We start from the raw sequence: 57671 nt of genomic DNA, 5'->3' as shown, positions 1-57671 counted from the left end.
TGCATCATAACCAGGTTATACCAGCGCCCGGGACGCAGTTCCAGAGATGAATAGGCCAGCAAGCCTGGAATATGCTTGAGCTTTTCAAGCATTTGCCGGTCCACCTGGAAAAGTTCCTCATTCAAAGTATGGTCATTTGTCGGCTGCCGTCCACTGACAAAGCCCACAAATGATAGTGTCTCTTCTGCATGCAGCGCCTCGGGACGGTAGAAAACGATCCGATGCAGGCATAACTGGCGCTCATTGAGTTCATAAACCACCGGGAAATTCATCATGCTGGCCTGGTGTTCCATCGTCAACAGGGTCAAAAGCAACTGGCGTGCCATATGGCGTAATACAATCAAATCAATTCGGCCTTTAGCAACTTTATTGACAGATAATGAATCTATCTTATCCACCCGCACTGGCAAATTGTATTGTAACATCTGATACAATCCTCACTCTATGCTGAATAGCCTGAAAAAGGCTAGTAATAAAAAATCTATAGCTGCAAAAATGATCTCGACCGTAAATGAGGAAAGCAAGCGGTCAGTGTTTTAAAGTAAAAAACAACCGGCAGAGCCCAACACACAAATGTCGTCAGGAAACTTCAAAAGACTGCTTGCAATATGCGCCCTATATTGCTTTAGGTGCGCCTTTACAGCGGAGATGAGTTTAATGGTGCTTAGCAACAGTGAGGACAACACATAGACATAGGCATGGAGGAGCAGAGCAAAAGAGAGGAGGTTGAAAGAATATATGTAGCCGTACGCCGCGAGAATGCCCCGGCAATTACCGGGGATTGTAATGAAGAATAATATTGTGTCGCCATCTTATACTCCAGATCTATGTGTTACAGAAGTTACTTTCCTGGTAGGCCAAGTAACTGTAGTTACGCATGATTGTAGTAGAGATGGAAGCTACTTGTCAATAGGCGTGTTCACTATATTTCTATAGTACTGTTGCATAACAAATAATTATATGACCGGCGCAATCAAAAACAGAGGGGAAAGTTTATTGTAAACCAGGCATGCGGCGTAGCATCGGCCGGATACTAAAACCCTGAACTAACAAGGTAAATAATACCACCATATACGTGGAAAAAATTAAGGCCGTGCGATTGGGAACCTCGGTAGGTAGGGCCAGGGCCAAGGCGAGTGACAGGGCTCCTCGCAAACCGCTCCAAAACAGGATAAAACGCCAGGTGTGCAGGCGCTTACGTAGTTCACCCACAAAAGGCAGTGGTAAGAGCAACATCATCACATAACGTGCAACCAGCACCGCCGCTATTACTACACTGGCAGCCAGCAACAGGTATACAGGCTTTCCTATGGCTAACAGGCCGAGCGGATTAAGTTGCGCCCCAACCAATAAGAAAAGCAGGGCATTGGCCAGAAAAGCGATCATGCTCCAAAAAGCATCCACCACCAGGCGCGTCTCTTCAGACATACCTTGCTCCACGCAGTAATTGCTCAGAATCAGCGAGGCGACGATCACCGCCAGGATGCCAGACATATGCATGGCATCAGCCAGTAGGTAGACACCATATGCGGTGATGATCGTCATGGTCATCTCGATCAAGTGATCATTGACCTGTTTGACGCATCTGCTGACCACCAGTCCACACAGGGCTCCTACCAGCACACCTCCGCCTGCCTGCAACAGAAATACCCCGATGCCATGCATTACGGCAGTACCCAGGGACACCTGCTGCCCTTGCACTGCTAGTAAGACAATCGCCAGAAATACTTGATAGAGCGCGCCCGCTACACCATCATTAAAAAGGCTTTCGCCCTCGATCAGAATCGAGAGACGCTCATTGACTTTGAGCTGCCTGAACAATCCCAGCACCGCCACGGGATCGGTTGGCGATAAAATGGCCGCCAGCAGCAAGGCCACAGACCAGGACATATGTGCAAAAAAATGTAAGGGCAGCGCGATCAACGCCAGTTCAAGCAGGAGTCCTGGCACAGCCAGCAATAGAATCGGAACCCAGTTTTCGCGCAACAATTTGAGCGAAATTGACCAGGAACCTTCAAATATTAATGGGGGCAAAAAAACAAATAGCACTAGCTCTGGCGAGAGGTGAAAGTCTTCTATATGCCCGAACAGGCTAATCAGCAGGCCAACCAGAACCAATCCCAGTGTATAAGGGACCGCAAAACGCCTGGCAATAAAAATCACCAACAGCGCGATTAAGAGGAGAACTACCAGCACGCGGACAACAATTAATATTTCCATCCATATATAATCCTTCTTTTATTAAAGCTGGGTATAATATAGCGAGCGACAGCTAAAACATCCTCCAAAACTATATCATACAAAAACGAACATACCAGAGAAACAAAGAATGTGCAGAAATAGTTGTTTCTGCACGTTCACAAGTTTGCTGTCGCTAATAGACGAAGCGATGATGAAGTTAGCTACTTTACGGTCACCGTCACCGGCACATCCAGCACATACATGGGACACATCATACCAGCTTTGCATAGTGCCCGGCTGGTAAAATGAAGATCCGCCGTGCCGGCACTCCTGGCAGTAAAACGCCAGACGCAAACTTTATCGCTTTTTAACGCGTAGCCAGCGGGCTGTTGCATTTCCAGTTGAGCTGGCGCGCTCTTGGGTCCCGTCCACTTTTTCCCGAATGGGAAGCGCAATTCAATAACATCACCTTTATGCGTGGTCACCGTCGTCCCGGTTTGACTCTTCAAGGCCACTGACTGATTGGCCTTTGGAGCGTTACTGATCACAACATCACTGGGGCATCCCTGGGTAGTACCATAGCCCGGGATGCTGGTTGGCATTGGCGTAGGTTGATTTGCAGTCGTTGGCGCACCGCCAGTAGTAGTTGATTTGCCACCGGTACTACTGTTACTATCACTATTTCCACAAGCCGCCAATACAACTAAAAGCAAAATCATCACGACACCGAATACATTTACTGTCTGTTTACTTTTATGAAAATGCATCTGCATATTTGACATAGTTGAACTCCTTTTCTGCAATCAACCGTAACTGATTGAATAGCTACTCACTACTATGACGTTATCCTGATCACAAAAGTTCCTTTTATTCTCACTTCACAAAGCATCCCACCGGCTCATTTTTTAACTATGCCCTCAGGCTAATTTAACACTTATATAACAATCGCTTAATCAAGCTCTTGCATAATCGATGTGAGGTGCAATGACAAATTTTTAATCTAGCTGGCACTCAACAATGAGGCTGAAGTCCCATTGCATCCTTTTATGAAAAAAGGCCCATAAAAAGGGAGAACACCACTCGCGATTGACGCTCATTTTTTGAACATTGACAATATATTATAAAAAATTCCATATTAAGTAGAAACACATACACTTTAACAGGTGGAAACATATATAATCCAAAAGGATACTCTTATGCAACTGAACGTCCATGCCAATCGACGCAAAAGAAAAACCTGCACACTGCCGCAGGCTGTCGCGCGCGGCATTATCCGCTTCGCTCTGCTGCTTTGCTTTGCTGCGCTCCTGACGGGATGCACTGGTCCAGGCCAGCAAGCACAGCAGTTTGACGGGCAGCTCAAAATTAGCGGATCGACAGCGCTTCAGCCTCTGGTAACTGCGGCGGCGCAAAAATTTATGTCCCTGCATCCCGAGTCCCATATTACAGTGAGCGGAGGCGGCAGCAAAACCGGTCTGTTGAATGTCTTTCAAAAAAAATCTGATATTGGGGATTCTGATCTCTATGCTGATCCAGCTATTTATCCGGACCCTAACATGACGGATCACATTATTTGCGTTACGCCATTCGTGATGATTATTCATCCAGACATCAACATCACGTCCCTTTCTAAAGAACAGATCCTTGATATTTTTTCGACTGGTACAATTACTAACTGGAATCAAATCAAAGCAGGCATGGACCAACCAATCCATCCCATTATTCGTCCACCGACTTCCGGTACCCGCGACACATTTCGTAAATACATTCTTGGCGGGGGCGATGAGATAGGTACACCACTCAAAGTCGATGATACACAACAAGTTGTCAATACCGTTGCCACCACACCTGGAGCGATTGGTTACATCGCGTTGTCGGCCCTCAAGCCAACCGTGAAAGCTATTGCGATTGACAATGTTCAACCAACTGCAACCACCATTGGTAATGGCAAGTATAATTTCTGGTCATATGAGCACATGTACACATTGGGAGATAACACTCCATTGATGAGTGAATTCCTCAACTTCATGACCAGTGCTACCATGCAACAGGAATCCCATCAGCTGAGCTATATCACTATAGATGAAATGAACCTGAATAAGGCAGAATCACTTCCCGGGAAACCAGTACATCAAGGAACGCTTGCATTCTCGTCCTTCCACGAAAGTGAGGTCAGCCGCCGTGAATCGTATGCATAAGCTAACTTCAGCATTGAATACAAAATCGGAAAAATCCATGCCTAACACAGCAACCTATAACGGAAAAAATAATCCTATTCGCTCTTCATTTAGCCGTGGGGGCACACTGTTAATTGATCTACCCATTGGCGCGCGCCTGACACTTGGCTTTCTGGCTGCTGCCCTGATTGCGGCCCTGGTAACCGGAGCCACCGGCTTACAGCGCTCCCAATCCTTAAGCCGACAATCAGAGTTCTATCGCAGTATTTTATCGACCAATACCAATTTGAATACCGGTAGCCAATATTTACAATTGATCAAAACAGAGACCCAGTCTATCCTTGCCTTGCTGCAAACTCCTCAGCCCTCAAATGAGACGCTGCAAAGCGAAAAGGAAGCCCTAAAAAATTTGATTGCGCGCTATGATAGCCTACTCAATACTTATGTCAATAATGATGTGCTCGCCAGGCATGCGGAACAGCAGTCGATCCTGGATATCACTGGTTCATCAAACCAGCTCATTCACCAGCAAACAATTCTGATAGGTAGCGCACAGCGTACCTGGAGTACGCATAAGGCTGCCTTGAACGATATTATGCGCTATTTCGACCAGGACAATGTAGTAAAAGCAAAATACCTGGAACAGGTGCAGATCGAACTGACGAATAGTGATGCGGCCAGCGCTCTCCGTGCCTTGATCCAGTTTAATGTGCGTCTGACGGATTCAATCAATAATGCCGAGACCATTGAGTTTCAAAATCAGGTTATTTTTACCATCATTGGATCGATCATTGCCTTCATTATGATTTTGATTATCGGCCTGGTCATCTCAGGGACCCTGGTGCGCCGGCTGGGCCAGTTACGTAATGTAACACAGGCAGTCGAACAGGGACAGCTTAATCGGCGCGTGCAAGTAATTGGTCGCGATGAGATCGCGGATGTGTCGAGGTCAGTAAATGCGATGCTGGAAGCAATTGTGGGCTTGCTGGATGAAACACGCAATCAACGTGACGCGCTTACCAATGCCGCCGAACATCTCTTTACCGATATGCGGGTCGTGAGTGCCGGTGACCTGCGCATCAATGCGCCCGTCAGCAATGACCCTATTGGTATGCTGGCCAATGCGTTTAACTTTACCGTTGGACGCTTCCGCCGCTTTGTGCAGCGTACAAAAACAACGGCCGAACAACTGGATGTGATAGCTCACCAGCAAACAGAGCGCTCGGAAAGTTTTACGCAGGCCCTCCTTCAGGCCAAAACCATGAGCAAAGCGCCCCTCATCGTAGATGCCAGCAGCACAGATCCAAAGGGCAAACCCGCCTCCTCGGATAACATCGATGGGCAGCAAACAGAACTGCTCAATCAATTGCGCCAGACGCGCGAACTCTTACGCCAGGTCTCCAATGAAGAGATCTTGCAGCGTATCCGTACTATTCTGAAAATGTCCGATCAGTCGGCAAATACGATCGGTCGACTCACCAAACTACCGCAAATGGTCAATGCACGTCAGCTGAGCGTGGACGAACTACGCACCCATTTTAACGAAGATCTCCAGTTACTGGATAGCCTGAATAAGCGTATCGCGCAGGAGATGCAGATTTCACAGCAAAATACCACCCGCGGATTCCAGGAAATCGATAAAGAGATGTCGCAAATTACGGCCAGGGCGCGTTTACTCAAAGCTCAGACTGGCGAAACAGCCCCCTCATTGTCCAATGTTGAAGCTGTACAGGAAGTCGTCAAGCAAAGTACCCAGTTTGCCACTGAAATGCATGCCATGGCGCGCCAGGTAAGTCAGATGGCCCAGGAGGTTCGCACTGGTATCGTGAACTTCCAACTAGATACGGCTGAGAGCAGCGGCAATCTAGCCCCACATTCACAGGGGTCAACCAGCTCGCCTACGCTCAGCCGTAAAAATAGCAATCCGCTCAATCGAACAAGCGGAGCCGCCTGGGAAACTACAACTTTTCCTGGAAGATGAGCTATCCCAACGGATAAGTTCTGGCAGCGAAAGGCGCTGACCCCTTGCTTGATCAAACAAGGGGTCAGCGCCTTTTATGTCCGGGTTTAGATGGAAAGACTCAGGCTACACTGATCAGCATAGTCAGAAGCTCTTCTGCGTCTTGCAGAAAGCGCCTGGGAGTCAGAATCTGGTGTACAAGTCCCAGTTGCATCGCATCCGCCGCATTTAAGGGCTCAGAGCGTTCTAAGAGGTGCTCTGCCTCTGCCTTACCAACCAGAGCAGGTAACACTTCTGTCAATGCACGAGGAAAAAGACTGTGACCACGGGAAGGCAGGAGTAACGTAGTATCCTCACGCGCAAAAATGGTGCCGCATAAGATCGCTAGCTCACATCCAGCCCCCCAGCTGGCTCCCTTAATTAAGGCGACAGTTGGAATGCCCTGCGCCTGCAAAGCTTCCAGCGAGAGCTCGATGGTGTGAGCCGTATCTAAGAGGGTTTGATTGTGTGCGATAGAATCATCTGGTAGATCTAAGCCGGCACTGAATGCTTCCTCACCCATTCCGGTTAGAACAATGAGACGTGGAGGTTTGTTGCGCGCCTTGAGCAAAGCTGCTGAGAGCTGCTCAAGCATCGCCGCGGTCAACATATTTCGTGGATGTCTGTCAAGAATAAGCCAGAGAATGCCATTGCGTTGACGGACATGTATATCCGACATGAAATACTATATCCTTAATAGTAGGTGACTTGCCGTGCTGCGCTAAAGGTGGCGTGAAACGGCGCACATTCATCACTTAGCTGGTAAATATTTTTGCTATACCATGCGCTAAATGATAGCTGCTTATTGTAAAGTATATCTCTATGTACACAGAAATTCAAGCGCGCCTGCTCACAAAAGAAATAGCAAGATCACATATGAGGTAGGGTTGCGATCTTGCTATTTTCACGGCAACAATTTGCTCAGGTTAGCCCATAATTATACGGACATAGTTTTGTGTTTCAGCCGGCAAATATGAGAGCCAGGCAGCGCCACCAGCGGCGATGGCATTATTTACATTACCAGGACCAGCATTATAAGCGGCCAGAGCTTTGGCGTAGTCACCACCATACTGATTCGAGAGGTTGGCCATCATACGGGCCGCTCCGTACAGGGCGTCGACAGGATCATAGGGGTTAACACCCATACTCGCTGCCGTAGATGGCAGAAACTGTGCGATGCCTACTGCTCCAACGGGAGACATGGCATAGGGATTAAAACCGCTTTCCTGATTGATCTGGCGTACAAAATAAACCGGGCTAATGCCATATTTGGCCGCGGCCTGCTGCGCAATAGCAACATACTGGCTTCTGGGCAAATTTGTGGCGGGTGGAGGGGCAGGTACAACAACTGGATTCGTTTGCTGTTTGGCCTGTTGCTGGGTTACGGGAACATCACGGCCAACCGCGAGGTTCCAATCCTGCTGCTGGATCTGTACCCATTTGATGGCATCGTCAACCAGGGGAACGCCACTCTGTCCACTGCCAAGAGGAGTCATGGTAAGCATGGTGAACATCAGTACACCAAAGGTGGCCAGCATCACCAGGCCATGGCGCACATGCAGGTTGAGTCCATGCTGCCCACCTTGTTGTAGGCGCAAAGCTTCGGTATCGCGTTGTCGTTTTCGTCCTCCTGGGATAACTACTTGTGGTCTTACCCCTTGCGCCTGTGGCTGCTGCATGGTGGCATGAAGCGCCAGCACCAGTGATTGCGTGGTCTGTGCATTCTGCAACACGATTGGAGGATGGCTGTCGGTTTGTCTTAACTGTATAGCGGCTGACTGCTCAGTGGTGGTCAGGCCCGGAAAAGCGTCGGTCTGGAACTTCGACGTGGCAACTCCCCCCGGCATTGGGATCGTCATTGCAACACCAGGTATGTGCTCTCCTGAAGGTTCGGCATCATTGCTACTCAAAGACCGCAGAGAGTGAAATTGTGGCATTAAACCCTACCTCATACAAAATATTTTTTCTATCACATTGCTTTTACTATTTGTGAGTCTATCTAAATAAACCGAAGCTCGTCAATTCGTTGCGCATACCATAGGCCAAAAGTCATAGAAAAGCGTGTATGGAACCTTAACCTCTTACAGTAAAAGAAAAGCGCTCCAACGCCTTGAAGGCGTTGGAGCACTTTTCTTTTACTATGTTGCATGCTATGCGTGGCGGGCGACGTAGCTGAGCTCTGGTACCCGTTCGACGACAGGTTCTTTGCGACGTTGGATCTTACGATCAGGCTGACGCCACAGTCGCGCAGGCACATAGGGCTGCATGGCGTGCAACGCATTAATATATACCTGCTGCTGCTCATATATAACCCGATTGGGACCTAACGACCACCATTCAGAAGGGGTAAAGTAGGAGGATACTTCCGCTTCAGGACCACTCTTTCCATACCACTGAATCAGGTGCAGATTGTCAGATTGTGTTAGCCAGATGGCCAGGTCTATGAGATCATCATGGCCGGTCAACTGAGCCATGCCATAAACCTCACCCATTAACTGGAGGATAGTTTTCTGAGCTTCATTTCCCAGGAAGAACTCCATCCCCCCGCTACCAGCCCAGGTAGTGGGATATACAGGTAAAGGAAGATAATGGGGCTGTTCTTGATGGCGTTTGATAATTTCACTGGCGGTATACGTGCTCACATCACGCCGCTGTAGCTCCCCCGGCAGCGCACGCATAAAGTCAAAAATACCGCTATCCTGACGATGATGCTCACCAAAGGTCTCGAAATCCCATCCCAGGAGCAGCATGTCGCCCCAGGTATGCGCAATCCAGTTCGCATAGGTGTCCGCATACAGTGGATACCCATCCCAATTTCGATTGGAGAAGCGATAGCCAACATCATCACTAAGTTCCAGGTGACGCGTCAACAGATAGGGGCTGCTATTGAGGGCTCCCCGAGCAGTTCCGGCCCTCCGAGTAGAGCGGCGTGTACGTTTGCCCTCTATCGGTAAGGCATAGGGAGCCTCATCGCCATTGCGATAGAGGTGGGTGCTCTCGCGCCAGCCCATGACCCATGGGCGACCGTCCATCAGAGCGCCCTGGAAACCCGCCATATCCAGCGCATCATAGAGCGAGGCCGACATACACATCTCGGTGGTATCGGTTATCACCGGCCGCTTGCCAAAGATAACCTCCAGTTCCTGAACCATATCCTGCATCAAAGTGACGAAAGCGGGCATATCCAGCAAAAAGAGGAAGCTATGATATGGTTCTACCCCTATCAATTCAACATTTTCATGCGCCACCAGTTCCCGGAAAAGGTCCAGCAACGCTCCATCCCAGGCGACCGCCTGACGTATAAAAGAGAGTGAGAACCCGATGGAAAGTTTCATTCCCTGGCGCACCAGATCTAAAAACATCTGGGCCGCAGGATAATAGCTATACTGCGCCACTTTTCTAAAATAGCGTTCATTCATCCGTTCATCAAAGAGGCAGTGGGCAATCTCCTCAGGCGTAGCTCCGCGCGGAATAGGCTGCGCTGGTAACTTTAAACGCCGAGGCTGATGAACTACAGTGTAGATAGCCAGATCCGCAACCATACTCGTCATCCTCCATCCTTTGGCATACAAACCTTCTCCACCATTTGTGCTGATCATCTTCTACGCTGAAGTGCTCTTATTTTCTCTTCTCTGACCTGAACGCCAGGCGAGTCGGTCTGCATAATGTCATACATAACCTTCCCGCAGCGTATTGGCCCGCTAAACGCATGCGCGCCGGGCCAATACGACAACGAGCAACCTCGTATTGGTAGATGGTAAAAATGCCTGCAAATTTTTTCTTCGCTAGCTGAAACTGCTTGCTTGCTATGCCTTGAACCTGCTAGCATTGGAAACAACACTTACTTCCTGGGCCACCTGCTCATGTATATGAGCATCAGTCTCTACATCTATCATACTGCTTGCAGGCAAAACAATGTTCTGCTTACGCGCCAGGAACTCAAGTTTGCCCACCATATTGTCAATAACGCGATCCCACAAGAACTGTCGTGCAGTCACCTGGCTGGCCTGGCGCATCTGTTCCTGTTTTTCTGGATGGCGGCGCAGATAGAGGAGATAGCCAACGATTTCATCGGGGTCATCGGTTTCGGTTACAATGGCATTTTCAAACGAGACAGCATAGTCTTCACCAGTTGAGCCGGTGACCGCGATGCCCTGGGCCGCCATCACCTCAAGCGCAACCAGACCAAAGGGCTCATGCCCGCTATTAGCCAGCGTAGCATCAGCAGCTGCATAGGTGGTGCGCACAAATTCTTCGGGTAAGAAGAAGCGCAAATTATAAACGTCCGCTGGTCCAGCCTGCTCGATCGCATCCAGACACTGTTGCAGATTTGGACGCTGCGCTACAACATCTTGAATATGCAGTCCACGATGATAGGCATGGCGGAATACATCGGCACCATGCGGCTCAATACCACCGCGCACAAACAGGGTCACTGGATGGCCGGAATCTTTTAGACGCGCTACAGCCTCCATAGCCATGATCCAGCGTTTATCGGGATCAAAACGTCCAATCTTGAACAGGAAGAAGCGGTTAGGATCGCCCCGGCGGGCGATGGTGCGTAACCGCTCTACCGCTTCCGGATTGACTGGATTGAGGTGACGAGTAGGAATACCATTAGGAATTACCAGGGGATTGACGCCAAGTTCCCACATTTTGTGCTTCATGTATTTACTGACGGTGCATAGCGTGGTAACAAAATTCAACCGCCCCCAATCGATACGATGGAGAGACATCAGGCTGTTCAAGTTCCACAACATTAAAACCTTCTGACGCACACCAAACCAGTGCAAAAGATCTGAGGTACGGCACATCACTTCAGCCGTATGCCAGTCTTCTCCCAGAATAACAACCGTCTTACCCTCAGCGACCGCGGGTCGCACAATTTCACTAAAAATATGGTAAGGAACACTTTCATTATAATCGTATAGCTTCTGTTCCTCACCATCATAAACCCCATTGGGATAATACTTACTGACCCATTGTGACCAGCGTTTGAGAATCAAGCGCCCATCCAGGCGGTGCTCGACCGATGGCTTGTAGGGATCACCAATATAAATAAGATGAGTGGTATATCCCTGAGTTGCCAGTGCTTCGCTCAGTTCGGAAACACGAGTGCCCAGACCACCCGCGGTAGAATAGACATCAGGCCCTTCAAAACAGAGCAGGACAAAAAGTGTATTTTCTGGTGATATTGCTCCGTCTAATTTCATCATGATAGGTCGTCCTCGTTCTTTTTAAGTTTTCATTTTTAGGAAGGAAAACATAGACACCTTTGTTGAACTTTTAGGCCAGCAGAACGCAATGTCTAAAACACTGAGTGTTGGCAGCCGCGCTGCGCGGAGCTCCACACATTTGGAGGTCACCAACCCTGCGATGCCCTATCATTGTTCGTCATTACCATTCATGTGTCTACTTCTGTTTGCCAGATAGACATCAAATGCTTTTACTTGCAGTATAGCACGTTGTCCATAACCAAGGTCATTATACGATAGAGTATACCATATACTATATGTTTTATGTGTAAAATAGACTCAACCATTAAATGGTTCAAAAAAAATGGATAAGAGCCTATGAGCATCATGGAAGTGAATAAACATGTCCTGAATCTTTCTATTGAAGACTGAAATTCCAGCCCACGCCAGGCACAAACTATTGCGCTGCAGTCTGATCTCTTCGGAGCTGGTCTGAAGTTCAGGATGTGTTGGGACAAGGTGCGCGTGACAAGCTATAGCCTTTAGATATATAAGCTATATTTCGACTTTCCATTTCAGCATGCCAAATACTTTATACAGCAATAGCACTTATTCACTAGAATTTATAAAAAAAATGAAAGTCTGTAGAAAACGATAAAACTTTTTATTGTCTTAAAAGTATAATGATACAGCTAAACGTACGAATGGAGCACTACTTCTGTTGAAGTAGTGCTCCATTCGTACGTTTACGATGAGCCTGGTGTAGGTGATGTATTTGCACCTGGCAATATACCAGACGGAGTCGGAGTTGGAGTCGGCGCCAGCGTCGGCGTCGGAGCTAGCGTTGGAGTCGGCTGCGGTCTAGGTGTCGGCGTCGGTTGCGGCGCTGTCGTCGGCGTCGGCTGGGGTGCCTGCGTCGGCTGGGGTGCCTGCGTCGGAGACGTCGAGGGAGCACCAGTCCAGTTCGTCACATACAGGGTCAGGATTTCTCCATCTTTCAATGTTTGACCAGGACCTGGATCGGTGCGGGTTATGGTATTGGGATCACGGTTAGGATCTTGCGGGTCGCGGTCATCTTGCTTGGGAATAAATGGAATCCCCAGGGCATTCAGTTTGGCCTTCGCATCATCCAATGACATGCCAATCAGGTCGCTGGGCACCACCTTCGATAGCTCTACCAGGATGGTAGAGCCGCGCCTGGCATAGGTACCCGGTTCCGGCGATTGTTGCGTGACAGTTCCAGTTGTCATCCCGTTTTTGGCTGAAATTTTAAAACCTTTAGCTTCGACCTGCTTTTTAGCCTCCTGGTAGCTCAGGTTCCTTAAGTCAGGTACCTGAATAACCTGGGCAACAGTTGGTGTGGCATTGCCAGGACCCGGCGAAAATGGCAGGAAATGAAGCTGGCTGGCGAGATAAATGCTAAAAGCAAGTAATAAGACCGTTGCCACCAGGATGAGTACTGTAACAATACCAGCCATGCGATTATCCCGCTGTTCGCGCACAATGCCCGCGGGCCGGCCACCCAAAGAGTCTCGTTGAATAGGTCGCGTAGCCCCGGATTCCATCTCACCCATGGTACTCATAGGTAGTGGACGTTGCGGGTCCATCGCAGTAGTAGCTGCCTCTGGATCAACCGAGGGAGGAATATAAGCCTGGTCAGCACGCAGGGCGGTCGCGGCCCCATTCTCAGTCGAACCATTCGGGTCCACGACACCTGGACCCAATTGCTGATTGGGCGACGAATTCTGCTGCCCGGGCCGAGCCGCACCATTGAGAGAGCCAGCCGCCTGACCTACTATCGCCGCCCCCGCGCCGGCGTAAGGCCCTGAACCATTGCCAGGCGGTATATTGGCGGACTGTATGGTTGCGCTCTCTCCTTCACCCAGAAATTCCAGAGCCCGCGCCAGCATATTACCATCCCGGAAACGCATCTCAGGAATTTTTTCCAGGCAGCGCAAAATAATTTCTTCCAGCGCAGGTGGTATATTTGGATTTAACTGGCTAGGCGGCATCGGGACATCCTGAATATGTTGCATGGCAACAGCTACCGGAGTATCTCCATCAAATGGAGTGCGACCGGTCACCATTTCATACATCACGATACCCAGCGCATAAACATCGGCCGCAGGGCTGACGATCTCACCTTGCGCTTGCTCTGGAGCATAATATTGTACGGTACCCAGTGTCATGCCGGTAGTGGTTAAACGCTCAGCATTGATATCTTTATACACACTGGCGATACCGAAATCGGTTAATTTAATAGAACCATCGCGTCCCACCATAATATTCTGTGGTTTTACATCGCGATGCACAATCCCTCGACGATGAGCCGCTCCCAGACCAAGAGCGACATCGTGCGCGATAATGACAGCCCGATCCATGGCGAGCACGCCCCGCGAGCGCAGGTAGCGGCGTAGATCTGCACCTTCGACCATCTCCATGACAATAAAATAATTGCCATCACTCTGGCCATAATCGTATACCTGCACAATATTAGGGTGCTGTAACGAAGATGCAGCCTTCGCCTCTCGCTGAAAGCGCGTCACAAACTTTGGGTCGGTACTATAGACTTCGCGCAACACCTTAATAGCTACGGCCCGGTCCATGCGCATATCACGGCCCCGATAGATCGTAGCCATACCGCCGCGCCCGATAGGGTCTTGTATTTGGTATCGTTCACCCAAAACTTCGATTTGCATAGCTCTCCGCACTGTTGGGCGACCTTTTACAGTGCCCCTCCCTTGTTTGTTGGACAATTATTTGCTGTCACAGCAACATCTGAGCGGTTATTCCCTTGGATGCTACTATCTCAGATGTTCTAAGATATCCAATCGAGTGTCAAACAAGGATTTACGCATATCTCAACCTGAGACGCAATGTGACTCGCCAGCATTAAGTTGCCAGAAGATCTCTTCCCGGAATCTGGAAGAAGGCAAAACGCATTGCGCCACTATTTTAACTTATTCTACGTCAGAATGGAACACTCTACAGGAAAGTAGGAGTTCTCCCCATGTCGAGAAGGTGTTTATATGCTCCTGTTCGATTGTAATAGGTCCATTCATGAGCTTATTCCGCTGGATTACCAATGTGGGTAGTACCTGGTGTACGTTCGTCTCCTAGACGATGAGTCATACGTAGAGCGTCCATATGTTCAAGTAGAGGCAAAATATACTTACGAGTTGTTTCTAACACATCGCGTGCCTCCGCCACGGTCATTTTACCATGTTCGTGCATATAGGCCGCTAGTTTTGAAAGTGCTGTACGATAAGCGGTGTGGGAAAACAGAATGCCATCACCTATTTTTACTAGTTGGCCCTGTTCAATCAAGGCACTGACCACATTAGTTCCTACCATCGCCTCAGCTTCACTACGCACAGGAGGCGTGAAGGGATGCTCCTGAAAAAGCTGTAGTAGTTGGTCTACCTGTTGCTGCTGGACGGCGGTAAAATGTGGTTGAAAGCCAGGTATTCTGATTAAACCGCCGGTTCGAGCAAGTGTCGAGCCAACGACGCGCTCATTTCCGCCTCTGGTTTCCACGCTCTCCAACAGGCCTTTTTCCTGCAATCTAAAAAAAACATCGGCTGCCATCCTGGATTGAAGACCCAGGCGGGCACGCCATTCCTCTTTGGAGATTCCGCTGCGCAATGGATACTGCTGATGAAATTCCTTGACCAGGCGGAGAGCCTCGTCAGTTAATGCATCCCAGACGGTTTGCGCAAACCAGTAGGCGCCAACTTTATACACTCTTCCTTCTGATAAGAACGACTCTAGTATCTGTTGCGTCACATCCTGCGCTAAATTAGACTGCTTCGCTATGTCTTCGAGCAGATAACCTGCCAGGCCGGGTGTCGCTTGTGTGGTCCCTGCTGCTCTGGCTGGCGTTCGGCGCTCCAGGCTGGCCAGGACCAGTTCTTCAGGCGTGGCCTGTAAAAGTTGGACCAGCGTCGACAACACGGGCTTTTGAAAACGGCGATGATAGCGTGGTGTGACATCAACAATTTCACCGCCACCAATAGTCATACCTGGAGATGGAATACGTAAAATGAAGCGGTCACGGCGCGCAACTACCGCAGGACGGCTTAAGCGCATCTGTACCCAGGCACTCTGTCCGGGTTGAAGCTCATCAGTATCCAGCAGGCGTACACGGGCAGGAATCTCTTGCGAGCCTGTATACACATCAACGGATGTGTTGTGCAAGAGCGAGCGGCTACTGTCGGCAAGGAGACGCAATCGAGCATCAAAAAGCAACGTTGGCTGTAATTGACCTGATAGGGCCACCACATTGCCACGTGTTAGATCGGTACGAGCAACATTGGCCAGGTTTAGCGCCACCCGGCTACCAGGGTGTGCAGACTCAAGCTGTTGTTTGTGCATCTGCAAACCACGCACGCGCGATTTTATACCCAGGGGAAAAATTTCCACTTCTTGCCCTACTTTTAATCCACCATCTAATAGTGTCCCCGTGACAATCGTACCAAATCCGGTCAATGAAAAGACTCTATCTATTGGTAACCGCGGGCGGCCAATATTTCTGCGTGTGGATGTGGTCTCCAGTAGCGTCTCCAGGGTTGTCAGCAGCTCTGGCAAACCCTGCCCCGTGTAGGCCGAGACCGTAAGGATCGGCGCACCGGCTAAAATTGTTGGCTTCAGATATTCGGTAATCTCTTCCCTGACCAGTTCCAGCCACTCTTCATCTACCAGATCCGCTTTGGTGAGCACAACAACTCCACGCGGCACCTGCAAAAGATCCAGAATTGCCAGGTGTTCGCGCGTCTGTGGCATGATGCCTTCATCGGCCGCAATAACCAGCATTGCGGCGTCAATTCCTCCAACGCCGGCCAGCATATTTTTGATGAAACTTTCATGGCCGGGAACATCTACAATACTGACCTCTTGTCCGCCGGGCAACTTTAACCAGGCAAAACCAAGATCAATGGTCATGCCGCGTTCTTTCTCTTCCGTCAGACGATCGGGATCAATACCGGTAAGTGCTTTGACCAGCGTGGATTTGCCATGATCTACGTGGCCAGCGGTTCCTATGCAGCTCATGCTTTCCTAGTTTATATGACTCGATAGACATTCACACTTTCAGTATACCTCAGATGGGCAGTTATGGCTATGCAAAGGGTGGTATATACGACTATCGACTATGCGCATCGACACCAATCCTACAACGCGGTATAATAAAGGCACACATCTGTATCACCGTCAGACTTTTGCATCTTGTTTCCCAGGATTTTTGATTGATGAACGAAAAAATTCAGTCTGTGCTCAATTCTCTTCCCCATAAACCTGGCATTTACCTGATGAAGGATGCTGAGGGCACAATTATTTATGTGGGAAAAGCCATCTCACTCTACAATCGGGTACGTTCTTATTTCCTGGAATCAACCGACCATAGTCCCAAAAATCGGAGCATGGTGTCTAAAATCGATGACATCGAGTTTCTCGTCGTGCAAAATGAGGTCGAGGCTCTGGTTCTGGAAAGTAATTATATTAAACAGTATCGACCCAAATATAATGTCTTATTGCGGGACGACAAGAGCTACCCCTATATCAAAGTGGCACTGACTGAGGATTTTCCGCGTGTCTATCGGGTACGAAGTTTCCATCATGATGGCAATCGCTATTTTGGACCCTATACGAACTCGGGGGCCGTTGATGCTACGCTGGATCTTTTAAATAAACTCTTTGCCTTCCGCACCTGCCGCTATGACGGTAGCGCCTGGGCTCCGCCAGCCAAAGGCGAGCCGCCGGCGGGCTGGAAACAGAAGTTGCTGACACGCCCCTGCACGCAGTATTATATCCATCGCTGTACCGCGCCCTGCGTGGCCTATACGACACGCGAGGAATATAACGCGATTATCAAACAGGTTATTCTCTTCCTCGAAGGGAAACATGACGAGGTCTTAAAAGATCTTCAGGCTAAGATGGATAAGGCCGCTGAAGAGTTGAATTTCGAGGAGGCGGCGCGCCTGCGCGATCGTATTCAGGCGGTTGAGCGTGTGCTGGAAAAGCAACGCATCATCAATACTGATGCCCAGGATGACCAGGATGTAATTGCACTGGCCAGCGGCGACGATGAGACGTGTGCCCTGGTATTCTTTTTCCGCGCTGGCAAACTGGTGGGACGCGAATACTTTATCCTGCAAGGCACGCGCGATAGTAGCCCTGGTGAAGTTATGGGCTCGTTCATGCAGCAGTTCTACCAGAGCTCTCCCCATGTACCGTCTGAAGTCATCGTTGAGGTCGAGCCCGACGATCGCCAGGTAGTTCAAAACTGGCTCAGGGAGAAACGCAAAGGGGTCGCCACCGGCGGTAGCTCTGCCGTGACGATTATCACTCCCAAACGCGGTGATAAAGTACAGCTGGTCAATATGGTGAAAAATAACGCCAAAGAGGTACTGGACCAGCAGCGCATCAAGTGGCTAACGGATAGCCAGAAGACGCAGTTTGCTCTGGAAGAGATCCAGAAGGCGATCAATCTGGAGACGTCACCCCGGCGCATCGAGTGCTATGATATCTCAAATACCCAGGGCACGAACTCGGTTGGCGCCATGGTGGTCTTTGAGTCCGGCCGACCCAAGAAAGAAGAATATCGCCGCTTTAAAATTAAGCAGGTGGAGGGTCCTAACGATTATGCCAGCCATCAAGAGGTGTTGCGCCGCCGCTTCCGCAAGGCCGTGGCCAATGCTTCTTCTATCCCCAGCAGCCCTATGGATGATATCAGTTCACCAATTGGTGAAACCGTTGACGAGATCATTCAGGATAGTGGCAATGGGGCGCTGCAGCACGATTGGGCCATGCCGGACCTTGTTATCATCGATGGCGGTCGGGGTCAACTGAATGCGGCCTTGCAGGTGATGCGTGAGCTTAATCTAGATATACCGGTCATTGGCGTGGCCAAAGAAGAGGGCTCGCACACCAAACTCAATACGGCTGAAGAGATCTATACGCCAGATGCTCCTGAACCAATTATCCTGCCGCGCAACTCACAGGGACTCTACTTGCTACAGCGCATCCGCGATGAAGCCCATCGTTTTGGCCTCTCATATCACCAGAAGCTGCGCTCTAATCGCACTTTTAAGTCGGTACTGGATGAAATTCCTGGTATCGGACCCAAACGCAAGCAGGCTTTGCTTAAACACTTTGGCTCGGTGCGCGCTATCAGCGCCGCCAGCCTGGAAGATCTGACCGCACTCGATGGTATGACGCGCGATGCCGCTGAAAAGGTGAAAGAGTACATCGGGCGTCTGGAATAAACTTCCATAACCGTTTGTTTTATAACCTGAGAGGTTTTGAATCATCCTTTAGTGTGTGGCGCAAACATGCGTTTCGTGCCTCCGGCCCTGACGCTCCGCGCCTTCAGCGCTCAAAAGATTTTTTTAGTATGTGATGCAGAACAGGTGCTCCTCACCTGTTCTGCATCACATACTAAAAAAACAAGCTCGGGCGCGTATGCGCCCGTCCGCAAGCAACGCGCCTCCTATGGAGATGGGAGTCCGGCGCTCTCCAAGAGTGCTAGCACTCGCTGGAATTGATTGACAACCCGGCTGATTCACTGTACTATTATTGAATAGGACGGCTATAGCGGTCGCCCTCTTTCTATGCAATAAATAATATCTCATCAAAAACACACAGGCCACTTGTGCTGGACACAGGTGATCGCATAATCAAAGATCACCCCTCCGTCCACAGACATGCTGGTGTGTACAATGTGTATAATGCGTTCAACGCAATTTTAAGAGGTGATTGGTATATGCCAACGTACGAGTATCTTTGTCAGACATGCAGCCACCGCTTCGAAACGTGGCAGAAAATGACCGATGAGCCTTTGACAGTTTGCCCAGAGTGCGGCAACCACATCCGTCGTGTCCTCTTCCCTGCTGGCGTCGTCTTTAAGGGTTCGGGCTTCTATAAAACCGACTATAGCCAGACAAAAACGTTGCCTCCTTCTAATGGAGATGCGAAAAAAGCCGAGGGCAATGGCGAAAGTAAAACCAGCAGCGATAGTAGCTCTTCTTCAGAGGGAAGCTCCAGCTCATCTAACGGCGCCTCCGCTTCAAAAGCGCCAGCCGCCAGTAAATAAGCACTCAATAAAAAACGTTCAATGGCCATCAGAGTCTGATGGCCATTTGTAATGTAGAAAGAGGATAATAGATCATGGCAGAATCAGCCATTGCCGCTATTCAGCGCCAGCAAATCGAAATCGCGGTTGGAGAACTTCTCCTGACATCTGACTTCTATATGCGCCAATCCATCGCCGAGCGCATCCGTCACCTCATCTCGCACGCCGATCAGACACTGGATATCCATAAATTCAGTGAAGCTGCTCAAGACGAGCTGCGCGACCTCAACCTCCTGCCCGCCAACTAAAGAACAAACACAAACAGAACATGCGCCCCTTCTCGTGGGCGTTTTTTTATATATGCAAAAGCGACAATAAAAGCGATTGTATAGGTTCGAGGCTTGCCCTCGATTGCCCCACCGTTTGTGGGGCCCCGTATCCCAGCGATCAGGTACCTCTTGGTATGAACACATTGGCCCACGCGGTGCCCAAAAGAAACCTTCGCTTTGGGTACTGTGTCACGCCACCAGGAACCAAACGACGAAGGCACGGGGCCACCACGCTGCGGCGGGTGGCAAGCTGGGGCAAGCCCAGCACCTACGAAGGTTCCGCTTTTCTTGATACATTTGTGTCCCATTGGCATACATGAAATGTATTGTGCGCAAGATCTCCTATGGTTTTTCCCACTATTACGATCCCAGGTATGCGATGATCTTCGGGTGTTCCTCCGCTACTTGCTGCATAATCTGTTCCACACTCCAAATGGCGCTATCATCGCATGCCTCCAGGTGCGTTGTCAGCCATTGCACCAGACCTTCAAATTTCTTTTCCGCCACCATAGACTCAATTGTGTACGCCAGAGCCATCTCTTCCTGCTCGTCCTTATATTGGATCTGATAGCCGTTGATCATGAGAAAGGTACTCCCCAGAATAAAGGCTACGCGTTTATTGCCATCGATAAATGGATGGTTCTGGGCGATGCGCTGAATGAGGATCGCGGCCTGCTCCACGATACCAGCACCCTGATACAGTGCCATGTTTTGGGGAGCAGCCAGGGCCGATCCCAGACCGTTCATATCGCGTACAGCTCCAGTCTCGCCAGCGATGTGGTTCGCCTGTACAGCTGCCTCACTGTCAAGATACTTTTTTTCTTTATTTATATGCATGACGATCATTATAACTCATTAAAGTGAAATCAGTCAAAGTGCAGGCAGGAAAAGGGGAAATAAATATCACCATAGCAAGTTGCTCAGGTGGCGAGTTATGAAGAAGCCATACAAGTGACGATATATTCTACAAAAGGAGGAGATAGAATGCACCTGTTCTCCCAAAAGTCATAACATGCATACCCAATTTTCCTATCAGATAGGTATTCACGAACTGATGCGCGTCATACGAGTGTATACTGGTATTACACAATCCCTAAGAATGGCTACAATCATGCCGCTTGCAAGGAGACAGAGGTCATGCAGCTTCAAGGCGAGAAAACACAGGAACAAATTATTCAGGAATTACAACAGCAGATAGATGATTTACGGGCGGAAAACCTCCTCTTGCAAGATCAGCTGGCACATAAGGAACAGTCAACTGCGATGATCGCGCACGATCTGCGCGGCCCACTTTCGCCGATTATGAATTACGCACAGATGATTGTGCGTCATGCAGCTTCACCCAAAGATGGCGCACAGTTCTCAGCACAACAAATTGAGAAGAAATATGCAGCTATTCAGCGTAATACCGGTATTATCATTGGGCAGGCTCAGCGTATGAGCCGTATGGTCAATGATCTGCTCGACTCTTCTCATCTTGCCTCAGGCAATTTTTCGTTAATCCGCGAGGACTGCGATATTGTACAACTGGTCAAAGATATGGTGGAACAGTTACGCCCGATTGCACCCTATCATACGTTTGTCGTTTCGGCTCCGGATATACCGATCATTGGACATTGGGACGGCGGTCGTTTACAACAGGCGCTGGGCAACCTGTTGGATAATGCAATCAAGTATTCGGATGAGAAAACAACTATTACGGTCACAGTGAGTGCTACCCAGAAGGGGGTGCGGATCAGCGTTCATAACCAGGGAGCCAGTATTCCATCAGCCGACATCAGTCAACTCTTTCGCCCTTATGGGCGCCTGCCTGCCACGCGTTCGCGCCATGGTTCTGGCCTGGGCCTATTTATCACGAAATCTATCATTGAGGCCCACCACGGGACATTACAACTGGAGCCCCATAACGAGGAGGGCAACAATAGTGATGAAGCCCGGGGCACCACCTTTAGTTTTGAACTACCTCTCAAGCTGGACTAAAGTAATAAAATAACTCTAAAAGGAAGAACAGGGACGTTCGTTACGAGCCTCCCTCTTCTTCTGCCTTTGTTTTTTTGCTCCTTTAACTAACGATCCGCTTTTTAACGATGTGTCTGAAAGCTATAGGGTTCGCGCCTTCGGCCCCTGACGCTACGCGCCTGCGCCGCTCAATGTTTTTTTATTCGTTGGTGCAGCATTCGCGCTTGCGCGAATGCTGCACCAACGAATAAAAATGGCTCGGGCGCGCATGCGCCCGAGCCGTGCGGGGGTGCTCAGCTTTCTAGTGCACTGGAAAGCTGACAGTATACTAGCGAAGCGTATCAGAGACGGCAAGAAAATCTAGCAGTGCCTCAACCGAATGGACCAGCAGGTCGGCCCCTCTGCTCTGATAGAGCGCAATCTCCTGTTGATTTACTACCATGGCAGCCAGTATTGGTGCTTCGACCTCTGTTTTATCGGCTTTGTAGCGTCTGACCAGGTCAAAATCATCTGCGGTATCGCCGATATAGAGACCACCACGACCACCTACCTGGCTCAAAGCATAGCGCAACGCCTGAGGATCGGGCTTAGCATAAAGGTCAGCCGGAACAATCACGTCCCACCAGCGCTTGCCGCTATAGGCCTCCATGCGTTCGATCGCGCTGTCAACTTCGGCTCCAATACGTCCAGTGATCATTCCTAGATGAGCAACGCCGGCCTGGCGCAACTGCTCAAAAAAATCGGGAGTATAGAGCATGTTCTCGTTCTGCACATATCCCTCGGCCTGTGGCAAATAGCGCGCATCACAGCCAAAACGGCGGCGCAGCTCGCTGGCACCCCAGTAGCTCTCATTAAATACATCTACAACCACCGCGTAATCGGTCAGGGCGCTAGCCGGAAAAACAGACTCGACCCAGGCACGGCCACTCTGGCCAGCCTGCGAGGCTGCGTGGGCCAGTACCCCCCACTCCTCGGTACTGCGCCTGGCCAGCGCGCTATCCCGCCACTCGCGCAATCGCGAGGTAGCCAATGCAGAGAGCAGATAACACATATCCCAATCACTATTGAAGCCACCAGCCTGCTTAAAAATACTGATATCTTCTTGCGTAACCGAAGTCAGCTGCTCGGCACGATTCCACTGCAACCCATTCAACGTGCCAACAATATAATCAGTCACTGCAATGTTAGCGGCGCGAAAAGAGTTCACAGTCTCAATCAACACACCATCCACATCGAACAACAATGTATCAAAAGGCTGGGGTACTAGCAGATCCGGTCTTTTCCAGATTACCGGGGTCGTCATGATTGTTCAGGCCCTTTCAACAAAGAAGGCACCGCTCAAGCAGTGCCATTCATATGACAATCTCTACCTTTTTCTTTATTGTATAACAGATAGATTATAGAGAATGAAAAAAAGAGAAAAGGGAGACATATTTACCAGTTTAGGGGAACCGTAAATGAGTCTCTCTCCAATCTACACGCTTGATGGAGCCGGACAGTGACTTCATTTACGGCAACGATATGTGTTTAGACAACGCGGCTCAAGAAGTTGCGGGTACGCTCGTTATGGCACTCGCCAAAGATTTGCTCGGGCGGACCCTGTTCGACAATCTGAGCTTGATCCATGAAAACGACGTGGTCGGCGACGTCTCGGGCAAAACCCATTTCATGGGTGACCACTACCATCGTCATGCCCTCTTCAGCCAGTTGACGCATCACTTTGAGTACCTCGCCCACCAGTTCGGGGTCCAGCGCGGACGTTGCTTCGTCAAACAACATCAGTTTGGGATTCATGGCCAGTGCACGCGCAATGGCTACACGTTGTTGCTGACCACCCGAGAGTCGATGAGGATAAGAATTCTCTTTGTTGGAGAGCCCTACCTTGTCCAGCAACATGCGTGCGCGCTCGATTACCTCGCCTTTGGGCTGGCGCAGCACATGGATGGGAGCCTCGATAATATTTTCCAGCGCCGTCTTATGAGCAAAGAGATTAAAGCGTTGGAACACAAAGCCGATCTGCGCACGCATACGCGCTATATTAACCTCGCTGTCCTCAACCAGGAGGCCATTCTGCTCACGATAGCCTACTAATTGTCCATCAATATAAATACGCCCATCATCAATTTTCTCCAGGTGATTGAGACAGCGTAATAACGTTGTTTTACCAGAGCCACTCGGGCCAATCACCACCACTGCCTGGCCACGTGCAACCGAGAAATCCACGCCATTCAATACAACATTAGAGCCAAAGCGCTTCACAAGCTTCTCTGTGCGCACCATTTCGCTGACCTGGTTTGTCTGAGGGTCGTTAATTGTTGTGTCTGTAGTCATTCCCATACCTCCTCAACCTTATCTGGCTGTCTGTGAACCAAAACCAGTCAGGCGTTTCAGCGTACTTTTCTCTTGCGCAACCGCAACCGCGACATTACCTCGATCGGGATCGAAGCGATTCTCGATCCAGCGCTGGATAAACTCCCAGATAGTAGTTAATACAAGATAATAGATCGTGGCAACAACCAGGAGCTCAAAGGTAATAAAGGTCTGAGAGCCGTAAACCTGGGCGGTACCGGTTAATTCCATCACACCAATTACGTAAGCAATGGAGGTGGTTTTGAGCATATTATTGAATTCGTTTCCCAGAGGAGGAATAATGACGCGCATGGCCTGCGGAACAATAATACGGCGCATGGCTAGACCGTAGCGCATGCCCAGCGCTTTGGCTGCCTCCATCTGACCTGCGTCCACCGAACCCAGGGCGGCACGAATGATCTCAGACATATAGGCGCCTTCATTGAGCGAAAAGGAAATTAAGACACAGGCATAAGCAGGTAGGAGCGCCCCCGGAAAGACCTTTGGCAAGCCAGCCCACAATAACAGCACCTGAACCAGCAGAGGACTGCCGCGAAAGAACCAGATATAGGCACGGGCTGGCCACACCAGAAATGGATATTTCGATGTACGCATAAGCGCTAAAAAGAAACCCAGTATAATTCCTACCGCCTGCGCGACGACCGAGATCCACAGTGTGATCCAGGCGGCATGCAAAAAGTAGAGGTTGGGATCCTGAAAAAGATAGTACCAGACCTGGTCCCAACGGAACAACATAGCAATCCTCCTAAAAAACTACATGCTCCTCGCCTCTCATAGATAAAAAAATCATTGAGGCGAGGAGCGGGGATGGTAGAAGGCTTAACTTAACAGCGCTGCTGATCTCAGGCTAAAGTCTCCTGCCGCTGGATATAGGAAACCTTTTGCTGATCGGAAAAGCCCCAGGTTTTGAAAAGATTATTGTACGTGCCATCGGTTTTGACGGCATCAAACGATTTCTGCATGGCGGTTAGCATAGAGCTATCACCTTTGCGAATAGTAATCCCATAAGGGGCTGCATTCACCACTGAACCGCCAACCTCGAACTGACCTGGATTGATTTTGTTATAGTAGTCGGTAACAGGAGAGTCTTGATATGTAGCATCGACTCGTCCATTTGCCAGCAATTGTACCACATCTGTTTGTGACTGCAACACAGTCTGCTTGATTTCGGGTTTGCCAGCCTTCTGACAGGCTTTGGTAGCTGCATCCAGGTCATCTTTTTCAACAGTCCCGGTCTGCACGCCAACGTTCAGGCCACACAGATCAGCAACAGTTTTCAAATTCTTTGGATTGCCTTTGGGAACCAGCAGGGACTCACCTGCATTGAAGTAAGGAACAAAATCAAAGGTCTGTTTGCGCTTATCGTTGATGGTAACAGAGGAGATTACCACGTCAAAACGCTTGTTCCTCAGATCATCAAAAATCGTATCGAAACTGGTCTTCTGAATAACCACTTTTAATCCCATACGTTGTCCCATGGCTTTGATCAGGTCAAGATCAAAACCAACATATGTATTGGTTTTGGTGTCAACAAACTCCATCGGTGTATAGGTGGTATCGCTACCAACCAGCAAGGTACCCGGAGTCTTCAGGTCCGTTGGAGCTGCGACGTTAGGCTTGGCAGGGGGAGTGGGGTTAGCTGCGGGGCCGCCAGCAGTGCCAGGGCTGCCGCCGCAGGCGGCCAGGAGTAGTGACAGAATAGATGCCAGCAAGAGTCCTAACAAAGGTAGGCGCCGGGCATGGGTACAGTTAGGAGATAGCATAGAATGGAGACCTCCAATTTTACAAATAATACGAGTAAATAGTTCGTTTTTCGTGCTAATGACGATGAAAATAGGGTAGTTTCAACCACTTAACTATGGCTCTCGTAGCAACAATGCAGCACAAAAAAACGAGAGAACATACTCCGTTAAGTTCGAGATACGTAGCCTCAGGATGACTAATCCATATTATGTAATCTACGTTCAAATATAACCAGTATCTCACAGGAAGTCACGCTTACGCTCAAATCGCTACTGAAAATAGCCCTGCCGGCTTATAAAAACTGGCAGAAACAGGCAATAAAAGTTAGCTCAACCGTTCAATGATTAAATTGTACTAGCAACTCATGCTCAATATTTTTGAGCTCCGATGGCGCGACAAAATATTTGGGAGCGCCAGCGCTCATTAAGAAAGTGATTTTTTGCTCGGGCGAAAATCAGCGATCATAGATATGGACCTCTATAAAATAATTATTACTGTTTGCCTGCTTATTTTCACGTACAGCTGAGATGTATAGTCACATCTAGAGATCCCCTGGAAAACAAAAAAAGGCCCGACAACGTATCTGGCCTATAGAGAAACGGTGCAATGAAATGCTAAAGCGACGATGTGCTGGTGTGGCAAACCACTATCAATGCTATGCTATATTGAGAAGAAATTCAGACATTGCTCAAGATGATGGTTGCGCTTCACCCACATGGATTTCTGGAAATGAATGCTGCTCGTCCAGGATATAGATCATATTCCAACCTTCCTGAGGTACATCGCGCAATGCCTGCTTTAGCAACGAGAAATGATACTTGATGACCTGCTCCCCCACAATACGTCCGCGTGCCTGGTGCTGATCATACCTCAGGCAGGTTTCAAGCGAGATATTAAATAGAAACAGACAGGTTACATAATGATGACGCACAGCTAGATCCAGTAAACGCTGGCGTGCCTCTACCTGCAAGGCAGTGCTATCCACAATCGTCAACCGACCCTGAATCATTCTTTTATGGATAATGTAATAAAAAAGATCAAATGTGTCTCTATTCACCTGCTGATTTGTCTCATCATCACAAATCAAGGCCCGACAATAATCGGATGAAACGATGGAAGTCATTCGATATCCTTGTTGATGGTGCTGCCCCACAAATGTACGTGCAAACGTGCTTTTGCCTGCGCCGGCTGGACCACACAACACTATCAACGTTCGCTCAGGCAGGTCAATACGCTGAACTTGCTGCTCAGAACCATTTTCCATGAGAGACCTTCTCCTTTATCTATCTGCTTAACATGCATAATAGAATAATTAATGCTAGCGCCCGTTACATAAAAGTCACGAGCACAGTCTATCATTACACTCAATAATATAACCTGAACTATTAGTGAAATCTCTCTTTTTGGTCCAGAATACAACAAAAATGGTTCAGAAAAGGGAACGTATTTTGTGTTTTTCCTGCGTGTATCAATCTCAGATTTACATCGTTAATAACATGCATCCAACTCTACCCATCCATAAAACCGTGACATGCAGGCAGGATTATTCATCAATTTGCATCGAATAAGAAGAGCGCATACAGGCCCGACCGTTTCAACAAATGTAGAACATGTGGAAGCGCTTCATTACTGTAGACATTCCGGTATAGAAATTGATATACTACCGTGTGTGTGGCGCTCAGAGGTTTCGCCTCAACGGGAGCCCTTTTCCTGAATTTGCGCATGCGCATTCAGAGGCACTCACACAACAATAGAAGCCAGTTTAGACCATTACGATAGATACTATTCATGGAATGTTGCAGGTAAACACATTCTATTCATCATACACCGATTTTACCGAGGAGGATGCTGTGTCCGTTGATACGACCTTAACAGGAACCGAAATACGTGCGCGATTCCTGGATTTCTTTGCCAGTAAAGACCACGTAAAAATGCCTAGTTCATCTCTCGTGCCGCATAATGACCCCACAGTATTGTTGACCACCGCTGGTATGCAGCAGATGATCCCTTACTTCCTGGGCCGTGAGACTCCTCCTGCGGCACGCATGACCTCTGCGCAAAAATGTTTTCGCACGACAGATATCGATAAAGTTGGCAATCAGCGTACGTTAACTTTTTTTGAGATGCTGGGAAACTTTTCGGTCGGAGATTATTTTAAGCGTGAGGCCATCGCTTATGCCTGGGAATTCCTGACCAAAGTTGTCAATCTGCCAGCCGATCGGCTGCATCCAACGGTGCATCCCGAGGATGACGAAGCGGCACGCTACTGGCATGAGATTGCTGGCTATGCCGATGAAGCCATTGTACGCCTGGATGAGAACTGGTGGGGACCTCCCGGAGCCTCTGGTCCCTGTGGTCCCGATTCGGAAATTTATTATGATCGGGGCGTCGAATATGGCTGTGGCACCGCCGACTGTAAGCCCGGCTGTGAATGCGAGCGTTTCCTGGAGATCTGGAACCTGGTGTTTATGCAGTTCTACCAGGACCTGGATGGCACGCGTACGCCGTTGCCGCGCCGCAATATCGATACAGGCATGGGCCTGGAGCGCCTGACGATGGTGCTACAAGGCAAGGAATCAGTCTTCGATACCGATCTCTTGCGCACAATTATTGATCGCTTTGCTCTGATTACCGAAACTCCTTATGGTCAGAGTGCTAAAACCGATACGTCTTTGCGCGTGATCGCAGATCATGGCCGTGCCCTGGTCTTCCTGGCTGCGGATGGTGTACTGCCTAGTAACGAGGGCCGTGGCTATATCTTCCGCCGTATCCTGCGACGCGCGGTCCGTCATGGCAAGCTGCTCGGACTGGACAAACCCTTCCTGGCTGAGGCGACCAATACCGTCATCGATCTGCTGGGCGAGCATTATACCGAGCTCAAAACCCAGCGCGAGCGCATCATCGAGGTGCTAAGCCAGGAAGAAAAGAAGTTTAGCCAGACACTCAATACGGGTCTCAACCTGCTCAATGAACTGCTGGCCGATTTGCAGCAGCAGCATAAGAAGGTGATCCCGGGCGAAGAGGTGTTCCGCCTCTACGATACCCATGGTTTCCCCGTCGAATTAACGCAAGAAATCGCGGCCGAGCATGGATTCAGTGTCGATACTTCTGGCTTTGAAGAGTCGATGCAGCGCCAGCAGGAGCGCAGTCGCGCCGGTGCCAGCAACGCCTTCAGTCAGGCCCAGGATGATCGGGCACTGACCGAGATTTTGAAGCGTGAGGGAACCACAGAGTTTCTTGGCTATACTGGCCTGGTCAGCAGTAGCAAAGTAGTGGCGCTGATGGTGGATGGCGAAGAAGTGACAGATATCAGCGCGCCCCAGCAGGCCCTGGTTATTCTGGACAAAACCCCGTTCTATGCCGAAAGTGGTGGCCAGATCGGCGACCATGGCGATATCACAGGACCGCTGGGCAACTTCCAGGTGCAGGACACGCGCCGTCCAATCAAAGGGTTGATCGCCCACTATGGCCAATTAACCGAGGGACACCTGCGTGTTGGCGATAGCATCCAGGCGGATGTTATTGAGCGCCGCCGCGCGGATACTATGCGCAACCACAGCGCTACCCATCTGCTCCACAAAGCCCTGCGTGATCGGCTAGGAAGCCAGGTGCAGCAGCGTGGCTCGCTGGTTGAACCAGAGCGCCTGCGCTTCGACTTCACCAGTCCACGTCCGCTAAACAGTGCAGACCTGGTCCACATCGACACCCAGATCAATGAATGGATCCGCGCCAACTATCCGGTGCAGACCAAAATCATGCCGATTCAGGATGCCATGCAGACTGGGGCGATGGCCCTCTTTGGCGAGAAATACGATGACATGGTACGCGTGGTTTCGATGGGCAGTAGTATCGAGCTATGTGGCGGCACCCACTGTGCCACCACCGGTCAGATTGGCACCTACGTTACGGTCCAGGAGACAAGTATCGCCGCCGGTATCCGCCGTATTGAGGCCTTAACTGGCCGCGCAGCAGAAAACTATCTGCGCCAGAAACGCGAGACAGTCGACAGGATCGCCGCCCTCCTGCAGGTACAATCTGAGCAGGTTGAGCCGCGTATCGAGCAACTGTTACAGGACCTGGCTGGCGCGCGCCGCCAGATCACGCAGTACCAGCGCAACGAGGCCAAGTCTCAGGCGCAGAATCTGGTTCAGCAGGCCCAGGATGTAGCGGGTATCCCTGTGGTCACCGCCAGCGTGACTGCCCCGGATGCCAAAATCTTGCGCGATATGGGCGAGACCATACTCAGCAAATTAGCGCAGCCGGGCGTGGTGGTTCTGGCCAGCGACCTCGGCGAACGCATTGCCCTGCAGGTCAATATTCATCAGACACTGACCAAACGCGGACTGCACGCGGGCAAACTGGCCGGTGTGGTTGGCGAACGCCTGGGCGGCAAAGGAGGCGGCCGACCAGACTCGGCCCAGGGTGGTGGTAAGGACAAAACGGCTATTCAGCCGTCCCTGGAACTTGCTAAAGCCTTCGTGCGTGATAATCTCAAGTAGGCTTGCTGTTAGCTGGGAGGCGATGCTCTCCATCGCCTCCCCTCTCGCTGTTGGCGCAACGCAGGTTTTTCAAGCAAAAATATAGAGATATTTCTACCGATACACCAAGCATTAAGTATTTTTGAGATAGCCACGCAACCTTATGCCATGAGGATACGTTATAACAAAGGAACAGCCTGGCTGGTGTAATTATCAATTTTGCCAATAAAGCAATTTTTGTGCTATAAAGTAAACGAATGCCTTAGATAGCCCAACGCACGAGAAAGCTGCTCAAGCAGAGCTGGCAGCGAGTGGAGCAATAATTTTGGGATGGATAAATGAAAAATCTCTTGCAACGTCTGCGTGATTTATTTACGGGATCACGGGCAGATGACTATGCTGACCTGGAGCAGGACTATGCATATGATGATGAATACGATGATGAAGATCCAGGTGACATAGGCAGCCAGCGTCAGCTCTTCACAGCACTCGATATCGGGACAGCCTTTGCTAAAGCTATGATCGTTGAAGTGCGCGGTGATCATGCGGAAGTATTAGGAGTTGGGCGTCACCCACAGAGTTACGCACATATGTCGGATGGTATTGTGACCGACATCCCAGGGGTGATCGCCAATTGTAACGAAGCTTTGCTCAAGGCAGAGCAGGCGGCTGGCGGTGTCATTGCCCCTTCGGCGGTGATTGGCATTGCCGGTGAGCTAGTCAAGGGCAGTTCCACAACGGTCAGCAAACAACGAGCACAACCCACGAAACAAATTACTGCGGAAGAACTGGAATCTTTAATTACTGCGGCACAAGAGCGCTTGCTTAAAATGGCCAAGGAGCGTATTGCCGCTGAAACTGGCTATGGCAATATCGATGTTCGCCTGACCAATGCCGCCGTCATCTCGGTGCGCATCGACGGGCAACTGGTGACAAATCCCATCGGTTTCCGTGGCCGTCACTTTGCCTTAACGCTCTTCAGCGCTTTCGCGCCATTAACACAGTTAGGCGCCATTGAAACGGTGGCCCAGGGCCTCGATCTGACCCTGGTGACGATCGTAGCTGAACCCTACGCACTGGCCCGCTGCTTGAGTAGTAATGCCAGCGCGGACAGCGGGGCTATCTTCATCGATGTTGGCGGTGGTACTACTGACATCGCACTGGTGCGCCAGGGTGGTATCGAAGAGACGCGTGTCTTCGCCCTGGGTGGCCGTGCATTTACGCGCCGCATTGCTACCAGCAAAGGCATCCCGATCAAAGAGGCAGAGCGGCTCAAGATCAGTTATAGCAACGGCGAGCTTAAAGGGAGTAGCCACGATGAAATACAGGCTATCCTGGCGCCAGAATGCCAGACCTGGATGGATAGCGTCGAGCTGCTGATTGAAGAGCTTTCTAAGGGCGAGTTACTTCCGCCAGCAATTTATATCGTCGGCGGTGGATCTGCCCTGGTGGATCTGCATCAACGCCTGGAGGCGTTCCCATGGACCGAGCGTTTGCCCTTCTCGCGCCAACCCATTATCCGCGCTGTACAACCAGAAATGGTCGGCAGCATTCTGGACAATGAAGGAATGCTGGAAAGCGGGCAAGATATTACGCCAATGGCCCTGGCCTATCAGGCCGTTGAACTAAATAACGATAATAATGTGTTGGAAAGAGCACTGGATCGCGTCATTAACAACATGCATATTTAGACAATCCACCAGCAAAGGATTCTCGACATGATGCAGCGAGCCCGATGCGTAATCCCTCTCTCCCTTCACATCGATAGAACAAAAAACATCAGCCCAGGGCAAATGCGCTCTGATTGTAATTTCGAGGAAGTAGGCCATTAGGGGGTGAAAGGGCTTATTATGAGTGATGAGCAAACAATCTATATTAGCCCGGATGATGATCTGACAACTGTGCGTGAACGCCTGGAAAAGCTACAAACCCGGAAAGTCACCTTAGTGGTACCAGCCCAGACACAATTGCGTAGTCACGTGGCCTGGAAACTCCTTTATGCCCGCGCGCGTGAATTGGGAAAGGATGTCCTGATTGTCAGTTCAGATCCCCAGGTACGTTCTGTTGCCCATGCAGTGAAATTCACAGTTGCCCATTCGCTTGAATCATCGCAGCAAGGACGCTCACGTCCTACGGGTCGGCCAGCGCGTAGTGGAACCACCAATCGCGCTCGACCCGCTAACCCCAGCCAGCGTCCCACCGGCGCACGCACGGCACGTAGCACCAATACACTACGGCCACGTCAGGCCGGCGCGCGCAACTCATCCAATCTCGCCAACCGCGACAATCGGGAGAACGCGCGCGACCAGCTACGCCAGCAACCTCTTCAGCCTCCAGTTGATGATCCGGCCACCTTTCAATTTCCGGACGAGAGCTATGAAGACGCATACGATTATGGTAGTCACCATACAACGCCCCCTATCAGGCCCCTCGCTCCAGATCAAATCGAGGAGCCTGATCTGCTACTGGAGGATTACGCCCTGACCCAGGATATTCGCCAGGCCGCGGGCAAGTCCAATAGTGAGCCCGGTTTGGGGGCACCCGGGACGCGCACCTCAACTGAAGTTGAGCCACAGGCTCCTAGAACACACACTCCCTACCGCTCATTGGATGCGGACGAGGACGACGATCCATTCCTGTTGATGGAGGATAAACAGCCTCCGCCATCAGTCGAACAGCGTGGCGAGGCGGTAATCGAGAGTCCAGATCACCACTATGATCACATCATTCAGGATGTGGCTGAAGCGCCTACCAGCATCATTGGAAATCATTTCAATATTGATGAGGATGGAGACGAGATAGTTGCACCCAGGCCGCGGGGTGCCCAAAATCGGGAGCGCCAGGCGACCAGGAAAGAAACCAGACCACGTGAGCGACCACGCCAGGACGCTGAACCCACGCGCCAGCGACGTTCTGGGAAAATGGTGCCTCCGCCACCACCAGCCGCCTTTAAGGTGTCGCATGCTCCCTCTCAACGCCTGCGCGCTGAAGACCTGGATGATGATGATTTGCTGCCGATCCAGGATCGGCCTACACAGGTCAAAGAGCGTGGCACGTTTACCTATGAGCCACCCTCGCGTACAAGCCATAAAAACCCTGACCTGATTCCACTACCGGAAGAGCGACCAAGGACTTATGGTGCCCGAAGCGGCCAGATGCAGCGTCCAGCCGCTGCCGATCAGCGTCAGGCGCGCCCCTCTGGCGTCCTCACATCATCACGGCGACCGCCAGCGGGACGACCTTCGAAGGGTCTACGTTCTCGTAAGTCGCAAACACTGGCCAAACCACGTCAAAAACGCCGCAACACACTGGTCTGGATCATTGCGGCCGCCATTATCTGTCTGTTTCTTGCCCTGGCGTTGGGAGCTTATTTCTTGCCAACGGCCACAGTTACGATCACCATTGCTGCCCGCAATTATTCTCATCCTGTCAGCACCCTGGCCGCGCTAGAGCCGACCCAGGGAAGCATCCCGGCCCATCAACTGGTCCACGAGTTTACCAAAACGAGTCCCGAACCGGTGACTGGCACCAAATTAGTCGGCACAGCCAAGGCCAAAGGCAATGTCTGCTTCAGCAATAATGGGGATACAGATATCATCATTCCCACAGGAAGTGAGGTGTCTACCCCTGGAGTTAATGGCGTGCTGTTTAAAACGACCGCCGAGGTCTCTATTCCCAAACAGACCCTCTGCTCCAACGTGCCATTGCCTGTTCCAGTCGAGGCGGTCAAAGCGGGCGAGAGCGGAAATGTACCGGCAGGTAGCGTCACGTTGATTCCAGACACCAGCCTGGATAGTATCGCAAAAACCAATAATACTACTGCTGCCCAACTCAAGCTAAGCGTTACCAGTATCGACGACATCAAGGGTGGCGGCATGGAACCTGTCGCGGCCATAGCCGACAAAGACCTGACCAATGCACGTAACGACCTGCACAAACAATTGCAGGGCCAGATCGATACCTGGATCAAAAGCTTGCCACAGAATGGTGCTATTGGTCCTCTCACCACGACAGATACCCTGATCAATCCACCGGCCAAAGATACTGTTATCGAGAGTGGTAAGACCTTTCCGGCGCAAATCAGTGTCAAAGCAACAGTCCTGTTCGTCAACAATAGCGACTTACAGAATGCGGCCAGAACACAGCTCAGCAGTGCCATGAAAAAAGACAAGGCTTTCAGTCAGGATGTGATCTTAAATGATGCCAGACAGCCTATCAGCATCAGCAAGCTGAAACAACAGCCTGCGGGCAAAACTGGCTTGAAACTGGACTATGTCGCGACCGCCCCGGTAGGTGGCGCATTTGATGCTAATATCTTGCGCCAACAAATCGCAGGCCAGAGACCGGATTCAGCCAGCCATCTGCTCAAATCAAATAACAAAGGGATTCAGGATACGCATATCGATATCCAGCCGGGTTTCTTTCCGTATCTCCCCTTTTATTCAAATCATATAGATATTAAAGTTGTGCCAGGCATGGTCCCGGCTAAAGCCTGACTGTTCGCGCCTTCAGCGCTCAAAACACATTCCATGCAGCGGTAAATAAATAACCAGAATCTGCTACGAGGATAGTGTCGACTGGACAGAATAAACCATGCTTAGCTACAATGCTGTATGGTGGATGAATTATGTCCAACAACAACACCCCGAAAACAACCTTCGGGAAATACAATAGATGGCCGATAAATCTTGATAAAAGATTATTGTATAGCAGGCTAATAACATAGCAATCCGGGAATATCAGGAACATACCATATGACTCGATTGATAGCTTTGGATGTCGGAGATGCCCGCATAGGAGTTGCAACTGGCGATACCAACGGTTTTTTAGCATCTCCCTATAAAACCATACATGTGACCCGTAACGAGCAAAAAACCTGGGAAACCATCCAAGAGCTCATCAATGAACTTGAGGCAGAAGGTCTCGTGGTAGGGTTACCCATCAGCCTGGATGGGCAGATTCATGGACAAGGACAAAGGATACAGGCCTTTGTTGAGCGCATGAAACGCCATATCACGCTCCCAGTGACGTTCTGGGATGAACGCCTTTCAACGGTTGAGGCTCAACGCCTCCTTACGCAACGTGGTCAGGATGGAAGGGATAGGCATCAGAGACGTGATGGTGGGCGGCAACGTCCCCAGGGCAAAAAACGTCGACGCGGTCACGAAATTGATGCATTAGCCGCGGCAGTCATTCTTCAGGATTACCTGGATCATCTGGGTAAATAACCCATGAGGGGAACAAACGCATGAGACGACCTAGATCACGAGCAGCTATTCTCTCAGTCCTCGTTGTAGGGATGCTAATCTTTTTGGGAATGCTCTTTGTCTGGAATAATGTCACCGATATTTTTTTAAAACCCGTTAGCAACAGTACGACGAATGTGACAATCGATATTCAGCCAGGCGAAACCACTCCAGAAATCGCCAATGATTTGCAAAGCAAGGGCGTCATTCGCAATGCCTTCGCCTTTACTATCTGGGCCCGCATCAAAGGTCTAGATACAAAACTAGAGGCTGGCGTTTACAAACAGATTAGCCCTAATATGACTATCAGCAGTATCATTGATACGCTGCAAAATGGCCGCCCGGATGCAATTCTAGTGCTGGTAAAAGAAGGCAAACGTCTCGAAGAGATCGCCAATATGGCGGCTAATGCCAATCTACCTAATTTCAGCAAAACGCAATTTTTGACCTACACCAAACATATCAATAAATTTCCCGACGCCGGCAAATACTCTATTCTCAAGAACGTGCCTGAAAATGGCAGTATGGAGGGCCTCCTCTTCCCCGATACGTATGAGCTCTCACCTAAAGCCACGGCCCGGGATCTAATCAATAGTATGTTGACCGAGATGACTGATAATATTAGTAAAAATCATCTCGATCAGGCTGCGCAAAAGCACAATATGAAGCTGTACGATTTTCTCACCCTTGCCTCTATAGTCGAGCGTGAGGCAGGTATCCACGACGATAAGAGCAAAATCGCCAGCGTCTATTGGAACCGGATCTATACAACTAATGGCAAAGAGCAGACCGGCGGCGGCAAACTACAGGCCGATCCCACTGTTCAATATGCACGCGATACCGAGCATCCACCAACCACATATTGGCAGCCATTGGCCGATAGTGGCTCAAAAATCGCACCCAATAGTCAATGGAATACCTATAACATTACTGGCCTGCCCCCTACACCAATCTGTAGCCCGGGTCTGGACAGTCTGAAAGCTGCCGCCAATCCGGCTAATACCGATTATCTCTTCTTCTTTGCAGCTAAAGACGATGGAAAAACCTATTATCAGGCTACCATCCAGCAATTCGAGGCAGAGATGAATAAACACGGCGTTCGATAGGGAGCGCTTCGATAAAAGAGAGTTAATATAACATGGATCTAATGCAGATTATTAAGACGGTTGTCCTGGCTCTGTTACAGGGTGTAACAGAGCTATTCCCAATCAGTAGCCTCGGGCACACCGTCATCATTCCAAACTTAGTAGGCTGGGGGGATCTGGCCGGGGGTACCGCATGTGGAGGCAAGAGCTGCTTCCTACCTGTGGTGGTGGCCCTCCACCTGGGCACCAGTATTGCTTTGATCATCTATTTCTGGCGTGATTGGCTACAGGTCCTAAAAACCCTGGGCAACACTGTTGTCACTCGCAAGATCACACGTGGCACCGAAGAGTGGGTTAGCTGGCTAATCATCGTTGGAACCATCCCGGCCGGTCTGCTAGGAGTTCTGCTCAAAAATAAACTAGAAAACTTATTTTCGGAGCCGCAAATTGTCGCCGCATTCCTCTTCTTAAATGGCTCGGTACTCTTCATCGGTGAGGCCTTGCGCCGCCGCTCAGAGGCCAATCTCAAATCGCTACCGCCCAGGGAACGCGAAGCACATTTTCGTTCGCTAAAGACACTCTCACTCAAAGAGGCCATTCTGGTCGGATTGGCACAATCGCTGGCTCTGATTCCTGGCTTCTCGCGCTCCGGCACCACGATCGTTGCCGGACTGGGTGTGCGCCTGACCCACGAAGATGCAGCCCGCTACTCATTCCTGTTGGGAACACCAATTATTCTGGCCGCCGCGGCGCTTGAAGTACCTGTACTCTTCCATCAAAAGTTATTCCCTTTCTGGCTGATTATCTTCGGTATGATGCTTTCAGGAGTTGCAGCTTACTTAAGTACGGCATTTTTGACTAAATACTTTGAAAAAGGGCGCCTCGATCCCTTCGCCTATTATTGCTGGATCGTCGGCCTGGTCACCCTGGTCTTGTTCGCCACTGTATTACATGTCTAAAATATCCGTCTAAACACAATTCAAAACAGGACAGCCGCCGAGTCAGTGAAAGCTCGGCGGTCGTCCTGTTTGGTGCTTATGGGTGTTTGCGCCAGGGGGATAGTAGCAGACAGAGTGAGGCCAGCGTCATACCAATGGCGCCACACACCAGTGTTAGACGCACATCGTGGTTGATCTGGCTGAATAACGCCGCTACAATCGCTCCCAGAGGACCAATCCCCTCCTGTAACAGATGCATACATGAGTTGATCCTCCCCTGCAACGTTTCGGGGACCCGGCTCTGGCGCCAGCTGATTTCATTGACGGCATAGATGGTCAGCGCACAATCACCTGTCAGCTGGGTGAGCATCAGGATTGCCACTATCAGCCAGACAGGACCGGCCGCCAGAGCTGTTACCACAGCCATCAGGCCAAACAACAGTGTAGAGCCAATCATGGTGCGGCCTGGACCAAAGCGGCGCGCTACTTTTACCGCCATCCACGCACCCAGCAGGTTGCCAATCCCTCCCATCATCACGACCAGCCCATAATCTAGCAATGATAGTTGCAAGGTGCGCAAGAGATACAGCATATAGAGCGTGGCAAAGGTGCCGCCGCAAAAGTTAAAGAGGGCGGTATAGGCCGCAATGGCTCTTAGATAGGGCTGGCCAAGCAGAAATTGCACCCCAGCCCGCAGATCTTGCCAGATCGGTACACGCTCAGCTGCGGATGTCACAGGACGTTCAGGAAGCCGTAGGCGCCAGACGCAGGCCGCTGAGATTAAAAACGTGCTGGCGTCGATGAGCAGGGCCAGCGGAGCTCGAAGCAGTTGCAAGAGCCAGGATGCGAACGGAGGTCCGGCAATTTCAGCCAATGCGTCACTAACACCCAGGCGGCTATTTCCAATGATAAGATCATCACCCTGCAACAGAGAAGGTATCAACGAACGGTGTGCGATCTCAAAAAAGATCGTACAGACACTGACTACCAGCGTCACCAGGTACAGCGCTTCTATGCGCAGGACGCTGGCCAGATAAAGTAGTGGAATAGTGCATAGCAGAGCGGCACGTCCAAGGTCAGCGCATATCATCACTGGCCTGCGTGGTAAGCGATCGATCCAGACACCAGCGAAAAGGCTGATCAACAAAACGGGTAGCGAATTGCAGGCAACCAGCACGCCCAGTTGCAGTGGATCCGCCTGTAAAAACTGGATGGCAATAAGCGGCAAGCCAGAGCCTGAAATGTACGAGCCAAACTTCGACAGCGTCTGACCGGTCCACAACAGACTAAACTGCGGCTGGCGGCGAAAAAACGAACGCGTTTTAGCAACCGGAACGGCAGCCTCAGGCAACGAGGTCAATGTCTCCTGGTCCATTTTTTTCTCCATAGAAACGTTTTTGAGCACAACAAAAAAATCTTCCACAGCGGAATAAAGCAGAGGGGATATTGTGCCGCCGATCGCACGTTTCTGATAGAGAGGACATGCTTCACTGCCATGGCCATCGAGATGGGATGGCTCGCCAACCTCGGCCCGGGGCGCTGACGCCCCCACTCTTTGTTTTATTTGGTGATGCATGCGGTGTGCAAATGCACACCGCATGCATCACCAAATAAAAATTTTTGAGCTCCGAAGGCACGTAGTGTCAGGGGCCGAAGGCATGCAAAGCATACTTTTCAACACGCTCTGGGCGCGATAAAAAGGTCCACTTTATTGATCAAGAGAAGATTGATGTCTCGCATGAGCGCTGCGGCACTTATGCGAGATGAATGAAGCTGGTACCCATTGGGGCACCTCCAGTCTTTCGATATATCTTTAACTCATATATTACCGGAAAATACACCTTTTTACAATCCCCAAATAAAAATGCATAGGTTCGAAGCTTGTCTCCGATTGAGAGATAATCGGAGGCAAGCTTCGAACCTATGTTAATACTTCGCCAGCGATGTGGGCGTAGCCGCGCAGGAATTCATCGACTCCGAGGGCTTTTTTGCCTTCGAGTTGGAGTTGCTTGACCAGCAAGAGGCCAGATCCCGTAGCGACAACGATCACTTTATGGCCAGCCTCTTCGCGAATACCGACGGTGCCCGGTGCGACAGCTTCTGTCAGTTCTACGCTAAGTGGGCGGGCATTAATGATCTTTAGCAGCTTGCCACGCCAGTGCGTATAGGCGCCGGGCCAGGGCTGGTAAGCACGCACTTTACGGGCCAGCACAGCCGCCGGTCGCGACCAATCGATCAGACCATCTTCTTTGGTGAGCATATGCGTATGGGTCGCACGCTCTTCTTCCTGTGGCTCAGGAGTAATCTTGCGCTCAATCCATCGGGGCACGGTTTCAAGCAAGGCCTGGGCACCCAATTCGGCCAGCTTAGCGGTCAGGCTACCAGTGGTCTCGTCTGCGCTGATGGGGGTAGCATACCTGGACAGTACCGGACCTGTATCAACGCCTGCATCGAGTAGCATAATAGATACCCCGCTCTCGTGATCTCCCTGGATAATCGCTTCAGCAATTGGATCAGGGCCGCGATATTTGGGTAGCAGCGAAGCATGGATATTTAAAGTGCCATAGCGTGGCTGATCCAATACCTTCTGCGGCAAAATCTGTCCAAAGGCCGCCACAATATAAAGATCGGCCTTGTACTCTGCCAGCGCATCACTATTGGCCTGCTTCTTAAAAGAGCCCGGCTGCCAGACAGGAATCTCATGTGCCAGAGCCACTTGTTTCACCGGCGAATAGACAACTCCCCGGCCCCGGCCAGCTGGCTTATCTGGACGTGTAATCACAGTCACGATTTCATAGCCCTCGGGCAAGACCTCGCCTGGAGCTGCCCCTTTAATCAATGCCTCCAATGCCGGAACCGCGAATTGCGGCGTCCCCATATAAATAATCCGTAACATACATTGTCCCCCTCTACATCGATAAACGTCTTCGCACAAGATACATGCAATCTTTTTTTACGAGTATACCTTTTTTGACACGAAAGAGCACCCCTCAAAATTCACATTCTCACGATAGCGGTCAATATACTGACGCTTATCTATCGGCCTGCCACGCTTAACCGGCCGCCTTAGAGGCTGTATATAATCTCCACTGTTTTATTCATGCTGTTGTGATGAAAGAGCATAAGATGGCTATAATTTTACATAATCTACATGTACAACGCTTCTTTTTGGTATATACTCTCTAGTATGCATTGCATTCTTCAAACACAATGAACATAATGATGCGTAGATTTCGCCCGATCCATCAGTTTAGACAAGGAGATCGCTATGTCCTGGTCATCACCCCAAGAAGCCATCATTCAACATCTCCCTCGCTCTCAAGCATTACATGAAGCCATCTTTGGGCCTGCCAGCACGAGCATCCGACCTGAAACCATCCAATTCCTCAAGGCCCACTCTGTTGCCCATTATCAGATGCATGTCATTCAATATGAAAACCAGGCGCACGAGCAATGGTTGGAGACGTTACTTGTGCAGGAAGATGCCCGTCATCAATGGGAGGTCATGGGTAGTACCGTCATAGTTGACGAGTGGAATCCACTCCGCGAGAGCGCTCCTTCCGCCACGCATCAACCACGGCTACAATTGGCGTGGGAACAGCTCCCTGCCGGTCCATTCTGGGCGCGAGGAAAAGTGATTCAGAATGGATCAGAGATTACGCGTGTGCGTCTCCAGGATGCCAGTGGACATCACTTCGAAGATACTGTCACCAATAGTATTGTTCTCTTTGCCCATGATACCGAGATTCGGTTTCCGCTACTGGTTCAGTTCTATAACCACCTCGACCAGCTGGTCGGTCAGGAAACACTACGCTAGCGATCCCTTTCCCTATTATGATGGAGAAGGGGATCGCTCCCTTCTCGGGCGGGCGCATGCGCGCTTGAGCTATTTTTATCAGGTGGTGCAAAAAATGTGATTAGCGCATTTTTTGCACCACCTGATAATTTTTGAGCACCGATGATGCTCAAAAGGAACTCCTGTTGTTTTGCAATACAAAAAAAGATAATGGAGGCGTCGCGCCCCCAGGCTGATAAACAAGGACTTTCAGGCTATTTTATCATCTATGAGCACAATTCGGTTATGCTATAGTTGTGTTTATACGTTTATTGAGAAGGAGTTGTTTCATGCAACGGGGGGATCAACAAGGCAAATATATCTCCGACCAATCTTTGGCCCCATTGCCTTCAACAAATTACAATACGGTGTTTTCACAGACACCGATACCAGTCGAACCAGCCTATAAGGAGCCAGGAGTGGTTGCCTTTGACCTGAATGCGACTACTCCGCCACTGACCGATCCCCAGACGACGATGCAGCGTGCTGACGAGATCAATATCATCCAACAGATGTTGGGTGATGTGCAAACGAGTGCGGTTATGTTAATCGGCACACCTGGTACTGGCAAATCTACGCTGGCGGCCCTGCTCTTCCGCCGCTTGCAGATGGCTAAGAATAGCGGCATGGTAGCGCCAAAATATATGGTCTGGCTGACAATTGGTACTTATACGACGCTGCCAAATATTATTGCGGCAATTCTGGCAGCGGTAGGAATGCCCGATAATGGACTCTTTTTGCTGAAACCTGAACAACAGGTTTCGTCGTTACTGCGCGCTCTGCGTCGCCCATCGGAAACTGCCTTAATCGTTTTGAATCAATTCGAACTGTTCCTCCACCCTGAGACCAGTCAGGGCGTGGCTGGACGTGGCGTGCTTTCGATCTTCTTAGATATGCTACAAACAGATCTGGGCTCCAGCCGCATTTTGCTGACCGGCTATCATTCGCCTTATGATGAAAATACAATCAGCAATCCACGCGTGCGCTCTTACCTGGTCACACGCATCAGTCTACCCGAAGGGGTTGCGCTACTGCAGCACCGCGGCGTCTATGGTACGTCTGAAGAGTTCTCATTTGTCTGGCAGCGCTGCACCGGACATACGTATGCATTGGTGCTGTGTAGCGCTTTGATTCAGCTCGGCGGGATTTCACTCAATCTACTTTTAAATTCGCCTGATTACCGCCCCCTGTGGTCGGGTGATGTCATCGCGAACCTGATTATTGCCATCCATTATTTTCTGAATCCAACCCAGAACGCAATCGTTCATGCGCTCAGCCTCTTTCATGAGCCTGTCTCACAGGAAGGCATTTTTATGACCATCACCGGAGATACCATTGAATCTCAGCAACGACAGGGGCAGGAAAATGTGATCAGCGCATTTGAGCATGAGCTCAAGCTCCTAACGCAGGTTGGCGTGATCCAGGTCGTGGAGTATAACGATCATACACCTGGCTATACCTTACATCCGCTCCTACGCCAGTATACGCTGGAACATTTCATGGAAGATATGAGTCAGCATGGACAGACTGGAAATGTCCCACCCTGGCCCGACAAGAATGCGAAAGGTCCCAGCGCGGAAAAGGCAGAGCGACTGCAAAGCGCGTTAATCGCCGGGCACGTCCAGGTGGCGGCCTATTATGAGTACATGATCCACATACTATGTCCTCCACGTGAACAGCGCAACAGTCTGCAGGACATTGCTCCGATTATCACAACGCTACGCCATCTCTGCCTGGGGCACCGCTGGCAACATGCCTGCGATCTGTTGTTCCAGGAAGGGCTGCATGAGAACATGGTGCAGTGGGGCGCATGGAATACATTGATTGGTCTGTATACAGCGATGCTACCACCCTTTGGCACGCTCAAGCCACAGGATGAAGGGACGGTTGCCAGCCATGTGGGCATGCTTTATGGGCGCATCGGTGAGCATCAGCAGAGTAAAGTTTACTTTGATCAAGCGCTGGCTTTACAGCGACGCATTGGCGATCAACATGGGGAAGCTGTAACGCTAACCAACCAGGGAGAACTGTTGCGCATACGTGGTGAGCATCAGCAGGCGCGTCAGAACTTTGAGGCCACCCTCAAGCTAATGACAGCGCAACCAGATTTTCAACTAAAGAGTGTTGTCCTGCATAATCTGGGTCTGCTCTCCCAGCAAGAAAGGGATTATACTCAGGCCTATAATGACTACGTTGCGGCCCTCAAGCTGGCCACCAAACTGCGTCACCAGCATTATACTGGTATGATTCTAACCAATCTCGGCATGCTACTCTATGAACAGCGTCAGCAAAAGGAGGCGCTGGCAGTGATATTTGCGGCGCTACAGATTCGTCAGTCGCTACAAGATCCCACGGCCTCCCTGCTGGAACGGTTTCTGGTCGCGATTGAGCAAAAAATGGGATCGGAAAAGTATACCCGGCTCTGTACGGAAGCATTGGATATACAACCACAGGTACTCTCTCGCTTTGTCGCACCAGATATGCGACAATAAAACCAGACAATACTGATTATCCATTGGACACGAAAGAGGATTTCATCGCATGGCCACTACTACAGGCTCACAACAAACGCAAGCCGTCCCGGAGACTATCGAGACACTTGGTCCTTCCTCATTTCAGGGCTGGCTGCTTCTCCTGTTAGTCTTCCTTGCTGGAGCGGCATCGCTTTCGGTGGAGATGGCCGCCTCGCGGTTGCTTTCACCTTACTTCGGCGATTCGTTATTTGTATGGGCCAGTATCATTGGTCTCATCTTGCTGTATCTGACGGTCGGTTATTATGTAGGAGGCCTGCTGTCAGACCGCTATCCACGTCCTGTCTATCTCTACTACATTACAGCGGCGGCCTCGCTCCTGATTCTGTTGATCCCACTCATTTCAGGACCCATTTTAAGCTGGACTCAATTGACCTTTGCCTCGTATGACGTGGGAGTGCTCTATGGCTCATTGCTTGCTGTGATCCTGCTTTTCGCGCTGCCGACTATACTGCTAGGCTGCGTCTCACCGTACTCTATTCGTATTCGCATTCAACAGGTGGGAAGAGCGGGCCGCGTTTCTGGCTTGCTCTATGCCATTTCGACGGCGGGCAGCATCCTCGGGACGTTTCTGCCGGTGCTGGTGCTGCTGCCCTACCTGGGAGTCAGGCTCACCTTCGTGAGCACTGGCCTTGTACTTTTGCTCATCTCGGTTGTGGGCATTCTCATCACCAACAAACATACAGCGCAACCACCGAAACAAGCGTAAATACGCCCTGCACCCAGACTGAACTGATAAGTTAGGAAGATAATATCTCCATACACAGATCGATCTGCCTATCATTCAGTCCGGGATACAACATGCAACAGAGCATTTAAAGCATTCTGCCATTCCCTTGTGATATACTAACCATGTTTCAATTTCCATGTGCGGCCTCCACTCCTGTCTAAGAAAGGATGTCCCAATAGATGAGTAACCAACAGGGGTTGCCACCCAACTATTTCTACCACACATTGCCCAATGGCATTGAACTTATAGGTCAATATATGCCCAGTCTGAGCTCTATTAGCTTTGGCTTCCAATTGGATGCAGCCGTTGTCCACGAGCCTGAAAACAAGCAGGGGCTTGCTCATCTCTTTGAGTATATGCTCTTCCAGGGCACGAAAACCAAAGATGCCCGCGCGCTCAATGAAGCCTTTGAATCATTAGGCGCACGCAAGGGAGCCAGCACCAGTCTGGAGACAGCCATGGTGTGGGGGCAGATCGTTAATACGAAATTTGATGCTACGCTGAATCTTTTCCATGATATTCTGCTCAATCCGACATTTCCTAATAATGAATTAGAGCAGATGCGCAATCTGGTTTTACAAGAGATTCGCCGCCGCGACGATGAGCCAATGAGCCGCATCTTTGAACTGGTGCGCGCAAATTTCTATAAGGGGACCGCGCTCAGCCGCCTGGTGCTGGGCACGGACGAACAGGTGCGCCAGCTTAAACGGCAGAATCTACGCGACTTCTGGCAGGCTCGCTACCAGCCTAATAATGTGCTCTTCTCAATTGCTGGTAAATTTGATTGGGAGCACGTAGTGGAGCGTATGCAGGAGCTCTTTGGCAACTGGCAAGGTGGGGCGGCGCCTTCACCTGAACAGGAGCCACGTCCCGTGCAGAGTGTCTCACTGGAGTTCCGCGAGGGCAAACAGGAACATATTGGCATGATGGTGCCTTTCCCCAACTATACCGATAAGGACTACTATGCGGCAATGGTGGCAGCCGAGGTGTTGGGCGGTTCGATGGCTTCCCGCCTCTTCGTGGAGGTCCGAGAGAAGCGCGGACTGGTCTATAGTGTCTCAGCTGGCCTGGCGGGCAATAAGCATATTGGAGCCCTACGCATCTACGCTGGTACGACGCCCGAACAGGGGCGCGAGTGCTTAGAAGTGATTGTCAATGAGTTGCGCAGACTGGAGAAGGGGGGCATTACCACCGACGAACTGGAGCGCGCCAAAGTACAGCTGAAAAGCGAAAACGTGATGCGCGGCGAGGGTTCAGGAGCCCGCATGAGCGCGATTCTCCGCTCCTGGTGGTATGAGCGTCAGCTCAAAACAATCCAGGAAATCAAAGATGCCATCGATGCGGTAACCCAGGAACAGGTCTTGAGCATGCTCCATCGCTACTCGCCGGTCCATCCATTAACGATCGCGGCCATTGGACCACTGTCACAGGAAGAGCTGGTTGGCAACACCCTGGCCTGAGTTGAAACTCTTCCCGGTTCCGGCCCGTAAACATACTATAAGCATGAAGATTGTATAAGAGCACCCGCCCCATCAGGGAGGTGCTCTTACTTTTATGGCTTACTTGCAATTCTTCCCCTTACAAAGAATGTGTCACAGCTCACTCTCCGCGAGTCTTTGCGGCAATTTGTTCCATTACCAGAAAACAAAGGAGAATTTTACTATGACTTCTTGCAGAGTGGCCCCGCAACGGCGCTCGCGACTGCCCTGCGCTTTACTCTGAGCACGCCTGGAGTGCATACCGCGATCGTCGGCACGACTAATCCTGCACGCTACGCGCAAAATGCCGCCTTGATTGCAGCAGGCAATCTCTCAGATGAAGAGTACCAGGAAATCCGCGCCATCTGGGAACAGCGGGCTGATCAACACTGGCTTGGACTCGAATAATCTATCGTCCTACCTGACTGTTCGCGCCTTCAGCGCTCAAGCAATATATATGCGTTGTGGCATAAGGTGTTCCATGGAACACCTTATGCCACAACGCATATATAAATGTAGAATTTTTCAAACAATACCTCTCTTAACCTACTATCATGCAAGATACTCAACTCTTGAATTTAATGATATACTTCTCCATACAGTTAAATAGATGCGAGGCCTCTATCCCAGCAGTATTGAGCTTGAAATATCAGGCAAACAAGCTAAAATATGCCTCAGTAATCTCTCTTTTTCCGGCGTTGATGCTATACAATGTAGGTAGGTCGTTATAGTAATGCAAGCCTCTATCGAAAGGCTACAATCATAGTCGGCCAAATACTGCCAGGCAGCGGCTGGCACACCCATTTCCAACCAACAACTGGCTTGCGTATAATAAAGATACGAAAAAAGTAGATGCAACAACCACCAATAGTCGTCTCGCCTTTTAGATAAAGAAAAAAGCATACGGTAATCAGCAATATGTCGAGGTAGACAATAATACTAGAACAGCAATGGCGCGAAGGAGCAAAAGAGCATGGCAGATAAACGTGGAGACCATACCAGTTTCGAGCAGGTAATGGCCACGATCAAAAACGAACGCATCCGTTTTGTGAATCTGGAATTTACCGATGTGGTGGGTGTCGCCAAGTGCGTAACCATTCCAGTGGAACAGTTTGCTGATTGTGTGCGACACGGCAAGTGGTTTGACGGCTCTGCACTTGAGAACATAGCCCGCGTGGCTGAAAGCGACATGTACCTGTATCCGGACCTGACGACCTTTACAGCTCTACCAGGTACGGTACGTCCCGCTCCAAACATTGATGCGCGCCTGCAGGACTCCCAGAGCGATGGAGACGTGGTGGCACGCGTCATCTGCGATATACGTGAGCCCGATGGAGAACGATTCGAAGGAGATCCGCGCGCAGCGCTCCTGAGTGCTATTGAGGATGCGCGCGCTATGGGCTTCAAGTACCAGGTAGCCCCTGAATTAGAATTTTTCCTGCTTCAGCTTAAAGATAAGAAACCAATACCCCTGCAAGATGATCCAGGCAGCTACTTCGATCTTTCGACTAAATTTACGGTTACTATTCGCAGCGAGATGGTGCATGCCCTGCAAAGCATGGGCATAAAAATCGAGAGTAGCCATCATGAGGTGGCTCCCGGTCAGCATGAGATTGATTTTGAAAACGGGGATGCCCTGCGCATAGCTGATAGCTTGATGACCGCTAAATATGTCATCAAGGCCATCGCTTCGCAGCATAATCTGTATGCAACATTCTTGCCCAAACCTTTTTACCGCACCAATGGTTCTGGACTGCATGTTCACCAGCAATTAATAAGCATCGATACAGGCAAAAATGTGTTTGTCGATGAACATGCGGAATATGGACTTTCCGAGCTTGGCCGTTGCTTTATTGCTGGCCAGTTGTCGCATGCGCGCTCAATGTGCGCCATCCTGGCGCCCCTGGTCAATTCTTATAAACGCCTGGTCCGAGGCTACGAGGCTCCCGTGCTTGTAAACTGGGGACGCGTCAACCGCCAGGCCTTGATTCGCGTCCCGCGTCTAGGGACAGATCCGCAGTCTTCCATGCGCATCGAGCTGCGCTGCAGCGATCCTAGCTGCAATCCTCACCTGGCGCTGGCCGTCATGCTGCGTGCAGGATTGGATGGTATTCAACGTAAAATGACCCTGCCTCCGGCAATGGATGAAAATATTTTCCTGCAAGACGAGGGCGAACGTTTACGTTCCCGGGCACGCCTGTTGCCCGCCACCCTGGGCGAAGCCCTGGATGGAATGCGTGAAGATGCTTTGATCCGCGATGTGCTGGGCGACACCATTTATGAGGGATTTATCGATGCAAAAAGCATCGAATGGATCGAATACCGTCAGCAGGTACATACCTGGGAAATTGAGCACTATCTACCAGTCTTTTAGTAACCATAAATGCGCATCCTTATAGCTCATCATTATGATGGGATGCTATAAGGATGCGCCAATCGTGGTTCAGCGGGCAAAGCGCTGATAAACCTCTTCGTGGTCATCGAGCATGCGCTGCAGGGAAAATTTGGCTTCGGCATGGGCGCGACAGCGTTCGCGTGAAAGCAACGGTAGCCGCTGTACAGCCTGCGCAGCCTGGAAACAATCTTCGGGTGGAACCAAAAAGCCGGTCTGCCCATCCTGAATGATTTCGGGCATGGCGCCACGTTGAAAGGCGATCACAGGCGTACCAGTCGCCATGGCCTCCACCAGAGTCAACCCAAAGGGCTCATCCCAGGCAATAGGGAACAGCAGACCTTGTACCTCACTCATCAACTTCCATAGCGTGGTGTGATCCAGTTGTCCCACATAAGTAAACTGCTCCGGCTTTTGCGCGATACGCGGCAAGACACGCTCTTCATGATAACGGCGATCGTAGATGCCGCCCGCCACGATCAAGCGTCTTCCAGCTTGCTCGGCAATCTCGATCGCCTGCTCCACACCTTTCTCAGGCGTAATGCGTCCGGCAAATAAAAGTGGTGCATCGGGTGCTACCCGGGGAGAAAAAGGAATCGCTTCAATATCCAGTCCATTGTAGATAACATGATCGAAAGTGCAATAGGCTGCGTAATCACGGGCGCACGCCTGCGAAACGGTCAGCAGGCTCACGGGATGTTGCTGCCGTTCCAGCACGCTCAGCACATTATTAATCTCGGGCAAGATAGCAGGCAGATGCACGGTATGCAAGACTGGAATGGTAGTGATCAGAGTGCTGCAGGCAAAGCTGGGCCAGTCGAAGGCATGGGCATGAATGATATCAAACTCCTGTGCCCGCTGGCGCAATTGCAGGTAAAGTTCAAAAAAAACGTTGGCCTGGGCCATAAAGCCGGGATCAAGCGATTGCTCTTTGCCTGGTTCGGCAAAGCTTGATGGCGTGACATGCTCAGGCACCACCACCGGCTCAATGTGGACACCCGGCACAGATGAGCCTTCGCGCGCAAACAATGTCACCTGGTGTCCACGCTGCGCCATACCCATAGCCAGGTCAGCAACCATGGCCTGCGAGCCACCAATAAACGGCTGAGCAATCGGCGTCACCAATGGCGCCACCAGCGCTATTCTCATGGCAACCCCCCTTCCACCACATCTGCTCGTTCGCCGCGATAACTGGCACTATTATTCTCTGTCTCATGCAGCGTAACTTCATAGAGCAGGCCCGGCGGAAAACCCTGCTCCAGGCGTTCCCAGAACTTAATGACCAGCAGCTCGGCAGTTGGAATCACGCCTTCCAGCCAGGGCACATCATAGTTAAGATGCTTGTGATCAACCCAATCCACCACTTGCTCGTTCATAATTCTCTTCATATCGGTTAGATTCATGACCATCCCTGTTTTTGGATCTGGCAGCCCATATACCGTCACTTCCAGCATATAGTTATGTCCATGGCCATTGGGATTGGCACATTTATCGTAAATTTGGAGGTTCTCTTCTTCAGTCAGGTGATTGCTCCATAAGCGATGCGCTGCGCTGAAAGTGACACGCCGGGTCAGATAGACCATGTCAGTATCCTCTTTCTCTCTTTCTATTTTCCAATCTTTATTTTATACTCTCTACTATTGACGTTTAGCAAGCACAGCCAGGATACTCAACAATTCATATCGAGAGCATGCTTTCCTCAGCAAACTGACCGGCGCCAGCCGTCCCTTCCTATAAGCTGGCGCGCCTCAGCAGTAATTGCGGATTAAGGGATCTTATGCGTTGGTGAACAGCTCGATGTTGCTGCCACTAAACATACGACCGGTATCAGCGGCCAGGTAGGCAAGAATCTCCGCCAGCTCGTCCGCGGTCATGCCCGCTTTGAGGTGCGGAGCGGCCTGGTGCAGCATCTCGGTATCCACGGCACCTGGACTGACCGCGCAGACACGGATGTTATGCGGCTTACCCTCGACAGCCAGGATCTCGGTCAGCCCCGCAACGCCGGACTTGGAGACATTGTAGGCGCTCATGCCGGGAAACTTTTCAACACCCTTGACGCCCGAGAGGGACGAGATGTTGATGATCACACCCTGCCGCTTCGCCATCATCAGACGAAAAGCCTCACGGCAACAGAGGAAGGTGCCGCGTAGATTGATATTGATCACCTGATCCCAGGTAGCTGTATCCATTTCAGCAAATGGCTTCACCGCCACAATAGCGGCGCAGTTGATCAATATATCCAGGCGTCCATATGTCGATTGGATATGCTGGAAGACGGCCAGCACATCCTCTTCGCGCGAGACATCACCACTAAAGGCCAGCGCGTGACCACCGTTATGCGTAATCTCAGCTACGGCTTCTTCTAGCTGCGACCGGGTGCGGCTGAACAGGATAACCTGGGCACCAGCCTGGGCCAGTAAACGGGCGGTCGCACGCCCAACTCCACGTCCAGCACCAGTAATCAAAGCGACTTTATTTTTCATATTCATCATACTAAATTATAGCAGCCCGAGACGTCAGAGAGTGCAACATAAACATATGCATATATATAAAAATTGACCATATGTCAGCAACTTGTTGAATAAGGTAAAGCTCTGATATAATGCAGAGCACGGGCGTGTCTACTGAGAACATTTAATGCAGAAATGACGAAGTTTTAAATGTGATCCGAGAGACGCTTTAAGCATATTTGCATTGCGATCTACGCTATCAAGCGCACCAGATGCCATATGGGGGAGAGAATGAACACAGACACCGTCTTGTCTGGTAATCTGAATGACTTTGGCTTAGTAGAGATCCTACAGATTGTAGAGCTTGGCGGCATGACGGGCGCAATTCATCTCAAACAGAGCACGGGACGCATGGGCATCCTTTACTTCAACGAAGGAAAGCTGGCCAATGCAGCAGAGTTAGACCCTGGGGCGCTGGCATTGGGTGATGTTTTACAGCAGTTGGGGATGACAACCTACCATCATATCGAAGAGGCCTACGCCCAACAACTTCAGGACCCCCTGGGCAAGCGTATTGGGGAGCGCCTGGTGATGATGAAAGTCATTACAGAGCAGCAGTTACGTGAGGCCTTGCGTATCAAAACATTATGGACAGCCCGCGAACTCGCGCTGTGGGTAGACGGCTACTACGAATTTATCGCCAGCCCTAATGTACAAAAGTTGCTCCCCTATGGTGAGGCGTCGCTGGATATTGAGGTGGTGCGGGCAACCATGGAAATGGTGCGCTACAGCGATGAGTGGCAGGAACTGATTAAAGTGCTCCCCCATGGTATGCGTACCTTGCTCCAGCTAGCTCCAGCCATCTCTTATGCCATGCGCTTTGATATTCGCAGCCTGGAACTCTTCACACACGTCAACCTTTATCGGCGCGTACGGCGCATTGCCAGTGCTTTACGTCGACCCGAATTAGACGTGGCCCGCGAACTGGGACAGCTCGCGCAACAGCGCTTCCTCTTACCCGTCCACCAGGAAATGCAGCACCTCAATGGACGCAAAGTCCGCCTGCCCGATCCAGCTGAAAAGTTGCGCCTGGAGAACTTCGAACTACTCAATCTGATCAGTCGTATGGAACAGGAATGGGAAACAAAAAATACGCCGACCGAGCAACTGTCGACGCTGGTAATTTTTATCAACTGGACCATGGATGCACTGGCCGAGACCTGCCGTGCCAATGGGGTTGATCTGGAACCCAGGACCCTGCATACACTAATGATCAATGAGAATCTCTGGCATATGGGGAGCTATGAGTTTCGGGTCGATCATAATCATATCGACGTTGAGAACTTCACAGCCCTGTGCCATGAAATCCTCAACGGCGACATTAAGAAAGCGGCCAGCTTCTATGACGAAGCCTCAATGGTACTCCAACGCTTGCTCAGTTGCATTTTTGAGATGATCAATGGGCGAGTCGCGAACCCACGTGAGCGCATTGAAAACCAGGAGGTCTGGGAGGCGATGTTTGATCAATTTGCCCTCCAGCGTGGCGATGCCTGACATTCATCAAAACATGTCGGTGGTTGGCACATTGGTAGAGGCACTTTCTAATTCCACGTCATCAAACCAGATCTGGCCACGTCCAGAGAGATAAAGGCCGAAGACGATCTGCGTGCTGTCCTCGGGCACATCCAGTACAATCTCGTAACGTGCCCAATCGCTGCTGCCAGTGATGGGCCGATCGGACATCCCATCAAAGGACAGGGCACCGCCGGGACCCTCAATGCGCATCCAGAGACCCGCCGCGCCCTGTACTTGCTTTGCCATTACATATGCAGATAGGCGAATGCGCTGATGATGATAGGCGGTCGCCCCGATCAGCTGATGGAGGGTGCTAAAAACCAGTGTGTCCGCTTCTAGTGACTTCAAGTAGGCACAGGTATCGCCACTATGAGCCTGCGTGGTTTCCACTCCACATTCATGTCCCGGGGGTGTATTATACAACCAGTAGGCCAGCCCTGAAGCAAAATTGCCATTTCTTGGTCGAGTCGAGATCAGCGTGTGGATCCTGGGCGGCTCATCCGTTTGTAAATGACTGCTATGGATAAGTCGGGATGGGGTCGAGTCATTAATGTAGAAAACAAGATCAAACTCGTAGGCCAGTTCTATCAGCGACCAGTACAAAGAATCCTGCTCAGGAGAGTACATGGCACCGATCGCACGATATTGATGAGGCTGCAGCAGCCAGGCGCTCCGTGTTTCGCTATCAGAAAAACCCTGCAGGTCGATCATCATGCGTGGCAAACCAACGGCGTGAAAGGCATATTCATAGCTATCTTGCGGCGGCAGGCCTACCTCCAGGGGCTGCGGCCCTCGAGGATGTTGATGACGCAGTGCATTGCAACTCCCTTGATAAAAGAGCATCCCAATCGTCAAAAAGGCCTCTTGATAATGTTCACTCAAATAGGTCCCCATAAATCTACGTTGCTCATTGCCCAGTGGTGCGGCCGCATGTCCATTGTGGGTCCAGATAAACATCTTGGCGTCAGGACCCGCCTGATTGACATGCCAGATGGCGTTCTCCGCCATAAAGCAATCACGCAATTCGTAGTTGAAGGAAGCAAACATCTCTTCGGCCTGAATGACAATACGGGCGCCATGCAGTGCATATTCAAACTCGCTGCTAGAGGAAAGTCGTTCGTAAATGGGACGCCGCTGACTGAGCAAGTCGTAAACACGCTGCAGTTGTAGCTGACAGGTATGTTTTACCTGCGCTGTCTCTTCACCATAGCGACCCGGCTGGTCCGCATAACCCCAGAAGGTACTGTACAGTTCAGTCAACTCCTCAACAGCGTCTGGATCTACTTGCTGCACAAAGTTCAGCACATTTTGCATAGCCAGATCGAATGACTGCATATCAATGCCACAGAACTGCACGGCCGGGGCACTACCACGCCGCTCATTGTACGAACGCATCCACAGAATAATATCTAGCATCTCCTGCGTCTTCCAGGTCCAAAAGCGCAACCCATCCAACAGGCGATGTGGATCACCGTGTCCATAGCAGATAAACTCATTGATGCGCTGAGCCTCTACCCAGCCCTCCTCAATAGCAAACAGGGTAAATCCTTTTTCTTGAACCAGAAGCTCCAGAAGTCGATGTTTTAATGTAAAAAACTCATGCGTACCACGAGTTGCTTCACCACATGCCACAATACGAGCACTACCTACAAAATCCATAAATGGTTGCAGATCACGATTATCTCCACCGGGCAATGTATTGCCAAAGGGGGTAGAGCTACATTAACTGGTGAAATGCGAGGGGCTTGAAAAAATCGGAAGCCATTGGCATGATGTGTTTATGCAAAAAAACAACACAGACAAACCAATGGACCCGTCGAAGCAATTTTGCCCGAATTCGACGTGTTGCGCAAGAGGTCAAAGCGGAATGGGTACCATTCGCATTCATGACCGAAAACGAGAGCGCTATCGCTGTACGATCTGTCGCAAGACCTTCAGCCAACGCACTGGAACGATGTTTGAAGGATTGCGCAAACCAACGGAACTGATTATCATCGTAGTGACTTTACTGGCCTATGGATGTCCAGTGCAAGCCATTGTTCATGCCTTCGGCTTAGATGAACGAACGGTCGCCTCATGGCGAGATCGAGCAGGCGCGCAGTGCCAGCGTGTTCACCAGGGACTCGTTGAAACCACCTCGCTCGATCTCGTCCATGTTCAAGCTGACGAGATTCGAGTGAAAGGACGCAAGATCATTGCCTGGATGGGATTAGCGATGATGGTCTCCACTCGTTTGTGGCTGGCAGGAAGGGTAAGCGTGACGCGAGATCGTGAGCTCGCTGATGCGCTGATGCAACAGGTGCGACGCTGTTGCCAGGATCTCAAAGCCGTGCTGATCTGTACAGACGGATGGGGCGCGTACCCCAACAGTATCAAGAAAGCATTTCGAGAGAAAGTGAAAACGACGATGGGACGGGGACGGGCGCGTTTGCAGGTCTGGCCGCAGTTGCATATTGGAACCGTGATCAAGCGGAGTGAGCACAAACGGGTCGTCGAGGTGAAGCGTACCTTCTCGTATGGTCAACAGGAACATGCGATGCAGCTTCTCGCGAGATCAGCAGGAGGGAGTGTCCTCAATACCGCCTTCATTGAACGGTTGAATGGCACCATGAGACAACGCCTGGCTACCTTAACTCGCAAGTGCCGTCACGCTGCTTGTCGCATCGATGCTTTGGAATATGGAATGTATTTGATCGGCTGTACCTACAATTTTTGTTGGCCTCACCAAGAGTTGAGCAAATCAACGCATTTGGGTAGGGCATGTACGCCTGCCATGGCCAGCGGATTGACCGATCATATTTGGAGTCTCTCTGAATTGTTAACGTACAAGCTTGCTCCTCCTATTTGGATCGAAGCCAAACATCGAGGACGGCCGCGAAAACAACGCGAGCCAGAACGTGTACGCTCCCATCGCCCCCGACTTCGACTTCGAAAAGGGCATTTGTGCTCAGTCACCAGTTAGTGGGGTTCTACCCCAAAGGGAATCGCATACTCTTTTAACCATGTAATCACCTCTTCCAACTTCGTAACGCGTTGTTTTTGCATATTACCCCTCCCTAATCCGTCACATCAACAGGTTCCTCTATTATATACGAGCAATGAACCCTATTTGTTATATTTATACTTTTGGGTATACTTTTGCGTTAAATTATACAAGAAATATGGAATATAACACATAAGAAGAGAGGGATGACCGCCAGGCGGTCATCCCTCTCTTCTTATGTATTTGTTAGTTTAGTGCTTACGCGGCGGATAAGAGATGAAGACGCTTTTCAGTTCGCAGAACTCGTTCACGGAGTCGGGACCCAACTCACGGTGACCATTGCCACTGCTCTTCATACCGCCAAAGGGGAGATGAATTTCTGAGCCCGTGGTCCCGGCATTGATATAGACAAGTCCTGACTCAATATCGCGCATAGCTCGAAAGGCCAGGCGCGCATCTTCAGTAAAGATGCCAGTGGAGAGGCCATACTCGGTTGAGTTGGCGACAGCAATGGCTTCTTCATAGGAATCGACAGGAATGAGCGAGAGGAAGGGTCCAAAGATCTCTTCTTGCGCGATGCGCATACCCTGGGAGACATCGCCAAAGATGGTGGGCTGGTAATAGGCCCCTTCCTGATAGGCGTCCTGGGTGAGCATTGCGCCACCGGTTAGCAAGCGTGCACCCTCCTGTTTACCAATCTGTGTATAAGCATCGACAGCTTTGACACGTCCCCGATTGACCAGCGGTCCCACCTCGGTCTGAGCATCCAGACCATCGCCAATGCGCAAGCGCTCGGCCGCAGCCACCAGACGATCCACCAGCGCGTTATAAGCGGCACGGTGAATGATCACGCGGCTGGTCGCGGTGCAGCGCTGTCCAGTAGTGCCAAAGGCACCCAGCGTAATGTTATTGGCGGCAAGATCCAGATCGGCATCATCCATAATAATCACGGCATTTTTGCCGCCGAGTTCAAGGGCACAGCGCCGTAGATCACGGCCACAGAGCTCAGCCACGCGTCGTCCCACCTCGTTCGATCCGGTGAGCGAGATCATATTGATTTTTTTATGGCTGGCCAGGGCATCGCCAAGGGTACCCCCAGGACCTGTAATGACGTTAAAGACGCCATCGGGGAGGCCAGCTTCTTGCAAAATTTCGGCCAGCTTCAGGGTCAGCAAAGGAGTATCGCTGGCAGGTTTGAGAATCACGGCATTGCCAGCCAGGAGCGCGGGAAAGGTTTTCCAGGCGGGAATGGCCAGCGGAAAGTTCCAGGGGGTGATGATACCGACGATGCCGATGGGTTGACGGATCGTCAGGCACAACTTATCGGGAAGGCCGGAAGGAACCGTCTCGCCTTCGGCACGGCGTCCTTCCCCTGCTACGAATTTGGCCACATCAATCGCGGTCTGGACGTCGCCGCGCGTCTCGCGCAGAATTTTGCCCATTTCGCGCGTCATCAGGGTAGCCAGTTCTTCATGGCGCTGCTCTAATAACAACGCGGTGCGCAAGAGGATCTCGCCCCGTGTGGGCGCGGGCGTGGCAGCCCAGGCGTGCTGCGCCTTGACCGCAGCCTCAACCGCAGCCTCCAGATCAGTGATATCTGACAACTGATAGTGTCCAATCACCTCCTGCGTATGGGCTGGATTTGTGCTAGCAAATGTTTCACCGCTGTTCGAATGGCGCCATTGGCCCGCAATAAAATTCTGGTAGACGGGGGATTCGGTTGAGGATGTGTGTACCATAGATATCTCCTGTCGGCTATGTATCGATGCTCTTCATTGAACGAGGTGTCGATGATGAAATATGTTCACAGCCATTATATCAGAGCCAGGACCATCTACAGAAGTCGGCAACCCCCCGTTCACAACAGGTTTCTGCCAGCCAATCTAGCTGAGGAATAATCCGCTACGTATCAGTTGTTACCTCTAACGA

At 50.7% G+C, this 57671-nt stretch carries 42 protein-coding genes (1 of these 42 cut by a window edge); 20 read left to right on the top strand and 22 right to left on the bottom strand.

Annotated elements, in window-relative coordinates; all coding sequences use genetic code 11:
• The 3 genes from JMI88_RS24140 to JMI88_RS24130 form a co-directional block, all read right to left on the bottom strand.
• Positions 1 to 425, bottom strand: partial view of a hypothetical protein gene (locus JMI88_RS24140; protein WP_201364526.1) — the 5' portion only. 211 nt of this gene lie to the left of the window's left edge; the window shows 425 of its 636 coding nt (coding positions 1–425); it begins with the start codon at positions 423 to 425; its stop codon lies off the left edge, out of view.
• A gap of 568 nt (positions 426 to 993) precedes the next feature.
• The gene (locus JMI88_RS24135) at positions 994 to 2220 is read right to left on the bottom strand and encodes a cation:proton antiporter (protein WP_201364525.1); all 1227 of its coding nucleotides are present in this window, start codon (positions 2218 to 2220) and stop codon (positions 994 to 996) included.
• Between the two features lie 182 nt (positions 2221 to 2402).
• Complete coding sequence (locus JMI88_RS24130; protein WP_201364524.1) at positions 2403 to 2963, bottom strand: hypothetical protein; 561 nt, start codon at positions 2961 to 2963, stop codon at positions 2403 to 2405.
• A 414-nt stretch (positions 2964 to 3377) separates the two neighbouring features.
• Here JMI88_RS24130 and JMI88_RS24125 point away from each other — a divergent pair, with 414 nt between their 5' ends.
• Positions 3378 to 4379 carry a phosphate ABC transporter substrate-binding protein gene (locus JMI88_RS24125; protein ID WP_201364523.1) on the top strand — a complete coding sequence of 334 codons (1002 nt, stop codon included), beginning with the start codon at positions 3378 to 3380 and terminating at the stop codon, positions 4377 to 4379.
• 37 nt (positions 4380 to 4416) lie between these two features.
• Entirely contained in the window at positions 4417 to 6339 is a 1923-nt protein-coding gene (locus JMI88_RS24120; protein ID WP_201364522.1) for a HAMP domain-containing protein, read from the top strand.
• A 100-nt stretch (positions 6340 to 6439) separates the two neighbouring features.
• On the opposite strand, the gene JMI88_RS24115 is transcribed toward JMI88_RS24120, so the two are convergent.
• The 6 genes from JMI88_RS24115 to selB all read right to left on the bottom strand — a co-directional run bounded on the left by JMI88_RS24115 (position 6440) and on the right by selB (position 16601).
• Positions 6440 to 7036 carry an enoyl-CoA hydratase/isomerase family protein gene (locus JMI88_RS24115; RefSeq protein ID WP_201364521.1) on the bottom strand — a complete coding sequence of 199 codons (597 nt, stop codon included), beginning with the start codon at positions 7034 to 7036 and terminating at the stop codon, positions 6440 to 6442.
• Between the two features lie 247 nt (positions 7037 to 7283).
• Entirely contained in the window at positions 7284 to 8294 is a 1011-nt protein-coding gene (locus JMI88_RS24110) for a lytic transglycosylase domain-containing protein (protein WP_201364520.1), read from the bottom strand.
• Positions 8295 to 8507: 213 nt separating this feature from the next.
• A complete protein-coding gene (locus JMI88_RS24105) occupies positions 8508 to 9908 on the bottom strand; it encodes a glycoside hydrolase family 57 protein (protein WP_201364519.1) in 1401 nt (466 codons plus the stop codon).
• 255 nt (positions 9909 to 10163) lie between these two features.
• Complete coding sequence (locus JMI88_RS24100) at positions 10164 to 11573, bottom strand: glycosyltransferase family 4 protein (RefSeq protein WP_201364518.1); 1410 nt, start codon at positions 11571 to 11573, stop codon at positions 10164 to 10166.
• A gap of 725 nt (positions 11574 to 12298) precedes the next feature.
• On the bottom strand, positions 12299 to 14251 hold the full coding sequence (locus JMI88_RS24095; protein ID WP_201364517.1) for a protein kinase domain-containing protein: 1953 nt from the start codon (positions 14249 to 14251) through the stop codon (positions 12299 to 12301).
• Between the two features lie 367 nt (positions 14252 to 14618).
• Positions 14619 to 16601, bottom strand: a complete 1983-nt coding sequence (selB, locus tag JMI88_RS24090; protein WP_201364516.1) for a selenocysteine-specific translation elongation factor — start codon at positions 16599 to 16601, stop codon at positions 14619 to 14621.
• A gap of 197 nt (positions 16602 to 16798) precedes the next feature.
• Between selB and uvrC the strand changes: the two genes are divergently transcribed.
• The 3 genes from uvrC (at position 16799) to JMI88_RS24075 (ending at position 19928) form a co-directional block, all read left to right on the top strand.
• The gene (uvrC, locus tag JMI88_RS24085) at positions 16799 to 18814 is read left to right on the top strand and encodes an excinuclease ABC subunit UvrC (RefSeq protein WP_201364515.1); all 2016 of its coding nucleotides are present in this window, start codon (positions 16799 to 16801) and stop codon (positions 18812 to 18814) included.
• A gap of 497 nt (positions 18815 to 19311) precedes the next feature.
• Positions 19312 to 19641 (top strand): FmdB family zinc ribbon protein, encoded by a 330-nt coding sequence (locus tag JMI88_RS24080; RefSeq protein ID WP_201364514.1) that lies wholly within the window; start codon positions 19312 to 19314, stop codon positions 19639 to 19641.
• 74 nt (positions 19642 to 19715) lie between these two features.
• Complete coding sequence (locus JMI88_RS24075) at positions 19716 to 19928, top strand: hypothetical protein (protein ID WP_201364513.1); 213 nt, start codon at positions 19716 to 19718, stop codon at positions 19926 to 19928.
• Between the two features lie 381 nt (positions 19929 to 20309).
• Here JMI88_RS24075 and JMI88_RS24070 read toward each other — a convergent pair whose 3' ends face one another.
• Complete coding sequence (locus JMI88_RS24070) at positions 20310 to 20795, bottom strand: type II toxin-antitoxin system death-on-curing family toxin (RefSeq protein WP_201364512.1); 486 nt, start codon at positions 20793 to 20795, stop codon at positions 20310 to 20312.
• A gap of 291 nt (positions 20796 to 21086) precedes the next feature.
• Between JMI88_RS24070 and JMI88_RS24065 the strand changes: the two genes are divergently transcribed.
• The gene (locus JMI88_RS24065; RefSeq protein ID WP_201364511.1) at positions 21087 to 21929 is read left to right on the top strand and encodes a sensor histidine kinase; all 843 of its coding nucleotides are present in this window, start codon (positions 21087 to 21089) and stop codon (positions 21927 to 21929) included.
• Between the two features lie 307 nt (positions 21930 to 22236).
• Here the strand turns inward: JMI88_RS24065 and JMI88_RS24060 are convergent, their stop codons facing one another.
• From JMI88_RS24060 to JMI88_RS24040, 5 genes are all read right to left on the bottom strand, one after another.
• On the bottom strand, positions 22237 to 23211 hold the full coding sequence (locus tag JMI88_RS24060; protein ID WP_201364510.1) for an HAD family hydrolase: 975 nt from the start codon (positions 23209 to 23211) through the stop codon (positions 22237 to 22239).
• A gap of 224 nt (positions 23212 to 23435) precedes the next feature.
• Positions 23436 to 24239, bottom strand: coding sequence for an amino acid ABC transporter ATP-binding protein (locus JMI88_RS24055; protein ID WP_308438860.1), 804 nt, complete (start codon positions 24237 to 24239; stop codon positions 23436 to 23438).
• Positions 24240 to 24257: 18 nt separating this feature from the next.
• Positions 24258 to 25013: an amino acid ABC transporter permease gene (locus JMI88_RS24050; protein WP_201364509.1), complete on the bottom strand. Its 756-nt coding sequence runs from the start codon at positions 25011 to 25013 to the stop codon at positions 24258 to 24260.
• Between the two features lie 107 nt (positions 25014 to 25120).
• The gene (locus tag JMI88_RS24045; RefSeq protein WP_201364508.1) at positions 25121 to 26041 is read right to left on the bottom strand and encodes an ABC transporter substrate-binding protein; all 921 of its coding nucleotides are present in this window, start codon (positions 26039 to 26041) and stop codon (positions 25121 to 25123) included.
• 668 nt (positions 26042 to 26709) lie between these two features.
• Positions 26710 to 27285, bottom strand: coding sequence for an AAA family ATPase (locus tag JMI88_RS24040; RefSeq protein WP_201364507.1), 576 nt, complete (start codon positions 27283 to 27285; stop codon positions 26710 to 26712).
• A 586-nt stretch (positions 27286 to 27871) separates the two neighbouring features.
• Between JMI88_RS24040 and alaS the strand changes: the two genes are divergently transcribed.
• From alaS to JMI88_RS24010, 6 genes are all read left to right on the top strand, one after another.
• Positions 27872 to 30520: an alanine--tRNA ligase gene (gene alaS / locus JMI88_RS24035; RefSeq protein WP_201364506.1), complete on the top strand. Its 2649-nt coding sequence runs from the start codon at positions 27872 to 27874 to the stop codon at positions 30518 to 30520.
• Positions 30521 to 30837: 317 nt separating this feature from the next.
• The gene (locus tag JMI88_RS24030) at positions 30838 to 32190 is read left to right on the top strand and encodes a cell division FtsA domain-containing protein (RefSeq protein WP_201364505.1); all 1353 of its coding nucleotides are present in this window, start codon (positions 30838 to 30840) and stop codon (positions 32188 to 32190) included.
• A 159-nt stretch (positions 32191 to 32349) separates the two neighbouring features.
• The gene (locus tag JMI88_RS24025; RefSeq protein ID WP_201364504.1) at positions 32350 to 34995 is read left to right on the top strand and encodes a baseplate J/gp47 family protein; all 2646 of its coding nucleotides are present in this window, start codon (positions 32350 to 32352) and stop codon (positions 34993 to 34995) included.
• 258 nt (positions 34996 to 35253) lie between these two features.
• Positions 35254 to 35727 (top strand): Holliday junction resolvase RuvX, encoded by a 474-nt coding sequence (gene ruvX, locus JMI88_RS24020; RefSeq protein WP_201364503.1) that lies wholly within the window; start codon positions 35254 to 35256, stop codon positions 35725 to 35727.
• 20 nt (positions 35728 to 35747) lie between these two features.
• Positions 35748 to 36851 carry an endolytic transglycosylase MltG gene (mltG, locus tag JMI88_RS24015; RefSeq protein WP_201364502.1) on the top strand — a complete coding sequence of 368 codons (1104 nt, stop codon included), beginning with the start codon at positions 35748 to 35750 and terminating at the stop codon, positions 36849 to 36851.
• A 32-nt stretch (positions 36852 to 36883) separates the two neighbouring features.
• Entirely contained in the window at positions 36884 to 37789 is a 906-nt protein-coding gene (locus JMI88_RS24010; protein ID WP_201364501.1) for an undecaprenyl-diphosphate phosphatase, read from the top strand.
• A 76-nt stretch (positions 37790 to 37865) separates the two neighbouring features.
• On the opposite strand, the gene JMI88_RS24005 is transcribed toward JMI88_RS24010, so the two are convergent.
• Positions 37866 to 39143: an MFS transporter gene (locus JMI88_RS24005; RefSeq protein ID WP_201364500.1), complete on the bottom strand. Its 1278-nt coding sequence runs from the start codon at positions 39141 to 39143 to the stop codon at positions 37866 to 37868.
• A gap of 546 nt (positions 39144 to 39689) precedes the next feature.
• Positions 39690 to 40664, bottom strand: a complete 975-nt coding sequence (gene fmt / locus JMI88_RS24000) for a methionyl-tRNA formyltransferase (protein ID WP_201364499.1) — start codon at positions 40662 to 40664, stop codon at positions 39690 to 39692.
• Between the two features lie 372 nt (positions 40665 to 41036).
• On the opposite strand from fmt, the gene JMI88_RS23995 reads away from it, so the two are divergent.
• The 6 genes from JMI88_RS23995 (at position 41037) to JMI88_RS23970 (ending at position 48716) form a co-directional block, all read left to right on the top strand.
• Positions 41037 to 41585 (top strand): hypothetical protein, encoded by a 549-nt coding sequence (locus JMI88_RS23995; protein ID WP_201364498.1) that lies wholly within the window; start codon positions 41037 to 41039, stop codon positions 41583 to 41585.
• A gap of 308 nt (positions 41586 to 41893) precedes the next feature.
• Positions 41894 to 44095: a tetratricopeptide repeat protein gene (locus tag JMI88_RS23990; protein ID WP_201364497.1), complete on the top strand. Its 2202-nt coding sequence runs from the start codon at positions 41894 to 41896 to the stop codon at positions 44093 to 44095.
• A gap of 49 nt (positions 44096 to 44144) precedes the next feature.
• Positions 44145 to 44843, top strand: a complete 699-nt coding sequence (locus JMI88_RS23985) for a fused MFS/spermidine synthase (RefSeq protein WP_201364496.1) — start codon at positions 44145 to 44147, stop codon at positions 44841 to 44843.
• A 200-nt stretch (positions 44844 to 45043) separates the two neighbouring features.
• Positions 45044 to 46324, top strand: coding sequence for a M16 family metallopeptidase (locus tag JMI88_RS23980; RefSeq protein WP_201364495.1), 1281 nt, complete (start codon positions 45044 to 45046; stop codon positions 46322 to 46324).
• A 129-nt stretch (positions 46325 to 46453) separates the two neighbouring features.
• The gene (locus JMI88_RS23975; protein ID WP_201364494.1) at positions 46454 to 46750 is read left to right on the top strand and encodes an aldo/keto reductase; all 297 of its coding nucleotides are present in this window, start codon (positions 46454 to 46456) and stop codon (positions 46748 to 46750) included.
• Between the two features lie 565 nt (positions 46751 to 47315).
• The gene (locus tag JMI88_RS23970; protein WP_201364493.1) at positions 47316 to 48716 is read left to right on the top strand and encodes a glutamine synthetase family protein; all 1401 of its coding nucleotides are present in this window, start codon (positions 47316 to 47318) and stop codon (positions 48714 to 48716) included.
• A gap of 69 nt (positions 48717 to 48785) precedes the next feature.
• Here JMI88_RS23970 and JMI88_RS23965 read toward each other — a convergent pair whose 3' ends face one another.
• The 3 genes from JMI88_RS23965 to JMI88_RS23955 form a co-directional block, all read right to left on the bottom strand.
• On the bottom strand, positions 48786 to 49883 hold the full coding sequence (locus tag JMI88_RS23965) for a glycosyltransferase family 4 protein (protein ID WP_201364492.1): 1098 nt from the start codon (positions 49881 to 49883) through the stop codon (positions 48786 to 48788).
• Entirely contained in the window at positions 49880 to 50317 is a 438-nt protein-coding gene (locus JMI88_RS23960) for a 6-carboxytetrahydropterin synthase (RefSeq protein ID WP_201364491.1), read from the bottom strand. The genes JMI88_RS23965 and JMI88_RS23960 overlap by 4 nt, the downstream gene beginning before the upstream one ends.
• A 192-nt stretch (positions 50318 to 50509) precedes the next feature.
• Entirely contained in the window at positions 50510 to 51226 is a 717-nt protein-coding gene (locus tag JMI88_RS23955) for an SDR family NAD(P)-dependent oxidoreductase (protein ID WP_201364490.1), read from the bottom strand.
• Positions 51227 to 51475: 249 nt separating this feature from the next.
• Between JMI88_RS23955 and JMI88_RS23950 the strand changes: the two genes are divergently transcribed.
• Positions 51476 to 52738, top strand: coding sequence for a DUF4388 domain-containing protein (locus JMI88_RS23950; protein ID WP_201364489.1), 1263 nt, complete (start codon positions 51476 to 51478; stop codon positions 52736 to 52738).
• Between the two features lie 6 nt (positions 52739 to 52744).
• On the opposite strand, the gene JMI88_RS23945 is transcribed toward JMI88_RS23950, so the two are convergent.
• Positions 52745 to 54418, bottom strand: coding sequence for an erythromycin esterase family protein (locus JMI88_RS23945; protein WP_201364488.1), 1674 nt, complete (start codon positions 54416 to 54418; stop codon positions 52745 to 52747).
• 208 nt (positions 54419 to 54626) lie between these two features.
• Here JMI88_RS23945 and JMI88_RS23940 point away from each other — a divergent pair, with 208 nt between their 5' ends.
• On the top strand, positions 54627 to 55721 hold the full coding sequence (locus tag JMI88_RS23940) for a hypothetical protein (RefSeq protein ID WP_236023030.1): 1095 nt from the start codon (positions 54627 to 54629) through the stop codon (positions 55719 to 55721).
• 272 nt (positions 55722 to 55993) lie between these two features.
• On the opposite strand, the gene JMI88_RS23935 is transcribed toward JMI88_RS23940, so the two are convergent.
• Positions 55994 to 57481 carry an aldehyde dehydrogenase family protein gene (locus JMI88_RS23935; RefSeq protein ID WP_236023029.1) on the bottom strand — a complete coding sequence of 496 codons (1488 nt, stop codon included), beginning with the start codon at positions 57479 to 57481 and terminating at the stop codon, positions 55994 to 55996.
• Positions 57482 to 57671: the final 190 nt, after the last annotated feature.

The sequence above is a fragment of the Dictyobacter formicarum genome, from assembly GCF_016587435.1.
This window is presented reverse-complemented; position numbering and strand designations above follow the sequence as displayed.

What these genes read in the sequence shown, in the direction of transcription:
- JMI88_RS23940 (WP_236023030.1), top strand. Translation starts at nt 54,627, where the DNA reads ATGGGTACCATTCGCATTCATGACCGAAAACGAGAGCGCTATCGCTGT.
- JMI88_RS24055 (WP_308438860.1), bottom strand. Translation starts at nt 24,239, where the DNA reads ATGACTACAGACACAACAATTAACGACCCTCAGACAAACCAGGTCAGC.
- JMI88_RS23970 (WP_201364493.1), top strand. Translation starts at nt 47,316, where the DNA reads ATGGCAGATAAACGTGGAGACCATACCAGTTTCGAGCAGGTAATGGCC.
- JMI88_RS23960 (WP_201364491.1), bottom strand. Translation starts at nt 50,317, where the DNA reads ATGGTCTATCTGACCCGGCGTGTCACTTTCAGCGCAGCGCATCGCTTA.
- JMI88_RS23995 (WP_201364498.1), top strand. Translation starts at nt 41,037, where the DNA reads ATGTCCTGGTCATCACCCCAAGAAGCCATCATTCAACATCTCCCTCGC.
- JMI88_RS24095 (WP_201364517.1), bottom strand. Translation starts at nt 14,251, where the DNA reads ATGCAAATCGAAGTTTTGGGTGAACGATACCAAATACAAGACCCTATC.
- JMI88_RS23990 (WP_201364497.1), top strand. Translation starts at nt 41,894, where the DNA reads ATGCAACGGGGGGATCAACAAGGCAAATATATCTCCGACCAATCTTTG.
- JMI88_RS24025 (WP_201364504.1), top strand. Translation starts at nt 32,350, where the DNA reads ATGAGTGATGAGCAAACAATCTATATTAGCCCGGATGATGATCTGACA.
- ruvX (WP_201364503.1), top strand. Translation starts at nt 35,254, where the DNA reads ATGACTCGATTGATAGCTTTGGATGTCGGAGATGCCCGCATAGGAGTT.
- JMI88_RS24010 (WP_201364501.1), top strand. Translation starts at nt 36,884, where the DNA reads ATGGATCTAATGCAGATTATTAAGACGGTTGTCCTGGCTCTGTTACAG.
- JMI88_RS23985 (WP_201364496.1), top strand. Translation starts at nt 44,145, where the DNA reads ATGGCCACTACTACAGGCTCACAACAAACGCAAGCCGTCCCGGAGACT.
- JMI88_RS23935 (WP_236023029.1), bottom strand. Translation starts at nt 57,481, where the DNA reads ATGGTACACACATCCTCAACCGAATCCCCCGTCTACCAGAATTTTATT.
- selB (WP_201364516.1), bottom strand. Translation starts at nt 16,601, where the DNA reads ATGAGCTGCATAGGAACCGCTGGCCACGTAGATCATGGCAAATCCACG.
- JMI88_RS24070 (WP_201364512.1), bottom strand. Translation starts at nt 20,795, where the DNA reads ATGATCGTCATGCATATAAATAAAGAAAAAAAGTATCTTGACAGTGAG.
- JMI88_RS24080 (WP_201364514.1), top strand. Translation starts at nt 19,312, where the DNA reads ATGCCAACGTACGAGTATCTTTGTCAGACATGCAGCCACCGCTTCGAA.
- JMI88_RS24065 (WP_201364511.1), top strand. Translation starts at nt 21,087, where the DNA reads ATGCAGCTTCAAGGCGAGAAAACACAGGAACAAATTATTCAGGAATTA.
- JMI88_RS23965 (WP_201364492.1), bottom strand. Translation starts at nt 49,883, where the DNA reads ATGAGAATAGCGCTGGTGGCGCCATTGGTGACGCCGATTGCTCAGCCG.
- JMI88_RS24115 (WP_201364521.1), bottom strand. Translation starts at nt 7,036, where the DNA reads ATGTCGGATATACATGTCCGTCAACGCAATGGCATTCTCTGGCTTATT.
- JMI88_RS24110 (WP_201364520.1), bottom strand. Translation starts at nt 8,294, where the DNA reads ATGCCACAATTTCACTCTCTGCGGTCTTTGAGTAGCAATGATGCCGAA.
- JMI88_RS24005 (WP_201364500.1), bottom strand. Translation starts at nt 39,143, where the DNA reads ATGGACCAGGAGACATTGACCTCGTTGCCTGAGGCTGCCGTTCCGGTT.
- JMI88_RS24075 (WP_201364513.1), top strand. Translation starts at nt 19,716, where the DNA reads ATGGCAGAATCAGCCATTGCCGCTATTCAGCGCCAGCAAATCGAAATC.
- JMI88_RS24050 (WP_201364509.1), bottom strand. Translation starts at nt 25,013, where the DNA reads ATGTTGTTCCGTTGGGACCAGGTCTGGTACTATCTTTTTCAGGATCCC.
- JMI88_RS23980 (WP_201364495.1), top strand. Translation starts at nt 45,044, where the DNA reads ATGAGTAACCAACAGGGGTTGCCACCCAACTATTTCTACCACACATTG.
- uvrC (WP_201364515.1), top strand. Translation starts at nt 16,799, where the DNA reads ATGAACGAAAAAATTCAGTCTGTGCTCAATTCTCTTCCCCATAAACCT.
- JMI88_RS24120 (WP_201364522.1), top strand. Translation starts at nt 4,417, where the DNA reads ATGCCTAACACAGCAACCTATAACGGAAAAAATAATCCTATTCGCTCT.
- JMI88_RS23945 (WP_201364488.1), bottom strand. Translation starts at nt 54,418, where the DNA reads ATGGATTTTGTAGGTAGTGCTCGTATTGTGGCATGTGGTGAAGCAACT.
- fmt (WP_201364499.1), bottom strand. Translation starts at nt 40,664, where the DNA reads ATGTTACGGATTATTTATATGGGGACGCCGCAATTCGCGGTTCCGGCA.
- JMI88_RS23955 (WP_201364490.1), bottom strand. Translation starts at nt 51,226, where the DNA reads ATGATGAATATGAAAAATAAAGTCGCTTTGATTACTGGTGCTGGACGT.
- JMI88_RS23950 (WP_201364489.1), top strand. Translation starts at nt 51,476, where the DNA reads ATGAACACAGACACCGTCTTGTCTGGTAATCTGAATGACTTTGGCTTA.
- JMI88_RS24105 (WP_201364519.1), bottom strand. Translation starts at nt 9,908, where the DNA reads ATGACGAGTATGGTTGCGGATCTGGCTATCTACACTGTAGTTCATCAG.
- JMI88_RS24125 (WP_201364523.1), top strand. Translation starts at nt 3,378, where the DNA reads ATGCAACTGAACGTCCATGCCAATCGACGCAAAAGAAAAACCTGCACA.
- JMI88_RS24040 (WP_201364507.1), bottom strand. Translation starts at nt 27,285, where the DNA reads ATGGAAAATGGTTCTGAGCAGCAAGTTCAGCGTATTGACCTGCCTGAG.
- JMI88_RS24100 (WP_201364518.1), bottom strand. Translation starts at nt 11,573, where the DNA reads ATGATGAAATTAGACGGAGCAATATCACCAGAAAATACACTTTTTGTC.
- JMI88_RS24130 (WP_201364524.1), bottom strand. Translation starts at nt 2,963, where the DNA reads ATGTCAAATATGCAGATGCATTTTCATAAAAGTAAACAGACAGTAAAT.
- JMI88_RS24045 (WP_201364508.1), bottom strand. Translation starts at nt 26,041, where the DNA reads ATGCTATCTCCTAACTGTACCCATGCCCGGCGCCTACCTTTGTTAGGA.
- JMI88_RS24135 (WP_201364525.1), bottom strand. Translation starts at nt 2,220, where the DNA reads ATGGAAATATTAATTGTTGTCCGCGTGCTGGTAGTTCTCCTCTTAATC.
- mltG (WP_201364502.1), top strand. Translation starts at nt 35,748, where the DNA reads ATGAGACGACCTAGATCACGAGCAGCTATTCTCTCAGTCCTCGTTGTA.
- JMI88_RS24030 (WP_201364505.1), top strand. Translation starts at nt 30,838, where the DNA reads ATGAAAAATCTCTTGCAACGTCTGCGTGATTTATTTACGGGATCACGG.
- JMI88_RS24060 (WP_201364510.1), bottom strand. Translation starts at nt 23,211, where the DNA reads ATGACGACCCCGGTAATCTGGAAAAGACCGGATCTGCTAGTACCCCAG.